The organism is Pontibacter chitinilyticus (assembly GCF_039748935.1).
GTDB lineage: Bacteria > Bacteroidota > Bacteroidia > Cytophagales > Hymenobacteraceae > Pontibacter > Pontibacter chitinilyticus.
The window spans coordinates 114,911-172,581 of the sequence record NZ_JBDIZJ010000008.1; the positions used below are offsets into that span (position 1 = coordinate 114,911).

46 protein-coding genes (1 of these 46 cut by a window edge) are annotated in these 57,671 nt (G+C 49.8%); 18 read left to right on the forward strand and 28 right to left on the reverse strand.

Annotation, left to right across the window (positions count from 1 at the left end; genetic code table 11):
* The 3 genes in view from ABDW72_RS13350 to ABDW72_RS13360 are tightly spaced (at most 39 nt apart) and all read left to right on the forward strand, a layout consistent with a single transcriptional unit that may run on beyond the window.
* On the forward strand, positions 1-374 hold the 3' portion of the coding sequence (locus tag ABDW72_RS13350; RefSeq protein WP_347159069.1) for a type I restriction enzyme endonuclease domain-containing protein. It extends 199 nt beyond the left edge of the window; 374 of the gene's 573 nt are visible here — the last part of the coding sequence; the start codon falls outside the window, past its left edge; its stop codon occupies positions 372-374.
* Between the two features lie 31 nt (positions 375-405).
* Entirely contained in the window at positions 406-1,347 is a 942-nt protein-coding gene (locus ABDW72_RS13355) for a phospholipase D-like domain-containing protein (protein ID WP_347159070.1), read from the forward strand.
* Between the two features lie 39 nt (positions 1,348-1,386).
* Complete coding sequence (locus tag ABDW72_RS13360; protein WP_347159071.1) at positions 1,387-2,277, forward strand: phosphorothioated DNA-binding restriction endonuclease; 891 nt, start codon at positions 1,387-1,389, stop codon at positions 2,275-2,277.
* A gap of 445 nt (positions 2,278-2,722) precedes the next feature.
* Here ABDW72_RS13360 and ypfJ read toward each other — a convergent pair whose 3' ends face one another.
* From ypfJ to ABDW72_RS13375, 3 genes are all read right to left on the reverse strand, one after another.
* Positions 2,723-3,613 (reverse strand): KPN_02809 family neutral zinc metallopeptidase, encoded by an 891-nt coding sequence (gene ypfJ, locus ABDW72_RS13365; RefSeq protein WP_347159072.1) that lies wholly within the window; start codon positions 3,611-3,613, stop codon positions 2,723-2,725.
* 708 nt (positions 3,614-4,321) lie between these two features.
* Positions 4,322-5,080 (reverse strand): SDR family NAD(P)-dependent oxidoreductase, encoded by a 759-nt coding sequence (locus tag ABDW72_RS13370; protein ID WP_347159073.1) that lies wholly within the window; start codon positions 5,078-5,080, stop codon positions 4,322-4,324.
* A 71-nt stretch (positions 5,081-5,151) separates the two neighbouring features.
* Positions 5,152-6,867 (reverse strand): IlvD/Edd family dehydratase, encoded by a 1,716-nt coding sequence (locus ABDW72_RS13375; protein ID WP_347159074.1) that lies wholly within the window; start codon positions 6,865-6,867, stop codon positions 5,152-5,154.
* Positions 6,868-7,235: 368 nt separating this feature from the next.
* Between ABDW72_RS13375 and ABDW72_RS13380 the strand changes: the two genes are divergently transcribed.
* Positions 7,236-8,270: an alcohol dehydrogenase catalytic domain-containing protein gene (locus ABDW72_RS13380; RefSeq protein WP_347159075.1), complete on the forward strand. Its 1,035-nt coding sequence runs from the start codon at positions 7,236-7,238 to the stop codon at positions 8,268-8,270.
* A 127-nt stretch (positions 8,271-8,397) separates the two neighbouring features.
* Here ABDW72_RS13380 and ABDW72_RS13385 read toward each other — a convergent pair whose 3' ends face one another.
* The gene (locus ABDW72_RS13385) at positions 8,398-9,333 is read right to left on the reverse strand and encodes a LysR family transcriptional regulator (protein ID WP_347159076.1); all 936 of its coding nucleotides are present in this window, start codon (positions 9,331-9,333) and stop codon (positions 8,398-8,400) included.
* Between the two features lie 92 nt (positions 9,334-9,425).
* Between ABDW72_RS13385 and ABDW72_RS13390 the strand changes: the two genes are divergently transcribed.
* Positions 9,426-10,916, forward strand: a complete 1,491-nt coding sequence (locus ABDW72_RS13390; protein WP_347159077.1) for an NADP-dependent isocitrate dehydrogenase — start codon at positions 9,426-9,428, stop codon at positions 10,914-10,916.
* A gap of 213 nt (positions 10,917-11,129) precedes the next feature.
* Positions 11,130-11,441 carry a hypothetical protein gene (locus tag ABDW72_RS13395; protein ID WP_347159078.1) on the forward strand — a complete coding sequence of 104 codons (312 nt, stop codon included), beginning with the start codon at positions 11,130-11,132 and terminating at the stop codon, positions 11,439-11,441.
* Between the two features lie 342 nt (positions 11,442-11,783).
* Here ABDW72_RS13395 and ABDW72_RS13400 read toward each other — a convergent pair whose 3' ends face one another.
* Positions 11,784-13,475: a PAS domain-containing hybrid sensor histidine kinase/response regulator gene (locus tag ABDW72_RS13400; protein WP_347159079.1), complete on the reverse strand. Its 1,692-nt coding sequence runs from the start codon at positions 13,473-13,475 to the stop codon at positions 11,784-11,786.
* A 32-nt stretch (positions 13,476-13,507) separates the two neighbouring features.
* Positions 13,508-15,946, reverse strand: coding sequence for an aminotransferase class I/II-fold pyridoxal phosphate-dependent enzyme (locus ABDW72_RS13405; RefSeq protein WP_347159080.1), 2,439 nt, complete (start codon positions 15,944-15,946; stop codon positions 13,508-13,510).
* A gap of 66 nt (positions 15,947-16,012) precedes the next feature.
* Here ABDW72_RS13405 and ABDW72_RS13410 point away from each other — a divergent pair, with 66 nt between their 5' ends.
* Complete coding sequence (locus ABDW72_RS13410) at positions 16,013-16,426, forward strand: DUF7793 family protein (RefSeq protein WP_488168638.1); 414 nt, start codon at positions 16,013-16,015, stop codon at positions 16,424-16,426.
* Between the two features lie 353 nt (positions 16,427-16,779).
* On the opposite strand, the gene ABDW72_RS13415 is transcribed toward ABDW72_RS13410, so the two are convergent.
* Both ABDW72_RS13415 and ABDW72_RS13420 read right to left on the reverse strand, forming a co-directional pair.
* Positions 16,780-18,036, reverse strand: a complete 1,257-nt coding sequence (locus ABDW72_RS13415; RefSeq protein ID WP_347159082.1) for a metallophosphoesterase — start codon at positions 18,034-18,036, stop codon at positions 16,780-16,782.
* A 139-nt stretch (positions 18,037-18,175) separates the two neighbouring features.
* Positions 18,176-18,820 (reverse strand): HAD family hydrolase, encoded by a 645-nt coding sequence (locus ABDW72_RS13420; protein ID WP_347159083.1) that lies wholly within the window; start codon positions 18,818-18,820, stop codon positions 18,176-18,178.
* Between the two features lie 210 nt (positions 18,821-19,030).
* Here ABDW72_RS13420 and ABDW72_RS13425 point away from each other — a divergent pair, with 210 nt between their 5' ends.
* Positions 19,031-19,498 (forward strand): MaoC family dehydratase, encoded by a 468-nt coding sequence (locus ABDW72_RS13425; RefSeq protein ID WP_347159084.1) that lies wholly within the window; start codon positions 19,031-19,033, stop codon positions 19,496-19,498.
* A 120-nt stretch (positions 19,499-19,618) separates the two neighbouring features.
* Here the strand turns inward: ABDW72_RS13425 and ABDW72_RS13430 are convergent, their stop codons facing one another.
* Genes ABDW72_RS13430 through ABDW72_RS13450 form a run of 5 tightly spaced genes read right to left on the reverse strand, consistent with a single transcriptional unit; the run spans position 19,619 to position 23,083 of the window.
* Complete coding sequence (locus ABDW72_RS13430) at positions 19,619-20,419, reverse strand: RBBP9/YdeN family alpha/beta hydrolase (RefSeq protein ID WP_347159085.1); 801 nt, start codon at positions 20,417-20,419, stop codon at positions 19,619-19,621.
* Between the two features lie 33 nt (positions 20,420-20,452).
* The gene (locus ABDW72_RS13435) at positions 20,453-21,376 is read right to left on the reverse strand and encodes a hypothetical protein (protein ID WP_347159086.1); all 924 of its coding nucleotides are present in this window, start codon (positions 21,374-21,376) and stop codon (positions 20,453-20,455) included.
* Positions 21,373-21,552, reverse strand: a complete 180-nt coding sequence (locus tag ABDW72_RS13440; RefSeq protein ID WP_347159087.1) for a hypothetical protein — start codon at positions 21,550-21,552, stop codon at positions 21,373-21,375. The genes ABDW72_RS13435 and ABDW72_RS13440 overlap by 4 nt, the downstream gene beginning before the upstream one ends.
* Entirely contained in the window at positions 21,552-22,637 is a 1,086-nt protein-coding gene (locus ABDW72_RS13445) for a toxic anion resistance protein (protein ID WP_347159088.1), read from the reverse strand. The genes ABDW72_RS13440 and ABDW72_RS13445 overlap by 1 nt, the downstream gene beginning before the upstream one ends.
* 5 nt (positions 22,638-22,642) lie before the next feature.
* Entirely contained in the window at positions 22,643-23,083 is a 441-nt protein-coding gene (locus ABDW72_RS13450; protein WP_347159089.1) for a hypothetical protein, read from the reverse strand.
* A 438-nt stretch (positions 23,084-23,521) separates the two neighbouring features.
* Here ABDW72_RS13450 and ABDW72_RS13455 point away from each other — a divergent pair, with 438 nt between their 5' ends.
* Positions 23,522-23,980, forward strand: coding sequence for a hypothetical protein (locus tag ABDW72_RS13455; protein WP_347159090.1), 459 nt, complete (start codon positions 23,522-23,524; stop codon positions 23,978-23,980).
* Between the two features lie 78 nt (positions 23,981-24,058).
* Entirely contained in the window at positions 24,059-24,358 is a 300-nt protein-coding gene (locus tag ABDW72_RS13460; protein WP_347159091.1) for a hypothetical protein, read from the forward strand.
* Between the two features lie 101 nt (positions 24,359-24,459).
* On the opposite strand, the gene ABDW72_RS13465 is transcribed toward ABDW72_RS13460, so the two are convergent.
* Both ABDW72_RS13465 and ABDW72_RS13470 read right to left on the reverse strand, forming a co-directional pair.
* Positions 24,460-25,356, reverse strand: coding sequence for an aldo/keto reductase (locus ABDW72_RS13465; RefSeq protein WP_347159092.1), 897 nt, complete (start codon positions 25,354-25,356; stop codon positions 24,460-24,462).
* Positions 25,357-25,664: 308 nt separating this feature from the next.
* On the reverse strand, positions 25,665-29,477 hold the full coding sequence (locus ABDW72_RS13470) for an endonuclease/exonuclease/phosphatase family protein (protein ID WP_347159093.1): 3,813 nt from the start codon (positions 29,475-29,477) through the stop codon (positions 25,665-25,667).
* A 758-nt stretch (positions 29,478-30,235) separates the two neighbouring features.
* On the opposite strand from ABDW72_RS13470, the gene ABDW72_RS13475 reads away from it, so the two are divergent.
* On the forward strand, positions 30,236-31,522 hold the full coding sequence (locus ABDW72_RS13475; protein WP_347159094.1) for a citrate synthase: 1,287 nt from the start codon (positions 30,236-30,238) through the stop codon (positions 31,520-31,522).
* 194 nt (positions 31,523-31,716) lie between these two features.
* Here the strand turns inward: ABDW72_RS13475 and ABDW72_RS13480 are convergent, their stop codons facing one another.
* The 4 genes from ABDW72_RS13480 to lepA form a co-directional block, all read right to left on the reverse strand.
* Entirely contained in the window at positions 31,717-33,828 is a 2,112-nt protein-coding gene (locus ABDW72_RS13480) for a PAS domain-containing sensor histidine kinase (RefSeq protein WP_347159096.1), read from the reverse strand.
* A gap of 212 nt (positions 33,829-34,040) precedes the next feature.
* The gene (locus ABDW72_RS13485) at positions 34,041-35,969 is read right to left on the reverse strand and encodes an OmpA family protein (RefSeq protein ID WP_347159097.1); all 1,929 of its coding nucleotides are present in this window, start codon (positions 35,967-35,969) and stop codon (positions 34,041-34,043) included.
* A 190-nt stretch (positions 35,970-36,159) separates the two neighbouring features.
* Entirely contained in the window at positions 36,160-37,041 is an 882-nt protein-coding gene (locus ABDW72_RS13490) for a bifunctional 5,10-methylenetetrahydrofolate dehydrogenase/5,10-methenyltetrahydrofolate cyclohydrolase (protein WP_347159098.1), read from the reverse strand.
* Between the two features lie 114 nt (positions 37,042-37,155).
* A complete protein-coding gene (gene lepA / locus ABDW72_RS13495; RefSeq protein ID WP_347159099.1) occupies positions 37,156-38,940 on the reverse strand; it encodes a translation elongation factor 4 in 1,785 nt (594 codons plus the stop codon).
* Positions 38,941-39,138: 198 nt separating this feature from the next.
* Here lepA and ABDW72_RS13500 point away from each other — a divergent pair, with 198 nt between their 5' ends.
* From ABDW72_RS13500 to ABDW72_RS13515, 4 genes are all read left to right on the forward strand, one after another.
* The gene (locus tag ABDW72_RS13500) at positions 39,139-39,348 is read left to right on the forward strand and encodes a hypothetical protein (protein WP_347159100.1); all 210 of its coding nucleotides are present in this window, start codon (positions 39,139-39,141) and stop codon (positions 39,346-39,348) included.
* Positions 39,349-39,495: 147 nt separating this feature from the next.
* Positions 39,496-40,056: a DUF1003 domain-containing protein gene (locus ABDW72_RS13505; protein WP_347159101.1), complete on the forward strand. Its 561-nt coding sequence runs from the start codon at positions 39,496-39,498 to the stop codon at positions 40,054-40,056.
* Between the two features lie 280 nt (positions 40,057-40,336).
* Entirely contained in the window at positions 40,337-43,723 is a 3,387-nt protein-coding gene (locus ABDW72_RS13510) for a methylmalonyl-CoA mutase family protein (RefSeq protein WP_347159102.1), read from the forward strand.
* Between the two features lie 195 nt (positions 43,724-43,918).
* The gene (locus tag ABDW72_RS13515; protein WP_347159103.1) at positions 43,919-44,056 is read left to right on the forward strand and encodes a hypothetical protein; all 138 of its coding nucleotides are present in this window, start codon (positions 43,919-43,921) and stop codon (positions 44,054-44,056) included.
* Positions 44,057-44,137: 81 nt separating this feature from the next.
* Here the strand turns inward: ABDW72_RS13515 and ABDW72_RS13520 are convergent, their stop codons facing one another.
* A complete protein-coding gene (locus tag ABDW72_RS13520) occupies positions 44,138-45,694 on the reverse strand; it encodes an FMN-binding glutamate synthase family protein (RefSeq protein WP_347159104.1) in 1,557 nt (518 codons plus the stop codon).
* A 432-nt stretch (positions 45,695-46,126) separates the two neighbouring features.
* Here ABDW72_RS13520 and ABDW72_RS13525 point away from each other — a divergent pair, with 432 nt between their 5' ends.
* Entirely contained in the window at positions 46,127-46,258 is a 132-nt protein-coding gene (locus ABDW72_RS13525; RefSeq protein WP_347159105.1) for a hypothetical protein, read from the forward strand.
* 74 nt (positions 46,259-46,332) lie between these two features.
* Here the strand turns inward: ABDW72_RS13525 and ABDW72_RS13530 are convergent, their stop codons facing one another.
* The 4 genes from ABDW72_RS13530 to ABDW72_RS13545 are packed head-to-tail and all read right to left on the reverse strand — an operon-like array spanning position 46,333 to position 50,932.
* Positions 46,333-47,880: a DHA2 family efflux MFS transporter permease subunit gene (locus ABDW72_RS13530; protein ID WP_347159106.1), complete on the reverse strand. Its 1,548-nt coding sequence runs from the start codon at positions 47,878-47,880 to the stop codon at positions 46,333-46,335.
* A 3-nt stretch (positions 47,881-47,883) separates the two neighbouring features.
* Positions 47,884-48,927 carry an HlyD family secretion protein gene (locus ABDW72_RS13535; protein ID WP_347159108.1) on the reverse strand — a complete coding sequence of 348 codons (1,044 nt, stop codon included), beginning with the start codon at positions 48,925-48,927 and terminating at the stop codon, positions 47,884-47,886.
* Between the two features lie 12 nt (positions 48,928-48,939).
* On the reverse strand, positions 48,940-50,316 hold the full coding sequence (locus ABDW72_RS13540) for a TolC family protein (protein WP_347159109.1): 1,377 nt from the start codon (positions 50,314-50,316) through the stop codon (positions 48,940-48,942).
* Entirely contained in the window at positions 50,300-50,932 is a 633-nt protein-coding gene (locus tag ABDW72_RS13545; protein ID WP_347159110.1) for a TetR/AcrR family transcriptional regulator, read from the reverse strand. The genes ABDW72_RS13540 and ABDW72_RS13545 overlap by 17 nt, the downstream gene beginning before the upstream one ends.
* Positions 50,933-51,308: 376 nt before the next feature.
* On the opposite strand from ABDW72_RS13545, the gene bamJ reads away from it, so the two are divergent.
* Positions 51,309-51,920, forward strand: a complete 612-nt coding sequence (gene bamJ, locus ABDW72_RS13550) for a BamJ family beta-barrel-assembly machinery protein (RefSeq protein WP_347159111.1) — start codon at positions 51,309-51,311, stop codon at positions 51,918-51,920.
* A gap of 74 nt (positions 51,921-51,994) precedes the next feature.
* On the opposite strand, the gene ABDW72_RS13555 is transcribed toward bamJ, so the two are convergent.
* On the reverse strand, positions 51,995-52,474 hold the full coding sequence (locus ABDW72_RS13555) for a hypothetical protein (RefSeq protein WP_347159112.1): 480 nt from the start codon (positions 52,472-52,474) through the stop codon (positions 51,995-51,997).
* A 294-nt stretch (positions 52,475-52,768) separates the two neighbouring features.
* On the opposite strand from ABDW72_RS13555, the gene ABDW72_RS13560 reads away from it, so the two are divergent.
* Complete coding sequence (locus tag ABDW72_RS13560; protein WP_347159113.1) at positions 52,769-54,193, forward strand: Glu/Leu/Phe/Val family dehydrogenase; 1,425 nt, start codon at positions 52,769-52,771, stop codon at positions 54,191-54,193.
* A 46-nt stretch (positions 54,194-54,239) separates the two neighbouring features.
* On the opposite strand, the gene ABDW72_RS13565 is transcribed toward ABDW72_RS13560, so the two are convergent.
* The 3 genes from ABDW72_RS13565 to ABDW72_RS13575 all read right to left on the reverse strand — a co-directional run bounded on the left by ABDW72_RS13565 (position 54,240) and on the right by ABDW72_RS13575 (position 57,632).
* Positions 54,240-54,587 (reverse strand): hypothetical protein, encoded by a 348-nt coding sequence (locus ABDW72_RS13565; RefSeq protein WP_347159114.1) that lies wholly within the window; start codon positions 54,585-54,587, stop codon positions 54,240-54,242.
* A gap of 690 nt (positions 54,588-55,277) precedes the next feature.
* Positions 55,278-57,089 carry a M61 family metallopeptidase gene (locus ABDW72_RS13570; RefSeq protein ID WP_347159115.1) on the reverse strand — a complete coding sequence of 604 codons (1,812 nt, stop codon included), beginning with the start codon at positions 57,087-57,089 and terminating at the stop codon, positions 55,278-55,280.
* Between the two features lie 117 nt (positions 57,090-57,206).
* The gene (locus tag ABDW72_RS13575) at positions 57,207-57,632 is read right to left on the reverse strand and encodes a hypothetical protein (RefSeq protein WP_430438155.1); all 426 of its coding nucleotides are present in this window, start codon (positions 57,630-57,632) and stop codon (positions 57,207-57,209) included.
* Positions 57,633-57,671 lie beyond the last annotated feature (39 nt).

The window sequence follows — 57,671 nt, forward strand, 5'->3', positions numbered from 1 at the left end:
TTCAGGAGAAGTGGCAGTTGGCCATGGAAAAACTGCGCGACGTTGCCAAGCAGATGCAGGAAGAAGACGAGCGCCGCAACCAGCTCGGCCTTACCGAGGAGGAAGAAGCCTTCTACGAGATACTGGCCAAGCACCCTAACGCCGTGCAGGACTTCGACCTGATCAAAGAGCTGGTACAAAAGATACTGGCGCAGGTAAAGAAAAGCGCCTCCCAACCCGACTGGTACAAAAAAGATGACACCAAAGCCCAGCTGCAACTGGCCGTGAAAAAGGTGCTGCGTTTTAAGGTAAAAGCCGAGCTGCAAGAGATTCTGGATGAGGTGATGGAACAGGCCGAGGCCAGGTACAGGGAGTATGAAATCAGCGTGGCGTAAACCAAAGAGAACAAATTAATAAACTATACCAATGTCAAAATTTATCACCGGAAAAGAGCTGGAAGATGCTGTTTACAACATTATTTGGGAAGCTAACAGAGATTTAATGATTATGTCTCCTTACATCAAACTGGATGACTACTTTAAGAAGCTCTTTGAAAAACACCTCAACAACCCAAAGCTCCATATTACCATTGTCTTTGGAAAGAATGAAGGACAGGTGGATAAAAGCTTCCGCAAAGCAGATTTAGATTTTTTCATGCAGTTTCCTAACATCAGTTTAGTTTATGTCCCCACTCTACACGCCAAGTATTATGCGAATGATTTGATGGGCGTGCTTACCTCCATCAACCTCTACGATTATTCCTTTAGAAATAACATTGAGTTTGGGGTGCTATATGAAAGCAAGGGCTTCGGTCTCCTATCGAAAAACCCAGACACGGACATTTGGGAAGCCACCCAGGATATAGCTAACGACCATGAGGTAGTATATGTAAAGCGACCTGTTTTTGAGAAGGGGTTCCTGAGCAAAACTTACATGAGCTCCAGAATTCTGCTGGACAGAACGGCTGAATTATATAGTAGTAAACCACTTCAAAAAGGTAAAATAAAGTTGGAGGACTTCGAAGAAGAGTTGGATCATGTTAATCAATATTCTGACATGCCTATCCGCGAGAAGGTGGAAACACGCAAGTTACAAGAGAAGAAGGCAGGCTTTACTTATAAGGCACCTAAGCCAGCTCCTCAAAAAGACTTTGAACCAGGCTACTGCATACGTACCGGCGTAAAGATTGAGTTTAATCCGGAGCGCCCGTTAAGTTACCAGGCTTTCAAAAGCTGGAATCAGTTTGGTAACGAAGATTATGAGGAAAGATTCTGCCATTACTCTGGTGAGCCATCTAATGGTGAAACAAGTGTTAGCCGTCCTATACTTAGAAAGAACTGGAAGAAAGCTAAACTCTTAATGAAATAATTTTTTCTTTTCTCACTTCATTCAGCAGGTATAAAGCCAGTGTCAACCTCTAACCTTCTCTCCCAATTCCAGAACATCAACACCTGGAAAAGCAAAGGCACCCGTGCACCGCACAAGCCGCTGTTGATGCTGCTGGCACTAGGAGAAATTCAGAGAGGGAATACAGGATTCATACCCTATTCAGAGATAGAACCGAAGCTAAAAGAGTTACTTATTGATTTTGGTCCTCAAAGAGGTCAGGTACATGCTCATTTCCCTTTCACAAGACTTGCAAATGATAAACTATGGCAATTTAATAAGCCAGAGTTAATTGATACCAAAGTTAATGCAAAGCCCAAATTCCTTCTAGCAAACGATATTAGTGGTAAGTTCCCCGATGAAGTAACGCTGCAGCTAAAGCAAAACCCAGAGCTGTTAATAAGTGTGGCAGAAACCATATTAGAACAGAACTTTCCGGATACGCTGCACCAGGATATACTGGATGCTGTTGGCCTGGATCTGACGCTCACGGCATCAGACCGCATTATCAAATCAGTTCGCAAACGTGATCCGCTTTTCCGGGAAAGTATACTAAAAGCTTATGAGTACCAATGTGCTGTATGTGGTTTTAGTGTACGGCTTCGGCACCAGCTGCTGGCATTGGAGGCGGCGCATATTATGTGGCACCAGGCTGGTGGACCGGATGTAGAGGTGAATGGTTTAGCCCTCTGCGCAACGCACCACAAGCTGTTTGACATGGGAGCCTTTACGGTGACAGAAGAGCTCAGAATGCTGGTATCAGACGAGGTAAACGGCACTGGTGCGCAGGAGTGGCTTATCAGGCACGATGGCAAATCCATTAAACCGCCACAAAAGAAAGCATTTTACCCCAACCCTGAATTCACCTCTTGGCACGTAAACGAAGTATTCAAAGGCGGCTACAGAAGCTAACCCCACTCCTGCTGCCACACACTTACACCCCATGCTCCTTAAAATCTCCCAGCACCGCAGAACCAGGTAAGCCATACCCGGCAGCAAGCGCAAAGCCCGCTAAAAAAACTTACAGGCCTTACTCAAAAGACCTCACAGCGTTTTTAGAACCTGTGAGTGTCTGGGGGAACAGCCGTTGCCATGTAGCAGATAAGACACGCACAGGTCCGGAAGACGCTGTGAGGTCTGAGTACTCCGCGGCATTATCAATCCTGTTCATTCTTTTTAATCCTGCAAATCCTGATCCTGACACATTACCCGGTGCACGATTAACCCACCCCTGCCCCTCCCGAGAGGAGAATTTGGTAAATGTTTCCCGGCTGCCCTAAACTTGCAGCGAATGTCACAAAACTGCCTCTCCGGACCTGGAGAGGCAGTTTGTTTGTCCTGATATGATGCCGTTGGTCTATAACTCCCTGGCATTAAAGGTATCCCCCTGCCGCACATCACCAGTTTCGAAGCCTTTTTTGAACCAGCGAACCCGTTGGGCCGAGGTGCCGTGGGTGAAGGAGTCTGGCACCACTCTTCCTGTAGCTTGCCTTTGAAGGCGGTCGTCGCCAATGGCACTGGCGGCGTTCAGGGCCTCTTCCACATCGCCGGGCTCTATAAACCCTTTTTCTTTTTGGGCATGGTTGGCCCAGACGCCGGCGTAGAAATCGGCCTGCAGCTCGAGTCTTACCATCACCTTGTTGAACTCCGCCTCGGATAATTGGTCCCGCAGGGCGTTTACCTTATCAGTTATTCCAAGGAGCTTCTGCACATGGTGCCCTACCTCATGGCCTACCACATAAGCCTGCGCAAAGTCCCCCGGAGCACCCAGCTTCCGGTCCATTTCGCTAAAAAAGCTCAGATCGATGTATAGTTTTTCATCCTCTGGACAATAAAAGGGTCCTGTGGCAGCAGAAGCAAGCCCGCAGGCCGAGTTTACCTGCCCGGAGAACAGCACCAGGGTAGGATCTCTGTACCCTTGAATCTCCTGGTCCCAGAAATCCTCGGTGTCGGCCAGCACAACGGCTGTCTGGTCGGCCAGTGCCTGCTCCTCCGGACTGGGCTGGTAGGTGGTTGATTGGGCATACTGCGGTTCCCCACCCATAAACTGCTGCAGGAGTGTGAGAGGGTTGGTTCCTGTTAAAAACATCAGCGCCACCAGTACCGCCACAATAATCAGCCCCACTTTGGAGAAAAGGAGCCGGAACAATGGAATAAGCAGCATGGGGCTTAAGCCGCCACCGCCGCCTGCTGATTGTCCTCTACGGTCTTCTATATTGCTGCTTTTTCTTCTGCCTTGCCATTTCATATAAGTATTCTTTAAGGAAGTGAATGATAGTGAATGGGCTTATTACCTACCAGCCGCCGAAAGGCAATATGGCTAGCCGAACAGTATAACGGCACGCAGCTTCACTTAGATGCAGGCCACTAGTACAAAATGCCTGTCCCGGTAAGCATTTAGAGGTCTATACCTGTATTTTGCCTGTTTACCCGCTCACGCTTCATCATCACAAAAAGTTGATCGGACGAAAATATTTTTGCAGCTGTTGATCAGGATGCCCTACCATAATATTGCAGGAAGAAGGCCTGCGCAGCAACCCGTTGAGCATCACTGAAGAGGATGCGGCAATAAAGAAATATTGGCCAAACACCTTAACCCCGTACAGAGCTTCAGCCTGATAAAGGAGCTGGAACGCAAGATACTTGCCGAAGAAAAGTAAAGTGCCCGCAACCCGGCTGGTTTAAAAGACGGCACGAGGCACAGCTGCAACTGGCCGTATACAGGTGCTGCACTTCAAAGTAAAAGCCGAACTGCAGGAGATACTGGCTGAGGTGATGGAGCAGTCTGAAGCACGGTACAAAGCGTATGAGATGAGCGTGTCTTGATCCAGGGAGAACCCACCTGCTAAATGGCACTGCATGAACGACTTCTCCCCTTGCCATAGCAACAAACGTTTACCTCCACTACAAACCAGGTTTGCAGGAGCGGGAAGAAATCTTTCCTTAGCGTAAAACTTTAATAAGGCGAAGGGCTGATACAGGTCCAACCGCCATCGATGATCAGGGTTTGGCCTGTTATATGCCGGGCTTCATCGGAGACCAGGAACAGGGCAGCATGGGCAATATCCGCTACGCTGGCCGGCCGGCCCATGGGCGTGATCCGGGACCAGGTCTTTTCATAGGCAGGGTCCTCCATGGTTCGCTCGGTTAAAGTAGCTCCCGGCGCAATGGTGTTGACATTGATATTATACATGGATACTTCGATCACCAGGTTTTTAGCGAGCATTTCGATGGCAGCTTTGCTCATACCGTAGGCGGCCAGGTGCTGGTGCGCCTGGTGCCCGGTTACCGAAGAGGTGAACAACAGACTGCCGCCCGTGGGTTGTTGTTTCATCTGGTTGGCCGCTGCCTGTGCCAGAAAGAAAGTTCCTCCCAGGTTCACCTGCAAAACTTTGTAAAAGGCTTCGGGGGTGTAGGTAAAGAAATCACCAAAAAACGTAATGCCGGCATTGGCCACAACAATATCCAGGCTGCCGAACCGGGTTACGGCCGTATGCACCATCTGCTGAATGCAGGCCACATCACTGGCATCTCCTGCCATAGCGATACATGCCCCGTTCTCCTGAGTGATCTGCCGGGCAGCGTCTTCCGCAAGAGTAGCATCCAGGTCATTCAGGATGACTTTTGCGCCTGCCTGTGCGAGCTTCCGGCTGATCTCCAGGCCAATGCCTTGTCCTGCTCCGGTAACAATCGCTACTTTATCTTTCAGTGTCATTTACAAACCTTTCATTTATCAACTGCTCTTTTTCAATCGCTACTGCATGCAGCAGGCGCAATTACTTTTTATTAATGCGAATCTTTTGTTACCTCACTGCCCGAACCGCCTCTCAGGAAATCGAAGTCAGCGCCCAAATGCGCCTGCTCCACGTGGTGCTGATAGAGGTGCACGTAACCTCTAGCAGCGAAAGGTTCTTCCTGTCTTTTCCTTTCTTTCCGCAGGGCAATTTCCTCCTCCGATAAGTTTACTTGCAAGAGGCGCTTGTTTACGTCAAGCGTAATTTCATCGCCGTCCTGTATAATGCCTAAAGTTCCGCCTGCCGCTGCCTCTGGGGATACGTGCAGCACCACTGTGCCAAAGCCTGTTCCGCTCATGCGTCCGTCTGATATCCGGATCATGTCGGTTACGCCCTTGGCTAAGAGTTTGGTCGGCAGCCCCATGTTGCCTACTTCGGGCATTCCCGGGTAGCCTTTTGGTCCTACCTGCTTTAATACCAGTACGCTGGATTCATCCACCTCCAGCTCCGGGTCATCAATACGGGCCTTGTAATCGTCGATGTTTTCGAATACCACCGCTTTGCCCGTATGCTGCATCAGGGGAGCAGTAGCTGCAGACGGCTTGATGACGGCCCCGTTTTCGCACAGATTGCCTTTCAGCACCACTACACCGGACATGGTGTTAAAAGGCTTTTCCAGCTTTGCGATGATGTTCGGGTCGTAGCACTCGCACTGTTCATAGTTCTCTCGGATGGTCTTCCCATTTACCGTGAGGCACTCCCTGTTCAAGTGTGGCAGTAGCTCGTTAATGACGACCGGCAGGCCACCGGCATAGTATAGGTCCTCCATAAAGTAGGTGCCGGAAGGCTGCAGGTTCGCGATTAATGGAATATGAGAGGAGAAAGTATCAAAATCATCAAGCGTTAAAGGCACCCCGATCCGACCAGCAATCGCCAGCAGGTGGAGCACAAAATTGGTAGAACCGCCGATCGCTGCATTCACCATGATGGCATTCTCGAAGGCCGCTCTTGTCAGCACATCCGAAAGTTTGCGGTCTTCTTTTACCATGCGCACAATTTCAGCGCCAGACAGGTGCGCCATGATCTTCCGGGCTGCATCCGGTGCCGGGATGGCGGCATTTCCGGGCAACGAAATACCCAACGCTTCTACCATACAGGCCATGCTAGAGGCCGTTCCCATCACGGCACAGTGTCCGTCGCTCCGGCACATGCCGGCTTCGGCCAGGGTCATTTCCTGGTCACTCATAGTGCCTGCCCGGTTGGCTTCGCTGAAGCGCCATATATCGGAGGTGCTGATGCTTTTGCCCCGGTATTTCCCCGTCAGCATCGGCCCACCTGATACCACAAGGGTGGGCAGGTCCACGCTACAGGCGCCCATCACAAGGGAGGGCGTTGTTTTATCACAGCCGCACAACAGCACCACGCCGTCCAGCGGATTAGCCCGGATAGACTCTTCCACGTCCATGCTGGCTAAATTCCGGTAGAGCATCGCGGTAGGTTTCATCAGCGTTTCGCCCAACGACATTACCGGAAACTCCACAGGGAAACCTCCTGCTTCCAGCACCCCTCTTTTTACATGCTCGGCCAGATCGCGGAAGTGCGAATTACAGGGGGTTAGCTCTGACCAGGTGTTGCAGATGCCAATAATCGGCTTGCCTGCAAATTCATGGTCAGGAATTCCTTGCTTCTTCATCCAGGCCCGGTAAATGAAGCCATCCTTTCCTTTCCGGCCAAACCAACCAGCACTTCGTAGTTTTTGATCTTCCATCCCTACTGTTTATTAAGATACAGGGCACTTCGCTTTTATACCCCGGCAGCACGGGCGTGAGGTAGTTTGCAACAGGGATGATGCCCCTGCAGGAGTGCTTACTAAATATAGCAATTCATGCGGTGAAAGTATAACTAGTTTGTTTTTTGTGCTGCTGTAAAGCGGACCAGGCGTTGCGCTGTATACCTCTGTCGTACGTTGCATTGCCTGACGTTTACCCACTCTGGACGAGTTGGGCTTCTCTATGAAGTTATATACCAGATGCGGCCCTAAACCCCGCATTTTAAACTTCTCGTGCGCCGGTACGTTGCTCTACAATAAATAACGCAAGTGTCCGGACCTCAAACCTATACCTATACCTATACCGTATGATCGAACGCCAGGTGTACCGCATGCCGAAAGCAGGTTCTATCAAGTATCTGCAACTGCAGACAGAAAAACTGGAGCCGCCCAGGGCCGATGAAGTATGTGTCAGGGTGCAGGCCATCGGGCTGAACTTTGCGGATATCTTTGCGATGCAGGGGCTCTACAGCGCTACGCCGGAGGGCTCGTTTATACCTGGCCTGGAGTTTTCGGGGGAGATCATCGCGGTGGGAGCAGCGGTGGACACCTGGAGAGTGGGCGACAGAGTAATGGGTGCTACGAAGTTCGGCGGCTATGTATCGCACATAAACAGCCATTACCGCTATGTGCTCCCGCTTCCGGACGACTGGAGCTTTGAAGAAGGGGCCGGGTTCCTGGTGCAGGGACTCACCGCCTACTATGCGCTTACGGCATTGGGCGATCTGCAACACGGCATGACGGTGCTGATCCATAGTGCGGCAGGCGGAGTGGGTATACTGGCGAACCGTATCTGTAAGAAGTATGGCGCTTATACTATCGGCAGTGTAGGACGGGCTGAGAAAATGGCTTTTTTACGTGAGGAAGAAGCCTACGATGAGGTGATCCTCCGGGACAAGCATTTTTATGAAAAGCTGAAGGCAGCACTTGGCGACCGGCCGCTGCGCCTGGTCATGGAATGCATTGGCGGCAAAATTCTAATGCAGGGCTGGAAAGCGATGGCGCCTATGGGACGGATGGTGGTGTATGGCAATGCCAGCTTCTCCAGCCATGGGGCAAAGCCCAACTATCCCCGTCTTATCTGGAAGTACCTGAAGCGCCCCAAAATAGACCCGCTGCGCCTGCCAACCCAGAATAAATCCCTGATGGGCTTTAACCTCATCTACCTCTACGAACAGACAGACATGATGCACCAGCTGCTTGAGGCCCTGCAGAAGCTCCGGCTAAAACCGCAGCATATTGGCCATGTTTATCCCTTCGAACAAATGCAGGAGGCGATTCATCTATTCCAGCAAGGCAAAACAGTAGGCAAAGTGGTGGTGCAGGTAGGGAACAGCAGGTAAGCTGAATAGCTTGGAGGTAAAAAAAAACACCTTTGTAGGATGAAACAAGTGTATCTGTAAAGAGAAAGAGCCCTTCTAAAGCTTTGCCGGCTCCCTCCTATTCTCAAATTCAGCTGGCTTACCACAATTATACTTCATCTGCATACTTCTCCACCCATTCGAAGTGCTGCTGAATGATGTTGTTCTTCTCCTTTTGCAAGTATGAGAGGTATGCCTGGGCCACAGGTGAAAAATGCTTGTTTTGCAGCCAGATCAGGTTCCAGCTTGTTTTCAGGGGCAGCCCTGTAACAGGTATGATCTGCAGGTCTTTTTGCGTCAGTTCGTTTTTGATACCGATCAGAGGCATAATGGAATACCCTAAGCCAGCCAGCAACGCTTGTTTTACGGCTTCGTTCGAGGTAAGCTCTACTTTTTTAATAACAGGAATCTGATTCCCTGCAATAAACCGCTCCATGGTTAAACGCGTGCCAGAGCCCCTTTCGCGGTAAATAAGCGGCAGGTTTTTAAAGATCTCAATGCCACTGTTTCCCTCGTTCCCCAGTTCTGAACTGCGACCCACCAGATAAAGCTTGTTCTGCATCAGCTCCACTTTATCGATCTTCAGGTGCTCTGGCAAAATAGACACTAAGGCGAAATCCGTATCATTGTTCTCCAGGCTTTCCAGCACTTTCGATTTGTTTGTGACATCCATCGCCAGTTCGATGCCTTCATGCTGCTTCAAAAAGCCGGATAAAAAATAGGGCATCACATACTTGCCTGTAGAGACCACCGACAGCTTCAACTTGCCCGACAGCAGCCCTTTATGCGCAAGTGTTTTGAAATTGATGGCATGCACTTCATGCAGAATGTTTTCAGCGGCAAGAGCAATCTCCCTCCCGAAGTCAGTAATGTATACTCTCCTGCCGATAATCTCGGTCAGCGGAATCTCGAACTGCTCCTGCAGGTTCTTTAGCTGAATCGATACGGCGGGCTGGGTCAGGTGCAGTTCTTCTGCTGCTTTGGTGATGCTCATCGTCTGCGTGATCTTCAGGAACACCTGCAGCTGGTGCAAAGTATAGTTCATAAATTTTACTTATGCGTAGCATTAAATATATAAACTATTATTTATAAAAGCTATTGCCGAAGTTTGTAGCACAACTAAAAACTATAAACAAGATGGCAGTACTAACCGAAAGTCAATTTAAAGGCGCAGCTGTTAAAGCTGGGGTACTCACTAAAATCGCAGTAGCCAAAGGTGACGGCATCGGGCCCGAAATCATGAAAGCAACCCTGTGTGTGCTGCAGGCTGCAGGCGCAAAGCTGGACATTGAAGAGATTGAAGTTGGCGAAAACGTCTATCTGTCCGGGCAACCCTCCGGTATCACACCTGAAGCCTGGAATGCGATCCGGCAGAGCAAAGTGTTGCTCAAAGCACCGATCACTACGCCACAGGGCGGCGGCTATAAAAGCCTGAATGTAACCATGCGCAAAATGCTAGGCTTGTACGCAAACGTGCGCCCCTGCATCAGTCTTGCTCCTTTTGTACAAACAAAGCACCCCATCATGGATGTGGTCATTGTACGGGAGAACGAGGAAGATTTATACGCCGGTATTGAGCACCAGCAAACTGATGAAGTAGTGCAATGCCTCAAGCTGATCAGCAGACCAGGCTGCGAAAAGATCGTACGTTATGCCTTTGAATATGCCCGGCAGTATGGCCGCAAAAAAGTTAGCTGCTTCACCAAAGATAACATCATGAAACAGACAGACGGCTTGTTTCACCGGGTGTTTGATGAAATAGCAACAGAATACCCCGACATTGAAAATGAGCACTGGATCGTGGACATTGGTGCCGCCATGCTCGCTGATTCGCCGGAGCTATTTGATGTGATCGTAATGCCGAACCTTTACGGTGATGTTCTCTCGGATGTGGCTGCTCAAATTACCGGCTCTGTAGGTCTGGCCGGTTCTGCCAACATCGGCGAGACCTGCGCCATGTTTGAAGCCATACATGGTTCTGCCCCCCGCATTGCCGGATTAAATGCCGCCAACCCTTCCGGCCTATTGCAGGCCGCTTGCATGATGCTGAACCACATCGGGCAAAATGATGTAGCTGAAAGAATACACAACGCCTGGCTTAAAACCATCGAAGAGGGCATCCATACGGCTGATATTTACCAGGAAGGCGTTAGCAAGCAGCGGGTCGGTACACAGGAGTTCGCCTGGGCCGTGATTGACAACCTGGAGCAGAAGCCGGCGCACATAAGCCCTGTTGCATATACCAAGGGAATCAAATTTAACCTGCCGAAGTATACGCGCAAGCCTGCTGCTACAAAAGAACTGGTGGGTATAGATGTGTTTGTGCACTGGAATGGCACTGACCCGGAAGAAATAGCGAAGCAGCTGCAACAGCTGGACACGCCCGAGTTAAAATTGACCATGATCACGAACAGAGGCATCAAAGTATGGCCGGAGGGCTTTGAGGAAACTTTCTGCACCGACCACTGGCGCTGCCGCTATCAGCCGGTGCAGGGGCACCCTGTAGCCAAAGAGCACCTAATCGCGCTACTGGCGAAAGCCATAGAGAAAGGCTTGGATACGATCAAAACAGAAAACCTGTACACCTTCAACGGGAAAGCCGCTTTCTCACTGGGGCAGGGGCAGTAACCGGATCTGTTTCAACCATGAAATACAAAAGATCATGCGCAACAACTTCAGCGTTCAACTTACGATCGTCCTACTCCTTGCTGGTGTTTGCTGGCTTCTGGTAGCCCAGCCAGGCGATGCCGTGTTGCGTGAGCTCTGTAAAGCTGTAGCTGTAGTCGTTTGCCTGCTCGTGCTCCGGATCACAACTATTGTTTCAAAAGAAGAATAACACTTATGAACACCATCAAATTTATAAAAGGCAGGTTTACGCCTGAAGATGCAAAGGAGATTCTGCTGGATGTCATCAGCCGGAAAATCAATTTCCATAATCTCAAAGACTTTAGCTCGCATATTCGGTTCAACAAACCGGATGTAGATTCAAGAAGCAGGGTTGAAGAACTTAAAGCGGCAAGAGAACTGATTCTGGCCATTACCGAGGAAGCTGTAGCGCTAAACAGCAATTTGATAGTAGAATCAACTATAAACATCATGCTGGAGGCCAAAGATCAACCGAAAGGAATCTTCCCGGAGGTCGCAGACTGCTGATCGGCTAACAATTGCCTTTAAAGAGCCTGTTACTTAGCTAAGCAAAAGGCAGCTTCGCTCCCAAGGCTCTCCAGGCTCCGTAAACCTGCATGAATTTATACTTCATTCAACAGGTTTGCGGAGCTTTTTTTCACTCCTGCGTAGCTATACCTATGATTTGTTTCCTACAGAGGACACCGGAAGTATAACTTCCCGGTGCGGGAGCGCTCCTGAAGTATATGCAAGCCACAAGAGCCGACAGTAATATTCTTTAACACATTGCCGAAGAAGCTGGCAAAAAGCACGAGGCCCACGCTATACGATTAGGTACTGCGCGGGCCTCGTGCTTTCCTTTCCTTCAGGTTACCCGATCCACTTGCGGAGGACCATTATTAGTTCGTCGTGGTCCAGGGGTTTGCAGAGGTGGTCGTTCATACCGGCAGCCAGGCTTTTGGCAATATCATCTTTGTAAGCATTGGCCGAAAAGGCAATCACGGGGCCGGCATAGTGCTGCTTCCGGAGCAGCGTGATCGCTTCCAGCCCATCCATCACCGGCATCTGAATGTCCATAAACACCAAGTCGAAAGTGTTGTCGCGGGTAAGCACCACCGCCTGGTCCCCGGAAGAAGCGGTAGTCACCACAGCCCCCATGTCTTCGAGCACCTGCTGTAGCAGCAGCACGTTTATCTCGTTATCATCTACTACTAATATGCTGGTTGCATTGGGCACCGTATAGGGCTGGTCCGCCTCCGGTTTTGCCGGTTTTGCTGCTGCCTCTGCCACTGCTTGGAGCTGAAGGGTAAACCAGAAGCACGCCCCCTCTTGCTGTCCGGGCAGCGGACTGATCACGCCCAAATCGCCCTGCATCAGATTGATGAGTCTTTTGCTGATGGCAAGCCCCAGCCCGAAGCCGCCATACTTGCGCGAAGTAGACTGATCGGACTGCGTAAAGGAGTCGAACACCACGTGCTGCTTGTCTTCCGAAATTCCGATGCCGGTATCCTCTACCGTGCCGTGCAGCAGGATCTCTCCGCTGCCCGCCTGATGCGTTGCCTTAAAATGCACATGTATGCTGCCGTACTCTGTAAACTTAATGGCATTGCTCACCAGGTTGATGAGCACCTGGTTAATGCGGGTAGGATCGCCGGTAACCAGCTGCGGCACCGAGTTATCAAAAGTATAGGAAAATGTCAGGTTTTTGCTGTTGGCCATGTACCGGTAAGGCTCCAGGTGCGATGAAACACTTTCGCGGATGTTGAACGGAATCATCTCCAGCGAGATCTTGTCGCGCTCAATCCGGTGCAGGTCCATGATGTCGTTGAGCAGCTTGGTGAGCGTAGTGCCTGATGTTTTGATCAGTTGCACATACTGCGCCTGCGTTTGGGACAAGGGCGTATCGCGCAGCAGGTCCGTAAAGCCCATAATGCCGTTCAGTGGCGTGCGAATTTCGTGGCTCATTGTAGAAAGAAAGCTGCTTTTAGATTCGTTGGCTGCTTCAGCCTGCTCCTTGGCTGCTTTCAGTTCCTGCTGCGTTTTCTTAATTTCCGTAATGTCCTTGGCGATGATAAGAATGCCGTCGGCTTCGTGCTTGTTGTTCAGCAGCTGCGAAAAGGAGCAGGAAGCAGGCAGCGTCTGATGCTGGCTGGTGCGCAGCGAGAGCTCCACGTTCAGGCACTTGCCCTCACGCCGGCAGCGCTCCATGTGCTGTTGCAGCACCCCGACTTCCGATTGCGCCACCAGCTCCGAAAGGTGAACACCCTGTAGTGCCGCTTCCTGGTAGCCCAGCAATTCTTCGAAAGCTTCGTTCACGTTGCGGATGGTAAAGTCGTTGTTCAGCACCAGCAGCATATCCACAACACCCCGGTAAATGCTCTGCATAAAGTCCCGGGAGACAGTTGAGTTTTTCAGCTCCTGCCCCAGCATGCTGATACCGGCAATCAGGGCATCCAACTCGTCTCCTGCTTCGGAGGTCTTCAGTTCATGGTCAAAATTGCCATTGGCAACTTCGGCGATCAACCGGCTTATCTCTTCAATTCTATCTCTGAGGACTTTCACGTGTTAGCTTCTTATGGTTTCAGGGGCAGGCGCTACTCTTGTCCAACGGCAATGGTGGCTTGCATCATCTCCATCGAAAAATTGTCTTTGGCCTGGTAATAGCCTACTTTCGGATACAGGGTGGCCCCTATTTTTTTCTTTTCCAGACTAGCCGATATGCCCATGTTCACCTTGTGGCAGCCCAAGGCATTAGCCCGTTTGATTACCTGGTAGAGTGTTTGCCTGTAAACATTAAACTCCTGCAGGTAATCGTAGTCCATACCTATCATCATAAAGCTGTAAACATGTGCCGCATTTTTATGGCAAAACGCCACGGCAACGGGGTTTCTGTTTTCGGTAACCGCTTCATTCAAATAAAGCAGTACAAATTCCCACGACTCATCTACATTCAGCAACTCAAAGACTTTATCCGGGAAGAGAAAGTTATTGATCGCAAAGTTTCTTTGTTTTACCTGCTGAAACAAGTGTATGGCATGCTGCAGTTCGTGGCCAGCAAGGCGGCTCTTCACCTCAACAGTATAGGCCGATTCATACCTTTTGATCTTCTGCACAAAGTTTTCCCTGCCTTTCTTGGTAAGCGTGTTCCGGAATGCTTCTTCTGTCGTCCACCCCAGCGTCTCCACTACGCAGGATTCCGGCAGATCCATTTTCACAAAATCCTGCTCCACCATAAACTCATCCAGTTCCGGGTCGTGCGCCTCCAGGTCTCTGAGCAGGATGCTGCTGGCATTTACGCGCTCCTGCTCCTGAAACAATTCGGACAGCAACAGCTTCAGGGCTTCTTTCCAGTGAACATTTTCCTTGTTAAGGTACAGGTGGTTGCCCTCCGTAAATAAGCTGCCCATGATAATGCCTGTCGAAGTCAGGTAATAGGGGTTTACCTCCCGCTCCTTCTCAATTGCCCTGGATACTGATGCCTGTGAGAACATATCGTCCTTTAGCAGCGCGGCTACGGCAAACGTCATCAGAATCAGGTTTCCCTGTGGGTCATTTATACTATAATATCTAAAGTCCCAGTTATTCTCTTTTTCGGTGTTGCCCCTGAACGATTCCTCCAGAAACTTCATCCCGTTCCAGTCGAACATGCCCCTGTAACCCAGGTAACTGTTCCAGGTAGCCTTGTCAAGTGCCTCAATCGTACTAACACAGTTTATCGTTAACTGTTTGGCAGAGGCAGGTTGTTGCGTGGCGGCTATAGTTGAAAGCAATGGCATTTTAAAGGCTTTCCGGATGTTCTCCTGCGTTTGGTTGGTAGCAGTCAGCGCCTCCTGGAAGTGCAGCACCAACTTACTTACTAACGCCTCGATATCCTCTAAAGTATTGTTCAGGGAGATGGTGATCCGAATGCCAATGTTCTTGGCTGGTACCGCCGGAAAAGTTGCCAGGTTCACGTAAACGCCATCCTGTAACAAGGCTTGTACTAAGTAGTTGCCCATGTCCATGGTACCGGTGCCTATAAAGAAAATGGGGCTGTTGTTTACATGCACCAGCGGCAGCGACGTTTCCTGAAGCAGGGTATTGAAATAAGCAATCCGCCGCTGCAACTCCTCCTGGTACCCGACAATTTCATCGCTTAAATGTATTTTAGCTGACGCAATGGCTGCTCCTAATGTAGCCGGCTCTATCTGCACCGAAAATGTTAGCGGCCCGCCGAAATTATTCACCTTATTATACCAATCTTCGTTGGGGAACAGCGACAAGCCCCCGCAGGCACCAAAAGCTTTGCCAAGGTTGGCTGTCAGGATCATTTTGCGGTACAAGCCGCCGGGCATCTGGCTCATGGCATAGCCCGTGCCGTTTGTGCCGGCCCAGCTCATACCGTGCGCATCGTCTACATACAGGTAAAGCTGCTCATACTTTTCGGCCAGCGCAATCATTTCAGTGAGAGGCGCAAAGTCGCCATACATGGAGTACACGCTGTCGGCCATGTACCAGATGCGCTCAAACTTATTACGTTGCTTTTTGATCCGATCTTCCAGCATTTCCAGGTTGTTGTGGCGGATCATCTCCACGGTTACTCCCTGGCTCAGCATTTTCTTCACCGCCTCCTGTACACTGGCGTGCACCTGGTGGTCCAGGATCACAAGGTCTGTAGCGCGAATAAGGCTGGGGATAGTAGTCAGGTGCGAAAGCGTACAGTTCTTGGAAATAACAACGGGCGCGTTATACATCTGGCCGATCAGCTGCTCCAGCTCTTTATAAAGCGGATTGGAGATGTAGGTTCTCGACATCGGGAACTGCGTGCCGTAGCGCTGTATTGCATCAATGGCCCCTTTTTTAATTTCAGGGTGATGCTCCAGGCCAAGGTAACCGCAAGTGCCGAAATGCAGCACTTTTTTGCCGTTTAACGTCAGGCATTTTCCGCTAAGCTCCTGATCTTCTGCATGCAGATGAATAATTCCTTTCTTTTTGGAAACAGAAAGCACGGAATCTACCGTATCCACAATACTGTTATGTCTTATTTTTGCCACGTAATTTCGTTATTATTGCTGAATGAGATTCCTGACTAGCGAATTGTAATATGTTTTTAAAATTGAATGGCAAAGTTCGTAAATGATTCTAACATCAAATCAACGAAACATTTAAATTTATTTGTTGAAGATGGAATCCTGCATTGTATCTATAAGGATATAGATTTAATGAATATTGAAGTGGCAAAAGCTTGCGTAGAAGAACGCCTGGTTTACATCGGAAAGAATAGTTACCCTAGCTTGTTTGATATTACCAGAATAAAGGAGTCGACAAAAGAAGCCCGCGACTACATGGCAAACGAAGGCAACGACCTTGTACTGGCCAGTGCCATTCTGGTGGCCTCGCCCATGCTGCGGATGATGGCTAATTTCTTTATCATGGTCAACAAGCCTAAGAACCCGACCCGCATGTTCACCAGCAAAGAAAGCGCTGTTGCATGGCTCCGGCCTTTCCGGTCTGTCACGCCAACAGAAAGCTAAAGGTATACGTAGCGACCGAAAGTCACCTGCTGCTCCACTGCCCGAACGCATCTCCTGGTGATTTCTTCCTTGCCTCACACCAAAATTCCACGATAGAAAATCCGGAAATCCCGTACCTTTAAGGTAAACCATAAACCCTACGCTCATGGCAAAGTCACAAGACGCAAAAAAAGATGTAAAGAAAAAGCCGGCTAAAACGGACAAGGAAAAGAAGGCGGCCAAACAGGAAAAGAAAAAGAACAGCTACGATTAAGCTGCACGTAGAACCTACAGGCATGCTGCCAGACAACTAATAAGTACTAAAACAGAAAGGCCATACTTGCAAGTATGGCCTTTCTGTTTTAAAGTATAGGTCAGGCTCTCTTTTTCCGCAGCTCCAGCACCGTTACTTCGGGCCAGATGCCTACCCTGCCCGAAAAGCCAATGAAGCCAAAGCCGCGGTTAACGTACAGCTTGCGGTTATTTTCTTCGGCCAACCCTGCCCAGTTCTTGTATCTGTATTGCACCGGGCTCCACCTAAATAGCGGCGTTTCGACACCCATCTGCATGCCATGCGTATGGCCCGACAGGGTGAGGTGCACGCGTGTCGGATGGTGCTTTACGATCTCTTCGAAGTGCGAGGGGTCGTGCGAGAGCAGGAGCTTAAAGGCATTTTCGTCTACGCCTACCAGGGCTTGGTCCAGGTCACCTTTCTGGATAAAGCCTTTGCCCCAGTTCTCTACCCCAATCAGCGCGATTTTCTCCCCTCCTTTTTCGATGGTGACGTTCTCATTTAGTAGCAAATGGTAGCCCAGCTCCACATGGTGTTGCTTGAGGCGGACCATGTTAGCTTCATGCGCGGCCTCACTGGGCCACTCGTGGTACATGCCATAATCGTGGTTGCCCAATATGGAGAACTGCCCATACGGTGCTTTGATCTGCTTGAAGTTATCAATGTAAGGCACGATCTCCGGGGCCAGGTCGTTGACCAGGTCACCGGTAAAGACAAACAGGTCGGATTGCTGCGCTTTCACCAGCTCAATGCCCCGCTGCACTGCTTCGGTATCATCGAAGCTGCCTGAATGAATGTCAGAGATTTGTGTAATGGTGAAGCCATCGAAGGCTTCGGGCAAGTCATCGAAGTATAACGTATGGCGGTGTACCCGGTAATCATACTTGCCTTTGGTAACGCCATAGAGAAACGAAACGAACGGAATACCTGCCAGCACCAAAGCCAGCTGGCTCACAAATTTCCGCCGCTCCGGCATTAACTCCTGCTGCCCCGTACGCCTGCCCTTCACCAGCCGCTGCAGCAAGCGGAAAGCTGCCACAAGTGCCCGGATGATGTCTTCGGCAAACAGCACCAGTATAAACACCAGCTTAGTGACCAGCAGCGTTACAAAGGCGTTGATCATCCATTGAGCAAAAGGTGTGGCATAGCCAGCACTAAAGCGGGCGTAAATAGCATAGGCAAAGGCTGCCAGAAACACAAACCAGGCAACCCAGTACACTCGCGAAACAGTGCGTCGCTGCCTGGCAGACCAGCTGTTCACTAGCCTCTTCATTCCCTGGTATACATACCAGTCCAGTAAAAGGGAAAAGATCCCGAGCGTAATAATCAGTTTATACATGTTCTTCTTCTATAACTACCACCCTGGCTTTTTTAGTACCAGTTCCGCTTTCCGTTGCCCGCAAGATAAGTATTCAGGCGACTTGCTGAAAACCGGCATTGCCACTCGCTCTAACCCGTATGGCTGCAGGGAGCAATTTTTACTGCCTTATACTTGTGTTGCCCGGCGCGTCCATTTTATCGATCCGCACCCAGTGCATGCCAGCTGCTTCAGCGGCTGCTACACCGGGGGCACCGTCTTCAAACACCAGGCAGGCAGCCGGTGCCACACCCAGTTCTTCTGCAGCCAGCAGGAAAGGGTCAGGATGCGGTTTGCCGCGGGGCGTTTCGCCGGCGCAGACCAGCACTTCTACCAGCGAGGCAATGCCCAGCACCTCCAGCGTTTTTTGAATGTTCTTCCGCGCGCCTCCTGATACCACAGCTATCCGGAAGTTGCCGGCACTGGCTTTCAGGTGCTCCACCACAAAGGCAACTGGCTTCACTTGCTCAATGTACCGGGTGTAGAATAAGTTTGCTTTCTGCGCCTCAAAAGCTAGCGGGTCGAAATGGCTGTTGTAGCGCTTGTTGATTTCGGTGACCACCTCCGGAATAGGCCATCCGGCCAGTTCATCTATAATTGCCGGATCAATTATGATGCCTTCTTTTGCCGCTACTTCCACATATGTATCTTTGTGCGCCTGCATGTTATCGGCCAGCGTGCCGTCGCAGTCGTATAAAAAGGCAGCGAAATGGCCTTGGGTGAGCTTGCTTAATTGGCTATACTTGATATTCTCTGTTTCTGTCATACTTCTTGTTTTCGAGTGGCAAAGATAGCAGGAATACAGCGCCCTGCACAGCCGGTAAGTATAAGCCGTACTTTGATGCCACTGGAGAAGGTAAAATAGCGGAAAAGCAGCACCGCTCCCCACAAGAAATTATCTGTATTATTGTTAGAAACCGTATATTGAACCGGCAAACGTCAGCAGCACAATTAATCAGGCTAACCAGACCACATCATGAGCAAGTTAACTATCCGCAGCCTTGAGGAGCTCGCACAATACGAGGGCAAAGAAATGGGCGTTTCAGAATACCACACCATCACGCAGCAGCAGATCAGCCTGTTTGCCGATGCCACGTTGGACCACCAGTGGATTCACCTCGATGCGGAACGGGCTCAATCAGAATCCCCTTTTAAAGCTACCATTGCCCACGGTTACCTCACTGTATCGCTGCTGCCCTATCTCTGGTCACAAATCGCCTCCATCGAAAACGTGAAAATGCAGGTAAACTATGAGATCGAGAGCCTCCGCTTCAACCAGGCCGTTGTCGTAAACAGCGCCGTACGCCTGCGGGCAAAGCTCCTGTCTGTAAAAGACCTGCGCGGTATTGCCAAAGCCCGGCTGGAAGTTACCCTTGAGATCGAGCACAGCAAAAAGCCAGCTTATACCGGCATCATCACTTTCCTTTATCATTTTAACGGCTAACAACCCGGATATAGGTTGCCTAAGTTAAGCTATCAATACGAACAGCCGTTGCTGGAACTCTCTAAGGCTACTGGTGCAAATGGCTGCTTTGCCATAGTTGTGCCGTTACAGCAAAACAGTTCAGGAAGTCAAGCTCTGGTGCAGTGCCTCCAGTTTGTTGGCAACGGGTGCGATAAAGCTGTCATCTTTCCAGTAATCCGAATGGCTGAAAGGCGTCCAGCCGGTGTTGATTTCCCTGTCTTCCTCCACGATCACATCGTAAGCCGTTGCAAAGCCTTTGCTCAGTGGCTTTAAAGGCCAGCCCAGTACATCGTCGCGGTCGTAATAGTTGAACCACTTGAACAGCGCGTTGGGTTTATGGATCGCTTCGATCCGCTCCAGGCCGGAAACGAAAAGCGGGATGTTGCAGCCGGAGGTAATCATGAGCCGGGCAGTATCCAGCCGCTGAAAGGGCGTGGGCTGCTGCGTTGCCCAGATGCCTTTGCCATGCTGCGCATCCCAGATATAGTTAGAAATGATTTGGCAACCCAGCGAGTGGGCGATGATCACGACTGGCAAATCCTGCCCTCCTAACTCGACCCGCAGGGCATTTAATTGTTGCAGAATGGTGGCTTGTATGCGCCTGTAGGAGCTATCAGTTGCGTCAGGCCGGAACTCCGAGGTAGCGGCATCACTGAGAAAATTCAGCACGAATTTGCGCAGCCACTGCTGGTCCAGCGGGTTGCCGCTCTGCAGCATACGCGCCCATACCTGGTCCTGGTGCGCCTGCAGGTCGCCGTGGTACCAGACAGAGTGAAAGCTCAGGTCAGCAATGGTTTCGTCATCAAGCTTTTGGTAAAGGTTTTTCTGCAGGGTAGCGGCATAATCCGGCTTCTGGTTGCCCATTCCGTGGAGGGTCAGCACCCCAAATTTTTTCGACATAAGGTGGTTATGTGGTAAACAAAAGCTGCTGTATCAGTAGCTTCGCCGGTGCATCTTAACCGGAAAAAGGCGGTAATCGCTTAAGTGGAGGGCATACGCACACCCATTCCAGTGCAGCACGGGCACGTAGCCGCTCTGGCTGGTGCCGTTGTTATCGGGCAGGCGCAGCAGGGCATTGCCTACATACGAGAGCGTACCTTTAGCCAGGCCAAGTCGTGCCGATACCGTGTGCAGAAAAGCATTTTTCTCCTGCTCTGACGATGTATAACTTATCTCCCCCGATAGTACACCGTTGCTCGTCTGCTCCCTTACATAAAAAACTTTCGCAAAGGTATCTACCGAGATCGCTGGCACCACCACCTCCTGCTCCTGCGGGCTGGCGACGGTAGTACCAAAAGGCTCCGGACGAACGGCCCGCTTCACAATATCCGGAATGGAGGGCACCCGCCCGTTGCTGCGGGCAACTTCGGTTTCAATCTTTCGCAGGATGCCTTCCGCTTCTGTTTCTATCCGCTTAAAGATGGTTTCGGACAGAGTTTCGCGCCGCGGAAGCGGGTATACCGGCTGGGCCTTCATTCTCTTTTCCTGTGGTATTTCTTTTACAGGCGGTGGCTCCGGAGCCTGGGCCTCCTGGTGCCGGTGCATGTCAATAATGGCTGTGAAGGTACTGATAAAATGATCGGTATGCTGCAGGTGAAACATCTCCAGTTCATGTACCCGTTGGCGGTCTACAAGGTAAGTATGAATGGCTTTTGTTTTATCGTAAGCCGCTTTTAACTTAGGAGCATGTGGCGTAGCCTTGTAGCGGATATACAGGTTTTGCAGCGTCTTCAGCCGGGCATTGGAATTCCGAATATACGACACATCTTTCACATCCACGCTGGCAGGGCTGCCCGCCACGGTTCTGCTTCCGGTAGATCTGTTCCAGCCAAAGAGGGTACGCACAATATTTCTCATTTAGTAAGTATACGCTTTAAGTGCAGCGTCTCAATTTCAACCTGTATCTTTTCAGAGGTTTTGATCTCCTCTAAATAATTATCCAGGTTGTCGAGGTACAGGTCCAGCAACGCATCCTGCTCAGGCGTGAAGATGTATTGCGGGGGTGATTCTCCTTTTTTACCGGTGTCCGCCATTATTCTGTTTCAATCTGTTTTGACTTACCAAAAGTACCGACAATCTTGCTGTTCAGCTCTTCCTGCACTGTAGCCAGTTCTTTCACCGCTTCAGCGCGCTTGCGCCTTCCTTCTTCCGCTATCTTGATCACGGCATCCAACGTTTCCACCATATCGCGGTTTACTTTCTTGAGCGTTTCTACGTCCACTATACCGCGCTCGTTTTCCTGGGCAGTGGTGATGACGTTGGTCTTGAGGAGCTGCGAGTTTTTCAACAGCATCTCGTTGGTAGTGTCAGTCACTTTCTTCTGAATTTCCAAGGCTTTGCGCTGTTTCTCCAGGCCTAGTGCAATGGCTACTTGCTGCCGCCACACGGGTATAACCGTTACGATGGAGTTCTGTATCTTCTGCGCCAGCACATCGTTGGTGGTCTGCAGCATCCGGATCTGCGGCATAGACTGCGTAGCAATTGTATGCGACAGCGTAAAGTCGTGTACCTTCTTCTCCAGGCGCTCTTTAAAGGCAATCATGTCGCTGAGGCGCTGCACTGCCAATTCGTCCTGGTTGCTGTTGTCCACGTCTGCCTGCAGCTTAGGGATCAGCTCGGTTTCGATCTCCTGGATCTTTAACTTGCCGGCCGCGATCACGGCCCGTATCTCGTAGATATACTCTACAGCCTGGTTAAACATCACCTCCAGGCTGGAGGAATCCTTCATTACGCTCTGCCTGGTCTTCTCCAGCTTCACTACCACATCATCCACGTTCTCAGACACCGTGTTGTACTGGCTGGCGAGTTTTTTCGATTTATCGGCAAACTTTTTTACAAAGGGCAGGCGCGCGAACATACCGGGCTTTTCCGCCTCATCCACCTTAATCATGTTGATCTGGTGCAGCAGTTCATTGATGGCTTCTCCGGCATCACCGGCATCTTTGGCCTTTACCTTTGTGAGCAGCTCGTTGGAGTAATAGCCTAGCTTCCGCTGCGTTTCCACGCCGAAATTGCTGAGAGATTCGGGCTTGCCCGGATCAATTGTTTTAGAGATAGACTCCGCCTTTTGTTGGATCAGCTCTTTATTTTCGGCAATCGTCAGGTCATTTTTTTCCATGTTTTTTAGTCACCAAGCAGGCTTTTTTGTGAGTAGTCTAAAGAGTTGAGGTATTTTTGTGTCTTTTGGTGCCGTTCTGTTGTCTCATACCATTCAATATCGTTCTGCGGCAGGTAATCACCCAGCAGGCCATGCACCTCTTTCAGCAGCGCCTCCCCCTTTCGCGTCCTGAAATCGGGGTTTTTGTAAAAGGCGCTGAGGTACTGCACCTTTACCTGTCCGGCTTGTGTCAGGGCCAGTTCTTTTACCTCCACTACGAGCTCAGAAGAGCGTTGCTCATCGGTCACGATGGTCTTGTAAACGCCTTTCCTACCTTCCTCCAGCACAGCGCGGCATATCTCCTGCGCCTCTTTAAGCGCCCGACGCAAGCGCCGGTTCGGCCGTATACGGTGCCCGTACAAATAGCCCAGCACCGCTGCCACTACAAACGTCCAGAAAATAATCATATGTATTGTTACTTATCAGAAATAGTCTTGTGATCTATCCTATACGCGGAACCGGGCCAATCGGCCGGGCGGTTTCCTGCTTTGGATTACCCTAATATAACGAAATTTCTGCAAAGTCTGATACATTGCGGCGCGCCTCTTCCGGGTTATACCCGCGCATACTTCTTCTACGTGTCCTCCCACTCTTACTCATTAAGTTTCCACAGCGCACCCATTGTTGCCAAACAAACCGCCTGAGGAAACGGGCCATACTTCAAAAGCCGGATCAGAACGTGCCTTGTTTTAGTTGTGGGAAGCGGCGCCTGCTGTTGAAAGGGATTTATACTTAAGCAAAATTTTGGAAGCAACAGGAGAAAAAACTTGTGGGTATGTTTAAGGTTATATGGGTAAGTAAACAATTAGCCGCTGTTAAAGTATAGCTTAGAAAGCCTTTTTCATATGTTTGAAGACGAGGGAAACGCTCCTGCTCCGGAACAGCTTCCCCTCTACCGGAAGGGTAGAGAGATTCTGGAGCTAACCATTAAAATCATAGACCTGGTACCGGAAGAGAATGCTGCACAGACAGCCCTGAAGGAGTTTATGCTGGTAGATGCTGCCCTGCTAACAGCAAAAGTAGCTGGTGCCGAAGCGGCCGATCTCTACGACTTGCGTATGGAAAATGCTGCCCTCATTCGTAAAGCTGCCCGGGACCTGCTCTCGCACTGCACGGGCCTGGAGCTGTTCGGCTTCCGGGAAACACATTACCTGTACCTGATCCGCGAAGCGGTGGAAGCTTACCGCCTCCTGTTCATCGACTGGGTACAAGGCTTTGATCCCTGGAACTCGGTTACCGATAACTGGGGCTTGTTTAACCCGCCCGGCATCAAACCCGGAGAAGCCGACCCCGATGATCTGTAGGTTGGCGGATAGTAAAGCAAAGGGCAGTTTATACTTGTGAGAAGAAAATATTTTGGCTGATCTTATACCATGCACACTATGAACCTGGAGAACTGGGACGCGGAACGTTATCAGGAACTGAACACTTACTTCCGTATTAAGATTGATCACCTGCTGCGCACTGATCCGCATTTGCAGGAACAACTGCAACTGCATAACAACCTACCCCTCCCTGAACTCGTGGCGCAGCTGTCGGAGGAAGACCAAGCCCGCTGGGAAGAGTTCCTGGTGTTGGACCGCCTCAAACTGCAGGCCGATATGTGGAACCACCTGAATGGCACCGGCCCTCGCTATCAGCCCGGCCTGGGCTTCACCAGCCCCGAAGACACCACCTGGTAGCAACCTAACAACGAACTGCTGCCACATTGCCGGCCAAACTTATTAGGCTATACTTGCCTTCTTAAACTTAGCAAGTACCTGAACTTAGCAGGATGCTTTGCTTACCGATGCTGTTCATATACCTGCGCCGGTGCAGCCTGTTGCAGAGCTCTTACTGCTTCTGGCGCAAGCGGTTCCGCCGCTGCAGCATGCAGCGCATCCTGTAGCTGCTCCGCTGTCCGGATGCCGAGCACAGCCGTGGTAACGGCCGGATGCTGCAGCACAAACCGTACAGCTATCGCTGCTTCCGTATACTTGCCTTCCGCCTGCGCTCTCACAGCTTCGGCGGCTTTCGTCACCGCTTCGGCAGTATGGCCCAGGTAAGGCTTTGGTGCTTTGCCCAGCAACAGTCCCTGCGCTACGCTGCCCCGAGCCAGCACCCCAATATTATGCTGCTGCAAGAGGTCCAGCGCGGTTTCCTCCGGTCGGCGATCCAGCAAGCTATACTGCATCATGACACTGGCAATGTTAGAGCGCTCCACATACTCCCGGATCACGTTCGGCCGGATAGAAGAAATGCCGTAGCACCTGATCTTACCCTGCTGTTGCAGTTGCTCAAAGGCTTCAATGGTCTCGTCTATCGGGTCGTTGAGGGTGCCGCCATGCAGCTGGTACAAGTCGAGGTAGTCGGTTTGCAGCCGTCGGAGGCTCTGCTCCACCGCCTTCAGGATGTAAGCTTTAGAAGGATTCCAGTCCCAGCCGCTGCCATCCGGGCGCCACTGGTTGCCTACTTTCGTAGCCAGCACTACGTTGTCCCGTATTCCTTTGAAAGCTTTGCCCACCGTTACCTCGTTTCCGCCTTTGTCGTACAGGTCGGCCGTATCGAAAAACGTAATTCCCTGGTCCAGTGCCTGGTGCAGCAGCTTCGTATCCGCTGCCACATCACCGCCCAGCGACATACAGCCAAAGCTCACTTCACTCACCTGCAGGTCCGTTTCTCCTAGTGTTCTATAGTTCATTGGTATAAAGTTAAAGGTTGTATCCCATAGCTAAAAGTGTCAGGTATACTTACCTAAGATAACGCAAGCACCTGCTCCTGAGATACTGCTAAAGTGTTTATGTCTAGCACTACCATAGCTACCAATATGTAAACCGGCATTTTTACAGTAGCTGGTGGCTATACTTAGTCGACTTAGAAGCATCCTTAGGCTATATCGAAATCACTCAATTATTTTCATACTTAACTACCTGCTGCTCCACAGCTAACGACTTGTAAAAACAAAAGGCCCGACGAATGCCGGGCCTTTGCTGTTGCTAAGAATAAGGTTTAGTTCTTATAGATGCGGATGGTTTTGCTGCCGCTTTGGCTGCTTACTTTCAAGTAGTTCATTCCTGGGTTCAGCTTAACATTTCTAACATCCAGGTCCAGTTTTCCGCCCTTGATCTGGTAAATGTTCCGGTATACTTCTGTACCTAACGAATTATAGAAGGCTACTTCCACATCTCCATCACTGATCGTATCAAACACCAGGTTCAGGTAATCAGAGATCGGGTTCGGGTAAGCCATGAACGAAAGCACTGCTGCTTTCAGGTCAGTAGTTCCGGTGGCCGGTAAAGGCGTTCCCTTACAGTTGATTACATGGCCATCGCCTAAAGTAGCACCGAGACGCAGCAAGGTTGGCACAGCCTCTTCCGAAACGCATAACGTGCCGCCTTTGCCCGGCTTGCCCGATGGGTTGTAGTATACCTGTACTTTAGGATTGCTGGCACTTCCGCAGCTCACATCTGCCACACATACTTGCACCGTACTGGTAGCGGCTACGCCTCGTGTATCGGTCACAGTCAAAGTATAAACCGTCGAAACTTCCGGACATACCTGGATGGTCTGGCCTGACTGGCCCGTACTCCAGGTGTAGGTGTAGCCGGGAACGCCGCCTGTGGCACTAGCCGTAAGCGTAGCGCAGGAAGCGGGAGCATAGCCGTGGTAGACCAGTTGACTGGCACCTGCATCTGCTACCAACGGCTCGGCCAGTTCATAACGGGTCACCACGGGCAGGTGGTCGGAGGTGGTATTCACATAATTACTGATGTAGTTGAACGGGATCACCAGCCTGGCTGAGCCCGGCAGGTAGTTGTCGAACAACTCGTTGCTGATGGTCACATGGTCGATGACATTGTCCTGGGTGATGTAAGACCGGAGACCGGCCTCGCTCAGCGCGGCTGTCACTACTTTAAAGTCGTCTGCCTGCACAAACGTGCTGAACGTAGAAGGTCCACCACCGATCGACTCATCCACATCGTCGTTGTAATCACCCAGCATGATCAGGTTGGCGTTCGGGTAATACTGCTCCAGGGTATCTTTCAGCGCCTGCACGTCGAAGAACTTACGCTGCAAATCGGAGCTGGCGCCACCGGACTTCGCGTGAATGTTGATCAGGTTCAGCCTTTCCGTAATGCCGTTTACCGTCGCATCTACGGTGAGCATGTAAGGCAACCTGCCGCTCGACCAGAAAGAGGACGGGCTGCCGGACGGGTAATTGTCAAGTGGTGTGCTATAGCCGGCGCGGGCCGAATCATACATGGCTTCAAAAAGCACCCGCTCGTCTACCACTTTGATCACATCTGTTTTGTAGAGGAAGCAAACCTTCTGCGGCGGGAAAGCCGGGTCGGGACCATCGAAAGAATAGGAATAGCGCTCAGAGCAGATGCGGGCGTAACCGGGCAGCATGTCGACCAGCTGCTGCAGCAGGTTTTCGTCTGAGATCTCCTGAACAGCGATCACATCTGCATCTACACTGTCGATCAGGCGCCTGGCATTCTGCAACTGCAGCTGCACATCGGCCGGGCCGTAGGAAGCTATCGTAGAGCCAAAGAACTCCATGTTCCAGTTCATCACATCCAACGTAGTTGATTCCGGGATGTCGGAGCCGGCGGCTACGTAGGCCGTAGTGCCGGGCAGATCCGCTATAAAACGTGGCTGCAGTTGCGGCGTGCCTCTAAAGCTGCCTACCACGCCTGTTATGGTTACTTCGCGCTGAGGTTTTACGCGGCCCACCAGGCTCTCCACATCGCCGTCGATGCGCAGCTCTGCTGTCGTCGTGCCGTCTGTTATTTTATAGTTGCTTTCAGGAAACAGCAGGCCCTTGGTATCGGTGAACGTCACGCCCGGAACTGTTACGAGTTCTCCTTCGTGCGCTCCTAACTCCGATAAACTGATTTGAGCCGGCGTAATGGGATTGGTAGCAGCGCCAAAGCGTTGCAGGTCGGTCACGTCGGTTAGCTGCACTTGTTGGTTGAATTGGCCGATGGAGGCAGTAACCTGAATGGAATCACCGATGCTGAAGTTTCCAGGGCCATGCACCTGGTAATCAAACAGCGGAATGCCGCCAGTTGCGTCCTGGAGGTAAGCCGGGCCACCTAACTGGGCTGTAGCGGTTAAGGTTCCGTTAATGATGACCTGCGTGCCTGCCGGCAAAGTCCTGGCAGCTGCAATGCTGACCTGCTGTGGCTCCGGATCGGGATTCGGCTCGGTAGTTCCGCCGCCGAAGCTCTGGCTGGTATTGATCGCGCCATAGGTGTTGGAAGCAGAAGCGCTCCAGGTAAAATCGGCATACATAAAGCCGGTACCCGTCAGCTGCAAAGAAGCATTGAGAGGAGCTGTACTTGCTTCCGCTACTCCCACGTCAGTGCTGGTGAGCCCATCTGCCGGGCCGCCTACCGCAGTAAAGGCCCCTTCGTAACTCAGGAACTGCAACACAGAATCCTGTGCGTTTACCAAGGCAATGCCATCCGGAGCACCGTTTTGCAAGCCTGGCATAAGAAAGAACAAGGTACCATACCCGTTTTGCTGGTTCGGGATAACACCCTGCAAATCAATCGAGCTATAAGGAGCGCCTCCGTTGCCATTATAGGCGACCAAGCGCCAGCCCTGCAGGTCGGCACCTGCGTTGCCAGCCACTTCCACGCCTTCAGCGCTGTCAGTGCCATCGTTATCGTAATGCAGTTCGTTGATAAAAACGATGTCCTGCAACGGTACGAATACCTGGTTGTGATTCGCTGCATCGTAAGTAGCGGTTGCTTCGGGCGCCCAGGTAAAATCGGAATAAGCTGAGCCGGTGCCGGTCAACTGTAACGAATAACCTTCCGGTGTGCCACTTCCCTCCTCTACAGCGATAGCAGTACTCGTCATGCCATTGGCAGGTCCGTCGGTAGCTGTAAAGGTACCTTCATAGCTCAGAAACTGCAGCACCTGGCCCTGCGCATTCACTAAAGCTATACCATCAGGCGCTCCGTTTTGCAGGTTAGGAATAGCAAAAAAGATCGTTCCAAAGCCGGCAGGGCCAGCAGGGATCGTGCCTGATAAAGTCAGCGCACTATAAGCAGCGCCATTGTTGCCATTATAGGGCACCAGTTGCCAGCCTGCCAGGTTGGTACCGGCTAAACCGGCAATCTCTACCCCTTCGCCGCTATCTGTGCCCACATTATCATAGTGCAGCTCGTTGATAAAAGCGACTGTTACGGCTGGTTCGGGCTGTTCAGGGTTCGGATTTGGGTCCGGGTCAGCGCCGCCTCCAGCGCCAAAACTTTGACTTTGGTTAACAGTACCAAAGGTGCTCTGTGCATCCGCAGCCCAGGCAAAATCCATGTAGGCACTGCCGCTGCCAACCAGTTGCAACGAAAAATCTGCAGCACCAAGGCCATCTTCGCTTACTCCGATGTCGGTGCTGGTCAGCCCGTCTGCCGGGCCGCCAACAGCTACCAGCGTCCCTTCGTAGCTCAGGAACTGCACTACAGTTCCTTCGGCATTAACCAGGGCGATGCCATCCGGGGCCCCATTCTGAATACCGTTGGAAGGATAGTTTACTACCGTAAAGCCATGGCCGCCACTCTGGTCGGTCAACACGCCTGCTAGCGCTTTGGTATCATAGGCTTTGCCGTCGTTGCCATTGTAGAGGACCAAGCTCCAGCCGGAAAGATCTGTGCCCGCCGGTCCAGCGAGTTCAATCGCTTCATTGGTATCTGTACTGGCATTATCATAGTGTATTTCATTAATAAATACACTCTGTGCACCAGCGTTGAGCGTAGCCCCCAGGCAGACCACCAGGCATAAAGCTCGAAACACATGTAGAAAATTTATCATAGTATATGATTAAGGTGAAAAAAGAATAGGACAGTAATATAATAATGACATATTACCTGATTGTTATGTTATGGCATTTATTTAAACTGCACCGGCACAAGGCAGCAAATCCCTTCTACATATCCTATTAATACCTATATAGTTGCTATTTTCAGCAGCTTAATATTTAATTTATCAAATATAATATAACCTATATTCTTAAATCCGTTCGAAGCTCCAGAGCTACTTTTTGTTTCAGTTGTAGTGTACCAAAAGAACTGCTTGCTTTTAGAATCCCGGCTATACTATCCCGAATTATGGGATTCACCTCACCATACTCCAGTACATTTTATACTTGCTGGCTATACTTGCTCAACAGCAGAAAAGCGCTGGAAATGATGCTGGAAGTATAAGGTAGCAGGTATAGCACAAGCGGGCTGCGGCAGGAGTAGATTTAAGCACCTATCGCCCTTATGGCCTTATAGTGGAGCGCTGCTTTAGCTTTAGTGAAAGGGAAGTATAAAGTATAAGATACGGTGACAGCTTAACGGCCAGTCTGACGTTCGTTTTTGCTGCGGCGAGCGCCTGTGGGGAAATGTGGTACCAGCTTTCGAAACTTTTTCGCCGGTTAGCGTTTATAACTTCAGGTGCCGCAGCGTGGAAGGTAAATATATAGCTGATTTAATGATTAAACGGAGTACCTCGTTTCATTTTACTACATTTTTACATAATTTCGCTTCCACAGAGACACATCAACGGACATAAACTAAAATATACACATGTCAGACTTCGCTGAAATTATATTAGATGGTAAATCCTATAAGTATCCTATTGTTGTAGGTACAGAAGATGAAAAAGCTATTGATATTTCCTCCCTTCGCGCTGATAGCGGATACATTACGTTAGACGCCGGATATAAAAATACGGGTGCCACCAAAAGTGCGATCACCTTTCTGGATGGTGAAAAAGGAATTCTCCGTTACCGGGGATATCCAATTGAGCAGCTGGCTGAAAAGTCCAGCTTTGTGGAGGTGGCCTACCTACTCATCTATGGCTCATTGCCAACCCAGCAGGAGCTGAATGATTTCAGCAACCGGATCAAGGTGCATACCCTTGTGAACGAAGACATGCGTAAAATCCTGGATGGCTTTCCGTCTGCTGCGCATCCGATGGGCATTCTGTCGTCTATGATTGGCGCTCTGACTGCTTTCTATCCCGAGTCGCTCGACCCGAACCAGACCAAAGAAGAAGTAGACCTGTCCATTGTCCGTTTGATGGCTAAGATCTCTACCATTGCAGCCTGGTCTTACAAGAACTCTGTTGGGCACCCGGTTAATTACCCGAAGAACAACCTGGATTACTGCTCTAACTTCCTGCAGATGATGTTCGCGTTCCCGACCGAATCTTACGAAGTAAACCCGGTGGTAGTAGATACGCTGAACAAGCTGTTGATATTGCATGCTGACCACGAGCAGAACTGCTCTACTTCTACAGTGCGCCTGGTTGGTTCTGCGAACGCCAGCCTGTACTCATCGGTTTCTGCCGGCATTAGCGCCCTTTGGGGCCCGCTACATGGCGGTGCCAACCAGGCCGTGATCGAGATGCTGGAGGCGATTAAAGCGGATGGCGGCGATTCCAGAAAATTCATTGACAAAGCAAAAGACAAAGACGATCCGTTCCGTTTGATGGGATTCGGCCACCGGGTGTATAAAAACTTTGACCCGCGTGCCAAGATCATCAAAAAAGCAGCTGATGACGTGCTCTCAGCACTGGGAATACAGGACCCGATTCTCAACATTGCCAAAGAACTGGAAGAAGCAGCCCTGACCGATCAATATTTCGTTGACCGCAAGTTGTACCCGAACGTGGATTTTTACTCCGGTATTATTTACCGTGCGCTGGGTATTCCAACGGATATGTTTACCGTGATGTTTGCTATGGGCCGCCTGCCCGGCTGGATTGCCCAGTGGAAAGAGATGCGCGAAAACAAAGAGCCAATCGGCCGTCCGCGTCAGGTGTATACCGGCGAGCAGGAGCGTAATTATGTGCCGGTAGAGAATAGATAATTTACCTTGACAAGTATAAATAACAAAGGCTGATCCAAGGATCAGCCTTTGTTATTTATACTTGTGTACCTTCTCCGCGCCTCAGAAAGAACAGGTAAAATAGTTGATCTTGTAGCGAGCAAAGTATAAGTTGTTTGTACTGTTTAGCAGAAACTGACGGGTTTAACAGTTAATGCCTGCAAGACACGCGCTGTTTAGCGCTTAAAGCTGACTCTGAAAGTTGAGCCGGTGCCGATGTTACTCTCGACTTCTATCGAACCTCCCGCATTCTCGATAATTCGCTTCACAATGTATAGCCCCACACCTGTACCTTCCACATGGTCGTGCAGGCGCTTAAACATGGTAAATATTTTGTTCTTTTCTGCTGGATTAAGGCCCAAACCATTGTCCTGTACAGTAAAAATCACCTGATCCGGTGTTTGTTCAGCTGTGATCCTGATGCAAAGCTCCCGATCCGGTGACCTGTATTTCAGCGCATTGCTGATCAGGTTGTAAACGATGCTTCTGACGTTTTTCGCTGAGAACTGTATCACAACATCCGCCGGAACTTCAGTTTCTATCCATGCACCGGCAATTTGAAGGTCGAAGTCGAGTAACACTTCTGCCACTACATCGGCTAAATGAATGAAACTGATATCATCCTCCCCCTGCCGTTGTATTTTCGCTACTTCTGCCAGGTCCGAAACAGCTTGTTTAAACCTGTCAACCGAAGCCTGAATCAATGTCAGAATCTTTTTCACTGACCCGGTTTGCAGTACATCTTTCGGTAGGTCCTCTACCAACGCCCGCATCAATCCCTCTATGTTCGAAACAGGTGCTTTCAAGTCATGAGAAGCCGAGTAGACAAAATTATCCAGGTCAGAATTGGTCGCTAACAATTCATCGTTCAGCGCCTCTACCGATTGCCTGAATTTTACCTGCTGGCTAATATCAATTGCCACAGCAATTACGCCATTAATACAGCCTTGCGCATCGCGCAATGGGTGATAGATAAAGTTAAGGAACACCGTTTCCAGTTCGCCATTGCGCTCCAGCATCAAAGGCAACTCGTTGGCAATAAAGGGCTGTCCGGTATTTACTACGTTATCCAGTAGCTGTATAATTCCCTGATCTACTACCTCCGGAAGTGCTTCTACCACTGGCTTTCCTAAAACATCTTCAGGTTTTCTGCCCCATATTTCGCAAACGCCTGGGTTAGCCAGATCAATGATGTGTTTAGGCCCTCTGATAATCGTAATACCTACGGGTGCCTGCTGAAAAATTTCTTTCAGGTACTCCTGCTGTCTGGCCAGTTCTTCCCTTGCCTGCACACTGGTAATGGTTATAGCAATCTGGCCTTCCAGCAACGCATGGAAACCTTTGTAATCCTCATTATATTCCAACTGTGGGCTGATGCCAGCAATAAGAAAGCCTATCACCTGGTTTTGCCCCGGCCGCATCACAGGCAAGATCACCGCCTGCTTTACCTGGTTCGGAAGATCTTCATCTGTAACGCTGACTATGTTTAAGTGAGAGCAGTTAAGCAGCGTTGCCTGCCTGGAAGCCCGCACGCTTGCAATGGGCCAGCTGGAATCTTGCTTTACCAGGTCTATAACAGCGGGCGAAGACGAAGGGGCAATGTTACCTGCCTTGCCGATCAGCGTGGCAGCTGTGGCTGTGCCATTCAGCAGGTAGATCATACAAAAAGGAATATCTCCTTTGTTTTCAAAAAGGATATCGCATGTTTGCTGGCCTGCCTGCTCCAGCGCCTGAACAAAGGGCATTATTTCAGATACGTCTTTCAGCGACTTTAATCGCCGCGCATTAATCACTCTGCCGGTTACTTCATGGCAGGCACAAAAAATACCATTCACTTTACCCTGATCATCAAAAACAGGGCTGTACGAAAAGGTCCAGTAAGTTTCTTCCGGAAATCCTTTCCGCTCTAGCATGAGCTTCAAGGCTTCGGCATAAAAAGGATTTCCTCCCTTTAGGATATTATCGACTACAACACCCAGGTCTTTCCATATTTCAGCCCACATGACCCGGGCACTGGCACCCAGTGCTTCAGGATGCTTGTTGCCCAGTGCTGGTAAATAGGCATCGTTATGGAACATATACAGATCCTGCGACCACCAAATAAACATTGGAAAACCTGAGTTCAGCAGGAGCCGAACATTCGTTCTAAGGCTCTCAGGCCATAGGCTGGGGTTGCCTATCGGATGATTATCCCAGTCAAACGCTCTCATCAGCGTGCCCATTTCTCCTCCTCCCTGGAAAAAGCTTAATACATCTTGGCCTGGCGTTTTATCTTCTACTTGCTGCATTTATATGTTTTGGAGAGAGTGGGTATAAGAAAGCAGCCTTACTTCAGGTAATTTCATGGGAACAACCTGATGACCAAATGCAGCCTTAATTAGTAAATATACATCATCTACTGCTAAAATAACAAGAAGCCTTGTCTTGTTAACCTTGTAAAGGCTACGTAGCAGCTACCTTAGCGTTGCCACAGCGGTATTCACATAGCTATTCTGTCGCATTATAATACTTTCATCTCGATGCGGCGATTCTGCCGGCGGTTCTCCTCAGAGGTGTTAGGCAGCACTGGTTTTGTTTCGCCATATCCTTTCGAACGGATGCGGCTTTTGCTGATGCCATGGCTGGTCAGGTAATCGGCTACAGCAGCGGCCCGCTTCTCCGATAACAGCAGGTTATCCTGATCAGAACCCACATCATCGGTATGGCCTGAGATCTCCACCTTTACCTGTGCATTCAGCTTCAGGAAAGCAATCACTTTATCCAGCTCCGTTTTGGATTTCTGCTCAAGCGTATACTTGCCTGTGTCAAAAAAGAGATTGTTCAGCACAACAGCGGCACCCGCCTGCAGTGGCTCCAGGTATACGTCTAAAGCTACTGGGGTTAATGCTTTCTGCGAAGTATAATCGAAGCTCCGGCTGTTCATCAGGTAGTTAGGCGCTGTTACAAACAGCGCATACTGCTTGCCTTCTGTCAGCACCACAGTATACTCGCCTGATACTTTATCTGAGTTTACCTGCTGTACCAGTGAGTCAGCGGCTACATCATAAAGTTGTACCTGCGCGGCCACAGGCTTTTTCGTGTTGATGTCCAGCACCCGGCCCTGTGCATAGGTGCTGTTCAGGCTGCTCTTCCATACTTCCGGCACATCAAACTGGTATAGTAAAATAGCAGGACCTTTAGTGGTACTTTCCTGACGCGAATAGTAGCCTTTGCGGTTATCTGCCGTAATAAACAGGGAGCCTTCATCAGCCTGCGTGTTCAGCGGGTACCCCAGGTTTTTAGGCTCTTGCCACTGCTGGTTGTTCTCTTTAGTCGATTTAAACACATCCAGCCCTCCCAGACCCAGGTGGCCGTCACTTACAAAGTATAAGGTGGCACCACTTACATGTATAGAAGGCGCCATATCGCGGCCTTTCGAGTTAACCGGCTCCCCCAGGTTAGCAGGTTGCTGCCACGAGCCATCATCGTTCAGGTGTGTTACCCAGATATCTTCTTTGCCCACTCCGCCGCTGCGGGTAGAACTAAAGTATAAGGTGCGCCCATCAGCAGAAAGGCTTGGTTGCGAATCCCAGGCATTAGAGTTTACCACATTGCCCATGTTCTTTGGTTTGCTCCAGTCATTGCCGGTGCGAAAGGAGATATATAAGTCGCAATCGCCCTGGCTGTCGGGGCGGCTGCAGGAGGTAAAGACCAGCGTTTTCGCGTCACCTGAGATGGTGGCGGCGCCTTCGTTGGCTGGCGTATTGATGGCATCTGAGATAGAAACCGGCGCCAGCCACTCCCCTTCTTTCTGCTGGCTCACAAAAATGTTTTCGTCCTGCTCAGGGGCTGTACCGGCGCGGGCAGTATAAATAAAGAAGCGCTGGTCGGCAGTAGTATAAGGAAAGTACTGTAGCCGAAAGCTATTGATGCTGGCTGGCAGTTGCTCCGGCTTAAAGTCAACTGGCTGCTGCATCGCCTGCAGGGCAAAATTAACTGTTTCCAACTGCTGCTTTGCCCAGACCACTGCTGCTGGTTTCTTCGGATTCGCCCGCAGGAAATCCTCATAGCGCGTTTTTGCCTGCTGGTAATTGCCCTGATCGAATTGCATCTCCGCCAAGTCAAAATAATTGTTGGCCAGCGCGGGGCTAAACGGGAGCAGCTGCAGCCCTTTTTCCAGGTTCTTAAACGTTTCAGACCTGTTCCCCATTAGTTTGTATAGTCCGGCAGCCTTTAAGTATGCTTCTGCAAAGCCCGGATCTTTCTCTACTGCGCTGGCCAGGCTTTCGAGTGCTTGGTTGAAGTCTCTGGCCTTGATGTAAGCATCGGCTTTATAGTATAGCCGCTCCGCTTTCGAAGAACTGGTACTAAGCTTTCTGGTTGGTTGGGCCAAGCAGTAGGACGAACAACTGAACGTCAGGAGCAGTACAGCAAGCAGCAATTTATACATAAGGTGTTACAGCATGAACTTGTATGCCGGTAGCGGCACACTTAAGTATGGTTTTCTTTGATGTATTTACTTTCTGACCTGGCAAATTGTTGACCTTGTTTCTCCTGATGCAGAGATACCGGACATGTATAGCTTTCCGGTGCAGCCGCATCTCCAGCAGCTATACGGACCTGCGGCGGACTAAGCCTTTTTAGGTGTATACTTCCCGCTTCGCTGCCTTCAGGGTATTTTTCATCAGCATGGCGATGGTGAGCGGACCAACGCCGCCAGGCACTGGCGTAATATAGCTGCACTTTTCGGCTACGTTCTCAAAATCCACATCGCCGCGCAGCCTAAAGCCCGACTTTTTGGTAGCATCCGGCACGCGGGTGGTGCCCACATCAATCACTACAGCCCCTTCTTTTACCATGTCAGTCGTGATCAGCCCTGGTTTTCCGACAGCAGAGATGATGATATCAGCCTGGCGGGTATAAGAAGGCAGATCAACAGTGTAGCGGTGGCAGAGGGTTACAGTAGCATCGCCCGGATACGTGCACTTCGACATCAGGATGCTCATGGGCGAACCAACTATGTTGCTGCGGCCGATCACGACACAGTGCTTGCCTTTGGTTTCGATCTGGTAGCGCTCCAGCAGTTGCAGAATACCGGCAGGCGTAGCAGGCAGATAAGCAGGTAAGCCTGCCACCATACGGCCTACATTGATCGGGTGAAAACCGTCCACATCCTTTTTGGGATCTATGGCTTCCAGCACTTTCTCTGTATCGATGTGCTTCGGCAGCGGCAGCTGCACAATAAAACCGTCTACCTCGTCATCTTCATTCAGTTGCCTGATTTTATCCAGCAGCTCTTCTTCGGTGACTGTATCTTCGTAGCGGATGAGGCTGGAACCGAAGCCGATGCGCTCGCAGGTGGCAACTTTGTTGGTAACATAGGTCACAGAGCCACCGTCATTGCCAACCAATACGGCCGCCAAATGCGGTACTTTGCCCCCGTTAGCTTTAATCTCAGCTACTTCAGCTGCTATTTCTTCCTGAATGGACTCGGATGTTTTTTTACCGTCGAGCAGGGTCATTTTTTAAGTTGAGAGTTGTGAGTTAAAATATATAAGTCTAGCGCCTTAAGAACTACAGTTGTATAAAGACAAGCCCCGGCGCGAAAACACGTCGGGGCTTGTCTTTATACTTGGTTAATCCAGTTTGAGCACGGCTAAAAAGGCTTCCTGTGGAATTTCTACGTTGCCTACCTGGCGCATGCGTTTCTTACCTTTTTTCTGTTTCTCCAGCAGCTTACGCTTACGGGAAATGTCGCCGCCGTAGCATTTGGCCAGTACGTTCTTGCGCATGGCTTTCACCGTTTCGCGGGAGATGATCTTCTGCCCGATAGCCGCCTGTATGGCAATCTCGAACATTTGCCGCGGCAGCAGTTCGCGCAGTTTTTCGCAAAGGCGCTTACCCCAGTCGTAGGCCTTGTCGCGGTGCACAATGGCGGAGAGGGCATCTACCTTCTCCCCATTCAGCATAATGTCCAGCTTCACCATGTTGGAAGGGCGGAAACCGATCAGCTCGTAATCGAGGGAAGCATAACCACGCGAAATAGTTTTCAGCTTATCAAAAAAGTCGAATACGATCTCGGCCAGCGGCATCTCAAACGAGAGCTCTACGCGGTCGCTGGTCAGGTAGGTCTGGTTTTTCAGGATGCCGCGCTTGTCCATACATAAGGTGATGATCGGCCCGACAAACTCGGATTTGGAGATGATCTGCGCTTTGATGAACGGTTCCTCGATATGGTCGATGTAGTTCGGCTCCGGCATTTCAGAAGGCGCATTTACCTTCACCATCTTCTCTTTGGTAGTATAGGCATGAAACTGCACCGATGGCACGGTGGTGATCACCGTCATGTCGAACTCCCGCTCCAGGCGCTCCTGCACAATTTCCATATGCAACATGCCCAGGAATCCGCATCGGAAACCAAAGCCCAAAGCAGCAGATGTTTCTGGTTCCCACACCAGCGAAGCGTCGTTCAGCTGCAGCTTTTCCATGGAGGCACGCAGCTCTTCGTATTCGCTTGTCTCTACGGGGTAAATGCCGGCAAACACCATCGGCTTCACATCCTCAAAGCCCTGAATAGATGCTCCGGGTCGCTCCACATGCGTGATGGTATCCCCCACCTTTACCTCTTTGGCATTTTTGATGCCGGAGATAAGGTAGCCCACATTGCCTGCGCCCATTTCTTGGCGGGCCTCCTGGTTAAGCTTCAGCACACCAATTTCATCGGCCTCGTAGGTTTTGCCAGTGTTGATAAACTTCACTTTCTCCCCTTTCTTCAGCGTGCCGTTAAAAATGCGGAAGTATACTTCGATGCCCCGATAGGAGTTGAAAACGGAATCAAAGATCAAGGCCTGCAGCGGCGCAGCTGGATCACCCTTTGGGGCAGGTATCCGGTCGCAGATGGCCGCCAGTATTTCTTCTATACCAATGCCTGTCTTCCCTGAAGCATGGATGATATCTTCTTTGTCGCAGCCAATCAATTCAATGATCTGATCCGATACTTCTTCCGGCATAGCGTGCGGCAGATCGATCTTGTTGAGCACCGGAATGATCTCCAGGTCGTTGCCGATGGCTAAGTATAAGTTAGAGATAGTCTGCGCTTCAATGCCCTGGGAGGCATCTACAATCAGCAAAGCGCCTTCGCAGGCGGCAATGGAGCGCGACACCTCATAGGAAAAGTCTACGTGGCCCGGCGTATCGATCAGGTTGAGCACGTAGTTTTCACCTTTATAGGGAAAATTCATCTGGATGGCGTGGCTCTTGATGGTGATGCCGCGCTCGCGCTCCAGGTCCATGTTATCCAACAGCTGATTTTGCATCTCGCGCTCTGCTACCGTAGAGGTGTACTCCAGGAGGCGGTCAGCCAGGGTACTCTTTCCGTGGTCGATGTGGGCAATGATGCAGAAATTCCGAATATTCTTCATAAATAGTTATACGAATAACAAAGTTAAGAAATCTTCTAATCTTGTCAGAAGAATTTAAGGCCGAACACCACAAAACAGCCGTTATAAGGTATTTTCTCTTATCTGCCTTGTTCGCCTTTAGAGCAGCATTGCCAAAAAAGTACAGGTGAATTTTATTCAGAAAATAAAGGTTAACTTCCTGTTGCGGTATTTCAACGTATGAAAATGACAGAAAAAGAGTTTGACGACGTCTATAAAAACACTTTGGATACTTTGCTTGTTGCCATGGCCGAAAACGAGAAAGTGGCCCCGGAGAAGTTCTACGGCATGGCCTGTGTCCTGGAAAACCTAAGGTTCTTTAGCCCGGTGCTATACGGCGCTATCAGAAGTACAAAAAAGCGGCCGGATATTGATTCGCAGCAAGTATAGAACGCACCTTCCTGGTGTTCGCCAGCCGGCCACCCCTCATACCTAAGGGATAGCAGCTATACTTCTTTTTATTCTCATGCTATCCCTTGTTTTCGCACTATTTCCTTCAAAATACACCTCGTATAAGGCAGTTACACAAAACCTTACATGAGAAAAGAACAACAAAATGGACTGGCGCCAGACGGAAGCGGGAGTATGTCGCATGTGGTGGAACGCAATATTGAAGCCCTGCTGGAGCGCAAGCAGCAGGAAGATAAAAAGCGGAATATACAGGATAAAGCCGCTGCTACGATCACGCGCTTTGCTGGCAGCATGGCCTACGTTTACATACACCTGGCGCTCTACGGCCTCTGGGTGCTCTGGAACGTGGGCTGGCTGGGCCTAAAGCCTTTTGACGAGTCATTCGTGGTGCTGGGTATGATTGCCTCCGTAGAAGCTATATTCCTTTCCACTTTCGTGCTGATAAGCCAAAACCGCATGTCTACCCAGGCGGATAAACGTGCCGAACTGAATTTACAGGTCAGCCTCCTTTCAGAACATGAAATAACGCATTTAATCAAACTGGTACGGGCTATGGCTGAAAAGATGGATATACCAGAATCTTTTAACCCGGAGATTGATGAACTAGCCAAAAATGTAGCTCCCGAAAAGGTGCTGGACAAGGTAGAGGAAAAGGAGGAAGAAATGGAAAGAAGCCAGGATCAATAATGCGTTGTCGATTGGCTCTCACAAATAACTTAAATTGCGATTACCTACTCCTCCGAGGAGAGGAATAAACTACTCATTTGCGAAACTCCCCCACTTGGAGCGAAAGGCGCGTTTACACCTGCACAGCATTAGTTAAGCACAACTTGGGTTAAATAGCTAATGACAGTTATACACCCTGGCCTGCCGCGACAGGAGCGTCTCAAAACCATACGGATGCTTTAATTCTAAAATCTTACTTCTATCTTCGCATCAAATTTTGAAAAAATACTGTTAAGTATATATGACTTATACTACTGTAGAACCTTACAAGCCTGTAAACCATATTCGTATTGTTACAGCCGCCTCCCTGTTCGACGGGCATGATGCCGCCATTAATATCATGCGCCGCATCATCCAGGCCTCAGGCGCCGAAGTCATTCACTTGGGCCACAACCGTTCGGTGCAGGAGATTGTGGATTGTGCCATTCAGGAAGATGCCCAGGCCATTGCCATCACCTCCTACCAGGGCGGCCACATCGAATATTTTAAGTACATGTATGATTTGCTGAATGAGCGCGGCAGCGGCCATATCCGCCTGTTTGGCGGCGGCGGCGGCGTAATTCTGCCTTCCGAAATTGAGGAGTTGCAGGAGTATGGTGTTGCCCGTATTTACTCGCCGGATGATGGCCGCGCGATGGGTTTGCAGGGTATGATTAACGATATGTTGGAAAAGTGCGACTTCCCGACAGGCAAAAACCTGAACGGCGAGTACAAGCACCTTAAAGAAAAGAACCCTAAAGACATTGCCCGCTTAATTTCAGCTGCCGAGAACTTTCCGGAAGAAGCTAAGGCTATACTCCTGGAGGTAAAAGAACAGGCGAAAGAAGTAAAAACGCCGGTACTGGGCATAACAGGTACTGGTGGTGCCGGTAAATCCTCTTTAGTAGATGAGCTGGTGCGCCGTTTTCTGCAAGACTTCCCGGAGAAGAAAATCGCCATCATTTCGGTAGACCCGTCCAAACGCAAAACAGGCGGCGCTTTGCTGGGCGACAGAATCCGGATGAACTCCATCTCGAACGAACGGGTATATATGCGCTCGCTGGCCACCCGCCAGAGCAACCTGGCCTTGAGCAAGTATGTGCAGGACGCCGTGGACATCGTAAAAGCCGCTGATTTTGATCTGATTATACTCGAAACTTCCGGCATCGGCCAGTCCGACACTGAGATTATTGAGCATTCCGATACTAGCCTGTATGTGATGACGCCGGAGTATGGCGCGGCCACGCAGCTGGAAAAAATCGATATGCTGGACTTTGCCGATGTGATTGCGCTGAACAAATTCGACAAGCGTGGTGCCCTGGATGCCCTGCGCGACGTAAAAAAACAGTACAAACGCAACCACCAGCTCTGGGACGTAAAAGACGAAGATATTCCGGTGTTCGGCACCATCGCTTCGCAGTTCAACGACCCCGGCATGAACCAGCTGTACCGCGCCATCATGGCGAAAATCTCCGAGAAGACCGGTGTGGCGTTCGATTCGCACCTGAAAACCTCGAAGGAAATATCCGAGAAAATATATATCATCCCTCCTGCCCGCACACGCTACCTTTCTGAGATTGCCGAGACCATCCGCAGCTACGACAAGTGGAGCAAAGACCAGGCAGAAGTGGCGCAGAAACTGTACGGCATCCGCAAATCCATTGAGGCGGTGCAAAGTATAGCCGTGGAAGACAAAGACCGCCTGGTGAAGCAACTGGAACAGGCGTACGCCGAAATCGAACTGAACCTGGACGGCCAGAACCGCAAGATTCTCGAGAACTGGAAAGATAAAGTACAGGCTTATAAGAACGAGTTCTATGTATTTAAAGTGCGCGACAAAGAGCTGAAGATAAAGACGCATACCGAGTCGCTGTCGCATTTGCAGATACCGAAAGTAGTTACGCCGCGCTATGAAGCCTGGGGAGATATTCTGCAGTGGAACCTGCAGGAAAACGTACCGGGAGAGTTTCCTTACACGGCGGGCGTGTTCCCGTTCAAGCGCGAAGGCGAAGACCCTACCCGCATGTTTGCCGGCGAAGGTGGCCCGGAGCGCACCAACCGCCGTTTCCATTATGTGAGCCTCGGCATGCCCGCCAAGCGCCTGTCTACGGCCTTTGACTCTGTAACGCTCTACGGCGAAGACCCGGATTACAGGCCCGATATTTATGGCAAGATTGGCAATTCTGGCGTGAGTATTTGTTGCCTGGATGATGCCAAGAAACTATACTCCGGCTTTAACCTGGCCGACCCGAAAACGTCGGTGTCGATGACCATCAATGGTCCGGCCGCTATCCTGACGGGCTTTTTTATGAATGCCGCCATCGACCAGCAGTGCGAACTTTACATCAAGGAGCATGGGCTGGAGGAAGAGATCAACCAGAAAATTGACGCCATCTATAAAGAGAAAGGCGTGGCGCGTCCGCAGTACCAGGGCAAGCTGCCGGAAGGCAATGATGGCTTAGGTTTGCTGCTGCTGGGCGTGACGGGCGATATGGTGTTACCTGCTGAAGTGTATGAGCCGATCAAAACACGCACGCTGGCCGCTGTGCGTGGTACGGTGCAGGCCGATATTCTGAAAGAAGATCAGGCACAGAACACTTGTATTTTCTCCACAGAGTTCTCGCTGCGCCTGATGGGTGACGTGCAACAGTACTTTATCAACCAGAACATCCGCAACTTCTATTCGGTATCGATTTCCGGTTACCATATAGCGGAGGCGGGCGCTAATCCTATCTCGCAGCTGGCCTTTACACTGGCCAATGGCTTTACCTTCGTGGAGTACTACGTGAGCCGCGGCATGGACATCAACAAGTTTGCGCCGAACTTAAGCTTCTTCTTCTCCAACGGCATCGATGCGGAGTATGCGGTAATTGGCCGCGTAGCGCGTAAGATCTGGGCCAAAGCCATGAAGCTGAAGTATGGCGCCGATGCCCGCTCGCAGATGTTGAAGTACCACATCCAAACGTCCGGCCGTTCGCTGCACGCACAGGAGATCGACTTCAACGACATCCGTACCACACTGCAGGCGTTGTACGCGATCTACGATAACTGTAACTCGCTGCACACCAATGCTTACGACGAGGCCATCACGACGCCAACCGAAGCATCGGTACGCCGCGCCATGGCCATCCAGCTCATCATCAACCGTGAGCTCGGCCTGGCTAAAAATGAAAACCCGCTGCAGGGTTCTTTCATCATCGAAGAACTCACCGACCTGGTAGAGGAAGCGGTACTCGTGGAGTTCGACCGCATTACCGAGCGTGGGGGCGTGTTAGGTGCCATGGAAACGATGTACCAGCGGGGTAAGATCCAGGAGGAAAGCTTGTACTATGAGACGCTGAAGCACAATGGCGACTACCCGATCATAGGCGTGAACACTTTCCTGTCTTCTACCGGTTCGCCGACGGTGCTTCCGAAAGAAGTGATCCGGGCGACGGAAGAAGAGAAGCAGTACCAGATCACGATGGTGCACAACCTGCAGGAACGCAATGCCGATAAAGCAACGGAACTGCTCAAGCGCCTGCAGCAGGTTGCCATTAACAACGGAAACATCTTCGAAGAACTGATGGAGACAGTGAAGTACTGCTCGCTCGGCCAAATCACGAATGCCTTGTTTGAAGTAGGCGGCCAGTACCGCCGCAACATGTAAGCACAAGTATTATACCTTAGCAAAAAGGTCAGGCCAGGTGCCTGACCTTTTTTTGTTTTGGAGCACTGTTACGAAGCGGCACGATGCCGGTAGCGGTCACTGCAATTTCATTATTTAGGTTAGTGGTCGGTGCTGTTGCCGAATTAACCCTTGGCACTGGGTGCCGTAAAACGGATATATCTAAATCCTAACACCATGAAACTTACAACAGCCTTACTCAGCACCGCCATACTGGTGATAGCAGCTGCGGCCTACATTGCTATAAACGTATCCTACAAAGAAGAAGATGCGGCCTTCGACCTGCACGAAGAGGACGAAAGTGTGTACCTGTAAGCTGCCAGTCTGCAAATGAAAACTGCCCCATCCGCTATTGCAGATGGGGCAGCTTAGCTCGTCCTAAGTATAGATCATACTTTAATTCAGGGCATAATTCTGCCGTAGCTCCCCTACAGTTGCCTGGCGGGTAAAATAGATATCTTTAAAGCTCAGGGTCTTGCCCTGCTCTACCCTCCTGAAAACCTTATCCGGCGTGATGGCTTCCAAGCTGCTGAAACCACAGGCCTCCATCACTTCTATGGTAGATTTGATAGTATTAACCTGGAAGTTTGCCACCCGCACCTGCTTGTCGGCTACATCCAGCCCGCTGTAAAGGCTTTTTTCCTGCGTGGCGATTCCTACCGGGCAGCGGCCGGAATCGCACTGCAACGCCTGAATGCACCCAAGCGCAAACATCATTCCCCGTGCACTGTAACACGTATCCGCTCCCAGTGCCAGCGCTTTGATAATATCAACCCCGGTGATGATCTTCCCCGCCGCCATGATCTTAATTTCCTGACGCAAGCCATACTTCTTCAAGGTGTTGTGCACAAAAGCGAGCGCATCGTAGAGCGGCATCCCCAGGCTATCGGTAAACTCCAGTGGCGCGGCACCGGTGCCGCCTTCTGCCCCATCGATGCTGATAAAATCAGGGAACAATTGGTTGTGCATCATCTCCTGGCACAGGCGCTCAAACTCCTGTTTGTTGCCAATACAAAGCTTAATACCGACCGGCTTTCCCCCGGAGAGCAGGCGCAGCTTTTCGATAAAGAGCAGCATCGTAAACTGGTCGTGGAAGGCGGCATGGGCCGGTGGAGACATCACCGTTGTATGTGGCTCTACTTTACGGATAGTTGCTATCTCTGGGGTGTTTTTTGCAGCCGGCAGTATACCGCCATGGCCTGGCTTGGCACCCTGCGACAACTTTATCTCTACCATTTTGATGTGTGGGTGCGCCGCCTGTTGGCTGAAAAGCTCATCCGAAAAGTTGCCATTCGCATCGCGACAGCCAAAGTAGCCTGTGCCGATCTGCCAGATCAGGTCACCCCCTCCTGCAATATGGAACGGGCTTACGCCCCCTTCGCCGGTGTTGTGGGCAAAGCCACCAAGTTTAGCACCCCCGCTGAGTGCGCTTACGGCTGTTTTGCTAAGGGAGCCGTAGCTCATTGCCGAAATGTTATAGATGCTGGCGCTGTAAGGTTTGCTGCAACGGCTGCTACCAATGGTAGTACGCAGGTCCTGGTTTTTAATGTGCACCGGAAACATGGTATGCGCGATCCACTCAAAGCCTACTTCCAGGCTGTTGCTTTGCATGCCAAAGGGCACCGTTTGTCGCACATTTTTAGCCCGCTGGTATACAATGGAGCGCTGGCGGCGGCTGAAAGGCGTACCATCTAAATCAGATTCGAAGAAATACTGGCGCAACTCCGGCCGTATGCTCTCAAAAAAGTAGCGCAGGTAGCCCAGTAGCGGATAATTGCGCAGTACCGTGTGCCTGCCTTGCCGCACGTTGCGGAAGTATACCAGGTGCAGCGGCACAATAGCTAACAGCAGCCAGAAAAATGTGGGATTGAAAACCGCAAAGAACAGTGTAAGCAGGTAAGCTGCAATGAAAGCAAAAGAAAGCGTTTGCCTCACGCTAATTTTAGTGGCCATACAAGAAAAATTTTGAAATAGGAATGGAATTGCTTTTTTCGGCCCTGACAGCTTGCACCGGCAGATAGCAGAACGATAAACTTATATAAATTTTGAGGGAGACGATTTGTAAGACTGTAAAGCCGGATACCTGCTAAAACGGCTTCCACGGCAAAGAGAAATTTTGCTAAGGAAAAAGACCTTTAAATGTTCAAATCTGGAGGACATACCTTGTTTTTAGGGCCGCAAAGGTAACAGAATTTAAAGAATATAATCTTACCAGTCGCACAGATTTATACCTTATTGCCTTGTGTCGTCCCCAGTTCTACATGTATGTGTTAGTAATAGAAGTATATAAATCCAAAATAGTAACATTTGCATAACAAGCTATACATAACTTTATAGCTATGTACGCGTTAAATGCAGTAGTTCCCTCCTTTAACCCCCAACTATATGAAAAGATTAACGACGCTCTCATCGCTGCTGCTGCTAGGCACCACGGTTGGCCTGCTGGTAAAAAACTGGCTGGCCCCAGGCAATTTGCAGATAGACCTCCGGGAGGAGGAATATCATCTATACTTATAAGGCGCTCCGGATATAACAAAAACGGTCTTCTCCAGAACTGGAGAGGACCGTTTTTGTTGAAGGTATCTATTTCGCTAATGAACGTCTACTGGTACATTTGCATTTTTGCTGAATTTTTGCAGGTATACGATCGGGATTGCACATAGCATGATGATACCGGATACCCAGTAAATATCTGTATAAGTGAGCAGCAGCGTCTGTCGGATAACCGTACCTTCCATTGCTTTGTAGGCAGCTACTTTTGCGTCCATGAACGTATAGCCTTTGCTTACAAAGTTCTGTACCATTCCCTGGAAGCGCTCTACAAAGGCAGGATTATACTCGTTTATATTGGTGAGCAGGTTACTGCGGTGAAATCCCTGCCGCACGTGAATCAGCGTGGTAAGGGCCGCAATACCGAACGAACCACCCAACTGGCGCATCATGTTATTAAGACCTGTTCCCTGGCCCAGTTCAGGGCCGCGCAGGTCCTGTATGGCAAGCGTGGTAAGTGGCACAAACAGCAGCGACATCCCTATACCCCTGATTACCAGTGGCCAGAAGAAATCCTCGGTGCCCGATGAAAGCGTTGATTTACTCAGCATCCAGGAGAAAACGAAGAACAGGAGCATACCGGCCGTAGCCATAAACTGCGCTGGCACGCCCCGCTTCAGCATGATACCCACAAAGGGCATCATGGCGATCGTAAACAAACCACCCGGTAGTAGTATGAGTCCGGTTTGTTCGCCCGTAAAACCAAGCAATTGCTGGCAAAATATGGGGAACACGAACACGGAGCCATACAGGCCAAAGCCCAGCACAAAGGATGTGAGCATCCCCAGCGAGAAGCTCCGGTGCCGCATGATCTTGAAATTAACAATTGGATGCTCTGTCGACGTTTCGCGCCACAGGAACAGCAGCGTACCAATAACCGCTGCTACCGCAAGCACCGTAATATAAGTAGTTGAAAACCAGTCTTCCGATTCGCCTTTTTCCAGTAGTGTCTGTAAGCTCCCTACGGCTATGGCCAACAAGGCAATGCCCCACCAGTCGATCGGCTTTCCTCTGCCAGTCTTGGGCGTTTCGTTGATAAAGGTATAGGTGGCAAATGCAGCCACAGCCCCAACCGGAATATTTACATAAAAAATCCAAGGCCAGGAGTAATTATCCGTGATATAGCCGCCTATTGTTGGCCCAACTGTAGGTCCGAATACGGCTCCAAGGCCAAACAACGCAGTGGCGATACCCACCTCTTCCGGTGGCCATGTTTCCAGCAGGATTGCCTGTGCCGTAGAAATCAAGCCGCCGCCTGCTACACCTTGTATAATACGGAACAGGATCAGTTCATCCAAGCCTGTCGCGTTGCCGCACAGGAAAGAGGCTACCGTGAAAAGAATAATAGAACCCAGAAAATAATTCTTCCGGCCGAAAAAGCTACCAAGCCAGCCCGACATGGGCAGGATAATTACGTTTGCTACCGCGTAGCCCGTTGTGAGCCAAGCCACATCTTCGAGCGTGGCGCCCAGGTTTCCCTGTATCTGAGGGATGGATACGTTCACGATTGTGGTATCAATCAGCTCCAGTAGTGAGGCCGAGATCACCGTGATCGTGATAACCCATTTTTTTATACCTGTTTCTGCCATAAATTATTTGTCTTCTTTGGTGAGCACAGATACTTTTACGCTCATGCCTGGGCGCAATTCATCCATAATTTTGTTTGGCAATATTTTGATCTTTACCGGTACACGCTGCACCACTTTTACAAAGTTACCTGTCGCGTTGTCGGGCGGCAGCAGCGAAAATTTGGCACCTGTGGCCGGCGAAAAGTTATAGATTACACCATCTACTTCTACATCCGGAAAAGCATCTACTTCAATGTCCACATGCTGGCCTTCTCGTAAATTTTCAAGTTGCGTTTCTTTAAAGTTGGCGGTAATGTACAGGCTGCTGTCATTTACAATGGAGAACAGTTTCTGTCCGGGCTGTATCAGCTGGCCCACCTGTATATTCTTGTTAGATGCCATACCGCTCACCGGCGCTTCGATGGTAGTATAAGAGAGCTGTAGTTTTGCAAAGTCTACATTGGCCTGGCTTTGGTCCACGCCCGTGTTAGAAACAGCCAGCTGCGAGCGGGTTGTTGCAATCTGCTTCACGGCAGCATTGTAGTTGTCCTGGGCAGCCTGGTAAGCAGCCTGGGCAGCGTCGCGCTGGGCTTTTGCCTGCTCAAACTGCTGCTGCGTTACTGAGCCGTCTTTTACCAGGTTGGCATAGCGCTTATAGTCCTGCTCGGCCTGCCACAGCTTTACTTTAGCAGCCTCTGCATTAGCTTTAGCTGTAGAAGCATTAGCTTGTGTGGTGCTGATCTGCGACTGCGCTACATTTGTACCGGCAGTAGCACCCTGCTGGGCCGCCTGCGCCTGCTCTAATTTTATCTGGTAGTCACGCTGGTCCAGCTTTACCAGCACCTGGCCTTCTTTTACGTGCTCGTTTTCCTCAAACATGATGGAGTCCACATAGCCTCCCACACGCGCTACCACCGGGCTGATGTCTGCATCAATCTGCGCGTCGTCGGTATCTTCGTGCTTGCTGAAGTATAAGTACTCTTTTATACCAAAGATAGCCCCAACAATAAGCAATAGGCCCAGAATGATAGGAATGATTTTCTTAGACTTTTTCTTTTCGGTTTCCATTATGCGTTAATACTATTTGTGTGTTATTGTTCCTGTTGATTTTAATAAAGTATAATAAGCCACGCCCGCATCGGCTTTGGCCAGTTCCAGGTTTATCTGTGCCTGAAACAGCTGCGTTTGCGCATCAATCAGGTCGATGGCAGAGGCTATGGAATTCTGGTACTGCGACTCTACCATGCGCTCGTTTTCCTGGGCCTGCTCAATAGCAACCTGCAGGATCTGTACCTTATTCAGTGCCCGCTGGTAGTTCTGGTAGCTTTGGTTTACCTGCGTGCGCACCAGGTCGCGGGTAGCATTGTGGCTGATCTCCGCTTCTACTTTCTGCGCTTTAGCTTCTGCTACCTTGTTTTTATTCAGCCATAGCTGGTCAAAGTTCCAGGCAACGGTTGCACCTGCCGAAACCGGTGCCAGGTAGCTGTTAACCGGCGGCACAAAGGCGCCGCTCGGGTTAATGTAATAGGCGCTGAGGCTCGCTAAAATGGAAGGCAACTGCTCCGCTTTAATGGATTTGATCTGATTCTCGGCTACTTTGGTTTGCAGGCCCAGCGCTTTGATCTCCTGGCGGTTTACCAAAGCCGTATCCACATAGGCGGCGAGGGTGGTGGCCAGTTGACTGGGCGATTGGATCTCATCCACTGTCAGGTCAGTTTCTACCGGCAGTCCCAGCATAATGTCCAGGTTATACACCACCACTTTGCGGTTTGTCTCCAGATCAACGCCCGATAACTCTACGTTGCTGCGCTGCAGCTGAAAGCGGAGCACATCGTTACGGGTGCCCAGGCCCTGGTCAAAAAAGCGCTGTGACTGCTTGATCTGACGGTCTACAGCCTGCAGGTTCTGCTGCACTACTTTCTGGCTCTGCTGCAGCTTATACAGGTTAAAATAAGCATTGGTGATATCATACACCAGTTCCTCCCTGTTCTCCTCAGCATTCAGCCGTGCGATCTGCGTCAGCAGTTCGGTCGACTCGGTTGCATACTTCAGTCGGTTACCGCCAAATATTACCTCCTGCAAGGAGAACGTGCCTAAAAAAGCATTCGCCCGCTTCGGCAGATACATTGGCTCTCCTTTTTCAGAAAGTTGAAAGGTAGAAGTGGGTATTTCGGCGTGGTTATATGTATAGCTCACACTGCCGGTGGGCAAGGCATTGTCCTTAGTCTGGTTAAACCTGGCAATCGCCTCATCAATTTTTGCCTGGGAAAGCTTGAGCGTGTTGCTGCTCTGCACCCCCAGTTCTATGGCTTCCTGCAGGCTAAGCTTTCTTGCGTCCTGCGCCGACACCACTCCTGAAAAAAGCAGCAGCAACGCCAGGAGCCCATACTTGTGCATGCCAGTGTGCACCTGCTTTGCTATAAAGCGGGTAAAAGAATGATTACTTCTGTAAATCATGATTTAACAAATATGCTTGTAGATAATCGTATAAAAATTTCTTAATGCGTGGCCTTGCTTCATTTTCCATCACGTTGCTGTCCTGGAGGTCTGCATGAAGTACTCTGGCAGAAACCTGGCTAGAATTTACGATATAGTAGATCGTGCCTAGTATACTGATAGCGGTCATCTCCACATCCACTTTCCGGAAGGTGCCATCCTCCACACCTTCTTTCATGATGTTGATGATGGTTTGTACATTTGCAAATACACTATCCGCCAGAATACTGCTCATCTCAGAGCGTTGGTTCAGGGAAATCTCGCGGTGAATGATGCGGTGAAAGCAGTTGTTGTTGCTTACCCTGTTCAGATAAATTTCCAATGCTTTGATTAACTTATCCCAAGACGACGAACCGGTTTCCTTTACCTCCTCCAGTTTCATGCGCATGCCGGAAATTCTGCGTTGCAGCACGGCTTCCATCAACCCGTCTTTAGAGCCAAAGTAATAGTTGATCATGGCCATGTTAACGCCAGCTTCGCTGGCAAGTAAACGGGTAGAGGCTCCTTCATACCCGAGTTTGGCAAACACTTTTTCTGCCGTATCCAGTATATGTTCTTTTTTATCTTCTTTACTCATCTCCGTATTTAACCTAAGCGGCTGCAAAATTAATCAATCGTTTGATTAATCAAACATCTATCTTAAATAAATGTTCCAACACGATAGTTGTAAATAGCAAAATTTCATTTAAATCGGAATACATCACTTTTCTGCCAGCATTTTGCGAGAATAATAGTATAGCTTACCCCACAGCGGCGGCAGAAGTTGAGTATAGCAGGCCACATAATGGTGAGATTCCTGAATTAGTAAGGGGAAACGGCGGACACAGCGAATACAACGTGGCACTGATAACTCGGTCGCTCTACTTTGCGTTCTTTAAAAGCATACCTTTGCGACAAATGTCAGGAATGACGCATTTTTAACCGCGCCGGCAAAGGCGCAAAACAACTTGTTCATGAAACCAGAGAACCAGAAAGACAAAATCAGCTACATTATTGGCCGCGATATGGCTGCTAACTTACAGAAACAAGGCATTGAGATTGAAGCAGAACCTTTTATGGAAGGTCTGAAAGAAGTGCTGGCAGGCAAACCGTCTTCGCTGTCGCAGGCAGAAGTACAGCAGGCCATGATGGCGCTGCAGCAGGAAATGGGGCAGAAGCAAAGCGGCAAAAGTGCTGAAAACAAGCAGGCTGGCGAGTCTTTTCTGGCAGCAAATAAAAGCAAAGAAGGCGTAAAAACACTTCCAAGCGGCCTGCAATACCAGGTGCTGCAAGAAGGAAACGGCAAATCTCCGTCTAGCTCAGACAGCGTTACAACACATTACCGCGGCACACTGATCGATGGAACCGTATTTGATTCCAGCTATGAGCGCGGCGAACCGGCTACATTCCCTGTAAACGGCGTTATTGCTGGCTGGACGGAAGCTTTGCAACTGATGAAAGAAGGGGCTAAGTGGCGCCTGTTTATCCCTTCGGAGCTTGCCTATGGCACTCAGGGTGCAGGCGATGCCATTGAGCCGAATGCTACTCTAATTTTTGATGTGGAGCTGATTTCTGTCAACAAATAGGCATTACACCAGTGCATACTAAAAAGGGGAAGCAGTTTATGCTTCCCCTTTTTAGTATGCAGGAGACCTTCTAATCAGCAGGCCTCCTGCCCTATTGCAGTCATATTTTGTAGCCAGCGCCGTGCCTCTTCCTGGTATAGAAAATGATTCATGATCAGGAAGTTATCACCGTGCATCAGCTCATCTCCGTTCAGCTCGTTTACCAGGCTGTGGTAAGAATAAACTGGCAGGATAATGGCGACAAACACTGTTTGCTGTATCAACTGCAATGCCTGCGGGTAAACATGAGTAAACACCCATCGCTGATCTTCACGTTTAATCAGTTCGCGGTTATGAAGGTCCAGCAGCCACTTCGTTGGTTTATATTGCCTGACCAGATCTATGATCTTTTTATAGCCATTCCGTACCTCTGCCGACGTAACTTGCCCTTCCCACAGCACCTGTAGCACCCGTTCTTCTTCCTGGTAATTGATGCTCAACTTATTGTTTGCTGCAGGCCCGATTTCTACCGCTTGTACTTTATCTCCGAAATACTGAATAGAGTTTTCTTCCATTGTGTCGCACTTTAATTACCTAACTCTATTTTTTGTTTATTCTGCTTGCAGCTGATTCCCAGACTAAACTATTTTAACAAATTTTACCGGTTTAATCTTCTTAAGCAAGCTTTAGCAAATATAATTTACAATTTAATCTGGAATTACTCTTATAAATACTCCTTTAACGGAAGAATAGCCCTAATAAGTTTTACCAGAACCGGATTACAGGTGTTTGCAGAGAATTGTAGAACAAATCAATGCCTGGCGCCGTTCTAATTTCATATTTAAGCTTACACAAAAAAGAAAACTTGTATGGCAAACAACCCCAACGAAGGCAGGCAGTTCCTCGACAGTGTTCATCAGTTTTTTGACCACGCCGCCAGTTTTTCCCGCTTAGATGCTGGTATTCTGGCGCAAATTAAAGCTTGCAATAGTGTGTACAAGGTGTCGTTTCCCGTGGAAATTGATGGTAAGGTAGAAGTAGTAGAAGGCATACGGGTGCAACACAGTCATCATAAACTTCCCTCGAAAGGCGGTATCCGCTACAGCATGCAGGTAGATGAAGACGAAGTTAAAGCATTGGCCACGCTCATGACCTTTAAGTGCGCGGTAGTGGATGTGCCTTTTGGCGGGGCTAAGGGCGGTGTAAAGATCAACCCCCGTACTACCTCGGTTAAAACGCTGGAAAAAATCACCCGCCGTTATGCCGCTGAGCTCATCCGCAAGAATCTCATTGGTCCAGGTATTGATGTACCAGCTCCTGATTATGGCACAGGCAGCCGCGAAATGGCGTGGATAGCAGATACCTACCAAGCGTTGAACTATGGCGAAACTAATGCCTTGGGCTGCGTGACGGGCAAACCAATTGGCCAGGGCGGCATACGGGGCCGGGCAGAAGCTACGGGCCTGGGGATCTATTATGGCATCCGGGAGGCACTCGATGATACGGAATTACTGGAGGGCAAAGGCATGGACGGCCGCACCCTGCAAGGCAAGCGGATTATTGTGCAGGGCTTGGGCAACGTGGGGTATCATGCGGCATACTTCTGCCAGCAGGACGGCGCCCTGATTGTGGGGATTGCCGAGCGTGAAGGAGGCATTTACAATGAAAACGGTATTGACGTGCAGGAAGCTTTCAAGCACCGTAGTGAGAATGGCTCCATCCTTAACTTCCCTAACGCAAAGAACTTCGAAAACTCCATGGAGTTGCTGGAAGTAGATTGTGATATCTTGATTCCTGCAGCCCTGGAAAACCAGATCACAGACAGCAACGCCGACCGCATCAAAGCTAAAATAATAGCAGAAGGTGCCAATGGTCCTGTTACCAGAAGTGCAGAGCAGGTGTTACTGAACAAAGGCATTATTATCATACCCGATCTATACCTGAATGCCGGGGGTGTAACGGTTTCTTATTTTGAGTGGCTAAAAAACCTTTCGCATGTGCGTTTCGGACGTATGGGCAAGCGCGCAGAAGAAGCACACTTCCGCCGCCTAGTAGATGCGATCGAATCGACTTCAGGTAAAAGAATGTCAGCGCAGGAGTACAAGTTCCTGACGCAAGGCTCAGATGAGGTGGACTTGGTACGCTCCGGTTTAGAGGATACCATGATAAATGCTTACCACGAGATACGCGATGTAATGATAGAAAAGAAAATTCCGGATCTGCGAACAGCCGCTTTCCTGGCAGCTATCGAAAAGATAGGAGTAAGCTACGAAGCCTTAGGTATTTTCCCTTGAGGCAGCGCTGTTTTAAGACAACATACCGTAAAAAAGCAAAAGAAGGTCAGAGTGCAGCAGGAAGTAACGCTGTATCCTGACCTTTTTTAATGCTCATCAGCCAATGGATCGCTTCGTCTACGGCAGTAAAATAAGTAAAGTGGGTGAAGGCATAAAGTTCCGCAGGTGCAGAAGCCTGGTAGTTGGTTACAATGGCTTTAAAGTGTTCTTCAGAAAATACCACAGCTACATAGAAATCACTCTGAAGCAAGTTATGCACCATCGGATAATATTCTAAATTAAGCCATACTTCCTGCTCCCGGTCAAGTGCCCCAATGTTACTTAAATCAGTGCAATAAAGCCGAAGCCCTGCATTTACAGTTAGCAGGTCCAGTATGTGCAGGTAAGCTTCCATTAGAACAGGTGTCTCCGGCTTTACTAACCATTTGATTAACAGACAATCTATATCACTATAATATACTAACCGAACAAACGTGGTTTCTACCACCACCATAACAAAGAAGGTAAAATTATTTACTAATTCCCCGAAATATAAACAGCCTTTACATAAGAACCAAATTGTTTATGTTATACAACAGCGCTATTTATATACTTGGCTTTATTATAATTAAAGGCCTGAACATATCTGTTCTCAAGCTTAAACAGTGCAATTCTCTTAATATAGTATAAATATCATATTTAAACAGGGTTATCGCTTCCCAACATCTAAATAACCTGCAAAAAGATAAAAGGCGACAGCGCAGCTGTATTAGTTATTGTTTAAACTAGCTCTTGTAAATATCCTCACAGTTGAATTACAGGCTACCATTACGATCCAAGTATAGAGTATAACATGCAGTGTAGCCAGCTATTTGGGCTTGCACTAAAACGGTATACTTAGGAGGTAGTGTAACGTTAATTGCTCCGGTTAAGCATGAGTAGCTTATGGAACAAACTGATGCTTTCTGATTAAGGTTTGGGGTTGTTCAGAAGCTGCTTATCGTTCCGCAACGATAACGCAGCATGCTATTATAAAAAACGGTGAGACAATGTGAAGCTTTCGCCACCATCGCCTCACCGTTTAGAGGTTGTTTATACTTGAGGTTTAGCTGTTAGAAACCGCCAGCCATTTATTATAGATCTTCTTCTGCAACTCGCTTGGGTTTGCTATTTGCTCAAAATGGTAGCGGATAGTTTCGTCTTTCAGGAGCGGAATCTGCAAAGTCATCATTTTATTGTCGCGAGCAACCAGAACAGAAAGCGTGTCGCCTATCTTGTGCTCGCTCAAAATGCGGGTAAGATCATTATTGTCCACCCGGTACCCGTCAACAGCTACGATCTCATCGTTCACATTCAATCCACCCTCCCAGGCGCTGCTACCGCGGTTTACAAGGCGCACCAGCAGCCTTCCATCAGCAAATGCTGTTGCCGCTCCCCAACCAGGAACTTGCTGGTTCTCATTTTCATTTACCAGTCGTAAACCTGCAGTTTCAAAGTATGCGTTGTAATCGGGTGTATCGGTGCCGTCTACATAATCACGGAAAAAGGCATCCATCGAATGTCCGGTGATCTTTTCTGCGGCCTCCTTGAATTCAGCCTGCGTAAATCCGCGTTTCTGTTGCTTGTAGTAGCGGTTATACATATAGCGCATCAGGTCATCCAGCGACTTCTCCCCTTTAGTGCTTTTCAGTATTTCCATGTTCAGCAACACGCCCAACACATCGCCTTTGCTGTAGTATGAAATTTCGGCGTTGTTAGAGTTCTCTGTGTGGCGATAGTATTTGATCCAGGCATCATAGCTGGACTCTGACGCACTTTGCACTTTGTTGCCGGGCGTATTCTCCACACCGCTTATACCAGAGGCCACTCGCTCCAGGTAGTTCTGCGGCGTGATGTAGCCTGCCCGGCGCAGAATCATATTGGAATAGTAACTGGTAATGCCTTCAGACACCCACAGCAGGTCCGTATAGTTTTCCTGGTTATAGTTGAACGGCCCCAGCGGCAAAGGGCGCAGGCGCTTCACATTCCATAGGTGGAAATACTCGTGGGCTACCAGGCCAAGGAAACTATGATAGCCAGCTTCGGTGCCATAGATCCAGCGGGAGGTTTCCAGGGTAGTAGAGTTGAGGTGCTCCAGGCCACCGCCGCCGCGCGTAAGGTTATGCACGATAAAGACGTAACGATCCAAAGGCAACTCTCCTATTACTTTGCCAGCTTCTTCGGTTACCTTCTGCATGTCGGCCATCAAGCGTTCCGGGTTGTAGTTGCCTTCGCCATACATGGCTACCTCATGTTTTATCCCGTTGGTAGTAAAGGTATAAACAGGATGATTTCCGATTTCGAGTGGAGAGTCCGCCAGAATATCATAGTTGGGGAAGGTAAACGTAAACTGCCCGGTGCTTTTAAGGCCTGTCGTTACTTTATCCCAGCCCTTGTAAGGCTTCACTACTAACGTACCGGCCTGCTGCTCATACCCTTCAGGGTACATAAATATACTGGTGCCGTTTACATAGCCATGCGAGGCATCCAGGAAGCTGGTACGCACGGACACTTCAAATGCGTATACATCATAAGCTACATGTACTGTGCTGGCTTTGTTGCTGTATACGCGCCAGGTGTTCTTGTCAATCTTTTCAGAACGGAGATTTTTGTTTGACCCGTCGGTTGCCTTAAAGCTCTCTACGTTTTTGGCAAATTCGCGCACCAGGTATGAGCCCGGCGCCCACACCGGCATCGTAAAATCCACATACTTTTTGCTGGCGCCCGTCAGGTCTGCCTCTACCTTAAAATAATGCGTGTAAGGCTCCGGCATTGATAAAGTATAGCGCAGTTCTGCGGCGAAAGCAGCAGTAGTATGACCAATACACAGAAAAAGCAGGAATAAGAGGGATAATTTAAATCTCTTTTGTTGAAACATGTTGTTGTGAAGGATTTTGTTAAACCAAACGCATTTTACGACAAATAGCGTGTTTTTCAAAATCACTTCCCTCTTGTAGCAGGTGCTGCTACAGGAACAAACGCATCAGTAGGTAAATCAGGAAGCCCGCAGGTGGTGCGTGTCCAGCCACGCTGCAGCTTCAGCGGGATCATAAAAGTTGCGCAGTATCACAAAAGAATTCATGCTGGTAAGCCCATTTTGACCCGTCTCCTCCAGCAACCGCTCATAACAGGGCTGCGACAGCAGCATGGCCATGTAATTGCCTGTGCCCAGTTGCATCATTATTTCCGGGAAAAGCTGTGCATATACCCACGTCTCGTCGGCTTCGCTCAACTCGCCTATAGCCCTTAGGTCCAGCAGCCAGTGCTTTACCTGGTACTTTCTGGCAAATGCCAGCGCTTCCAGTAAAGAATTCCGGAAGTCATCAGATTGGAAACTATGCCCACACGCAACACACAATCGCACCTGTACCGGATCAAAGATCACCTCCAAGGTACTGTTCTTACACAATATCATCCTCACATCCTATAAATAGATTCGGAAACTAAAATACAACTTTTT

Excerpts from the sequence above, each read along its gene's own strand:
- ABDW72_RS13355 (WP_347159070.1), top strand. The coding sequence starts at position 406 with ATGTCAAAATTTATCACCGGAAAAGAGCTGGAAGATGCTGTTTACAAC.
- ypfJ (WP_347159072.1), bottom strand. The coding sequence starts at position 3,613 with ATGAAATGGCAAGGCAGAAGAAAAAGCAGCAATATAGAAGACCGTAGA.
- ABDW72_RS13370 (WP_347159073.1), bottom strand. The coding sequence starts at position 5,080 with ATGACACTGAAAGATAAAGTAGCGATTGTTACCGGAGCAGGACAAGGC.
- ABDW72_RS13375 (WP_347159074.1), bottom strand. The coding sequence starts at position 6,867 with ATGGAAGATCAAAAACTACGAAGTGCTGGTTGGTTTGGCCGGAAAGGA.
- ABDW72_RS13380 (WP_347159075.1), top strand. The coding sequence starts at position 7,236 with ATGATCGAACGCCAGGTGTACCGCATGCCGAAAGCAGGTTCTATCAAG.
- ABDW72_RS13385 (WP_347159076.1), bottom strand. The coding sequence starts at position 9,333 with ATGAACTATACTTTGCACCAGCTGCAGGTGTTCCTGAAGATCACGCAG.
- ABDW72_RS13390 (WP_347159077.1), top strand. The coding sequence starts at position 9,426 with ATGGCAGTACTAACCGAAAGTCAATTTAAAGGCGCAGCTGTTAAAGCT.
- ABDW72_RS13395 (WP_347159078.1), top strand. The coding sequence starts at position 11,130 with ATGAACACCATCAAATTTATAAAAGGCAGGTTTACGCCTGAAGATGCA.
- ABDW72_RS13410 (WP_488168638.1), top strand. The coding sequence starts at position 16,013 with ATGGCAAAGTTCGTAAATGATTCTAACATCAAATCAACGAAACATTTA.
- ABDW72_RS13415 (WP_347159082.1), bottom strand. The coding sequence starts at position 18,036 with ATGTATAAACTGATTATTACGCTCGGGATCTTTTCCCTTTTACTGGAC.
- ABDW72_RS13420 (WP_347159083.1), bottom strand. The coding sequence starts at position 18,820 with ATGACAGAAACAGAGAATATCAAGTATAGCCAATTAAGCAAGCTCACC.
- ABDW72_RS13425 (WP_347159084.1), top strand. The coding sequence starts at position 19,031 with ATGAGCAAGTTAACTATCCGCAGCCTTGAGGAGCTCGCACAATACGAG.
- ABDW72_RS13430 (WP_347159085.1), bottom strand. The coding sequence starts at position 20,419 with ATGTCGAAAAAATTTGGGGTGCTGACCCTCCACGGAATGGGCAACCAG.
- ABDW72_RS13435 (WP_347159086.1), bottom strand. The coding sequence starts at position 21,376 with ATGAGAAATATTGTGCGTACCCTCTTTGGCTGGAACAGATCTACCGGA.
- ABDW72_RS13440 (WP_347159087.1), bottom strand. The coding sequence starts at position 21,552 with ATGGCGGACACCGGTAAAAAAGGAGAATCACCCCCGCAATACATCTTC.
- ABDW72_RS13445 (WP_347159088.1), bottom strand. The coding sequence starts at position 22,637 with ATGGAAAAAAATGACCTGACGATTGCCGAAAATAAAGAGCTGATCCAA.
- ABDW72_RS13450 (WP_347159089.1), bottom strand. The coding sequence starts at position 23,083 with ATGATTATTTTCTGGACGTTTGTAGTGGCAGCGGTGCTGGGCTATTTG.
- ABDW72_RS13455 (WP_347159090.1), top strand. The coding sequence starts at position 23,522 with ATGTTTGAAGACGAGGGAAACGCTCCTGCTCCGGAACAGCTTCCCCTC.
- ABDW72_RS13460 (WP_347159091.1), top strand. The coding sequence starts at position 24,059 with ATGAACCTGGAGAACTGGGACGCGGAACGTTATCAGGAACTGAACACT.
- ABDW72_RS13465 (WP_347159092.1), bottom strand. The coding sequence starts at position 25,356 with ATGAACTATAGAACACTAGGAGAAACGGACCTGCAGGTGAGTGAAGTG.
- ABDW72_RS13470 (WP_347159093.1), bottom strand. The coding sequence starts at position 29,477 with ATGATAAATTTTCTACATGTGTTTCGAGCTTTATGCCTGGTGGTCTGC.
- ABDW72_RS13475 (WP_347159094.1), top strand. The coding sequence starts at position 30,236 with ATGTCAGACTTCGCTGAAATTATATTAGATGGTAAATCCTATAAGTAT.
- ABDW72_RS13480 (WP_347159096.1), bottom strand. The coding sequence starts at position 33,828 with ATGCAGCAAGTAGAAGATAAAACGCCAGGCCAAGATGTATTAAGCTTT.
- ABDW72_RS13485 (WP_347159097.1), bottom strand. The coding sequence starts at position 35,969 with ATGTATAAATTGCTGCTTGCTGTACTGCTCCTGACGTTCAGTTGTTCG.
- ABDW72_RS13490 (WP_347159098.1), bottom strand. The coding sequence starts at position 37,041 with ATGACCCTGCTCGACGGTAAAAAAACATCCGAGTCCATTCAGGAAGAA.
- lepA (WP_347159099.1), bottom strand. The coding sequence starts at position 38,940 with ATGAAGAATATTCGGAATTTCTGCATCATTGCCCACATCGACCACGGA.
- ABDW72_RS13500 (WP_347159100.1), top strand. The coding sequence starts at position 39,139 with ATGAAAATGACAGAAAAAGAGTTTGACGACGTCTATAAAAACACTTTG.
- ABDW72_RS13505 (WP_347159101.1), top strand. The coding sequence starts at position 39,496 with ATGAGAAAAGAACAACAAAATGGACTGGCGCCAGACGGAAGCGGGAGT.
- ABDW72_RS13510 (WP_347159102.1), top strand. The coding sequence starts at position 40,337 with ATGACTTATACTACTGTAGAACCTTACAAGCCTGTAAACCATATTCGT.
- ABDW72_RS13515 (WP_347159103.1), top strand. The coding sequence starts at position 43,919 with ATGAAACTTACAACAGCCTTACTCAGCACCGCCATACTGGTGATAGCA.
- ABDW72_RS13520 (WP_347159104.1), bottom strand. The coding sequence starts at position 45,694 with ATGGCCACTAAAATTAGCGTGAGGCAAACGCTTTCTTTTGCTTTCATT.
- ABDW72_RS13525 (WP_347159105.1), top strand. The coding sequence starts at position 46,127 with ATGAAAAGATTAACGACGCTCTCATCGCTGCTGCTGCTAGGCACCACG.
- ABDW72_RS13530 (WP_347159106.1), bottom strand. The coding sequence starts at position 47,880 with ATGGCAGAAACAGGTATAAAAAAATGGGTTATCACGATCACGGTGATC.
- ABDW72_RS13535 (WP_347159108.1), bottom strand. The coding sequence starts at position 48,927 with ATGGAAACCGAAAAGAAAAAGTCTAAGAAAATCATTCCTATCATTCTG.
- ABDW72_RS13540 (WP_347159109.1), bottom strand. The coding sequence starts at position 50,316 with ATGATTTACAGAAGTAATCATTCTTTTACCCGCTTTATAGCAAAGCAG.
- ABDW72_RS13545 (WP_347159110.1), bottom strand. The coding sequence starts at position 50,932 with ATGAGTAAAGAAGATAAAAAAGAACATATACTGGATACGGCAGAAAAA.
- bamJ (WP_347159111.1), top strand. The coding sequence starts at position 51,309 with ATGAAACCAGAGAACCAGAAAGACAAAATCAGCTACATTATTGGCCGC.
- ABDW72_RS13555 (WP_347159112.1), bottom strand. The coding sequence starts at position 52,474 with ATGGAAGAAAACTCTATTCAGTATTTCGGAGATAAAGTACAAGCGGTA.
- ABDW72_RS13560 (WP_347159113.1), top strand. The coding sequence starts at position 52,769 with ATGGCAAACAACCCCAACGAAGGCAGGCAGTTCCTCGACAGTGTTCAT.
- ABDW72_RS13565 (WP_347159114.1), bottom strand. The coding sequence starts at position 54,587 with ATGGAAGCTTACCTGCACATACTGGACCTGCTAACTGTAAATGCAGGG.
- ABDW72_RS13570 (WP_347159115.1), bottom strand. The coding sequence starts at position 57,089 with ATGTTTCAACAAAAGAGATTTAAATTATCCCTCTTATTCCTGCTTTTT.